The 57,671-nt window shown below is 46.6% G+C and carries 54 protein-coding genes and 3 tRNA genes (2 of these 57 cut by a window edge); 37 read left to right on the top strand and 20 right to left on the bottom strand.

The window, feature by feature from the left end; genetic code table 11:
• The 4 genes in view from DET62_RS10395 to DET62_RS10380 are tightly spaced (each overlapping or abutting the next) and all read left to right on the top strand, a layout consistent with a single transcriptional unit that may run on beyond the window.
• Window positions 1-523, top strand: the 3' portion of a protein-coding gene (locus tag DET62_RS10395; protein WP_110013850.1) for a ScpA family protein. It extends 293 nt beyond the left edge of the window; 523 of the gene's 816 nt are visible here — the last part of the coding sequence; its start codon lies off the left edge, out of view; it ends in the stop codon at window positions 521-523.
• Window positions 504-1,076 carry an SMC-Scp complex subunit ScpB gene (gene scpB / locus DET62_RS10390; RefSeq protein WP_011234980.1) on the top strand — a complete coding sequence of 191 codons (573 nt, stop codon included), beginning with the start codon at window positions 504-506 and terminating at the stop codon, window positions 1,074-1,076. Before DET62_RS10395 ends, scpB begins: the two co-directional genes overlap by 20 nt.
• Window positions 1,076-1,936 carry a 23S rRNA pseudouridine(2605) synthase RluB gene (rluB, locus tag DET62_RS10385; RefSeq protein WP_011234979.1) on the top strand — a complete coding sequence of 287 codons (861 nt, stop codon included), beginning with the start codon at window positions 1,076-1,078 and terminating at the stop codon, window positions 1,934-1,936. The genes scpB and rluB overlap by 1 nt, the downstream gene beginning before the upstream one ends.
• Complete coding sequence (locus tag DET62_RS10380) at window positions 1,937-2,986, top strand: agmatine deiminase family protein (RefSeq protein ID WP_110013849.1); 1,050 nt, start codon at window positions 1,937-1,939, stop codon at window positions 2,984-2,986.
• Here the strand turns inward: DET62_RS10380 and DET62_RS10375 are convergent.
• Both DET62_RS10375 and DET62_RS10370 read right to left on the bottom strand, forming a co-directional pair.
• Window positions 2,983-4,827, bottom strand: coding sequence for a GGDEF domain-containing protein (locus tag DET62_RS10375; RefSeq protein WP_243734997.1), 1,845 nt, complete (start codon window positions 4,825-4,827; stop codon window positions 2,983-2,985). The genes DET62_RS10380 and DET62_RS10375 overlap by 4 nt on opposite strands.
• A gap of 71 nt (window positions 4,828-4,898) precedes the next feature.
• Window positions 4,899-5,618, bottom strand: a complete 720-nt coding sequence (locus tag DET62_RS10370) for an SIMPL domain-containing protein (RefSeq protein WP_034821778.1) — start codon at window positions 5,616-5,618, stop codon at window positions 4,899-4,901.
• A gap of 50 nt (window positions 5,619-5,668) precedes the next feature.
• Here DET62_RS10370 and DET62_RS10365 point away from each other — a divergent pair, with 50 nt between their 5' ends.
• The 9 genes from DET62_RS10365 to DET62_RS10325 all read left to right on the top strand — a co-directional run bounded on the left by DET62_RS10365 (window position 5,669) and on the right by DET62_RS10325 (window position 12,980).
• The gene (locus DET62_RS10365; RefSeq protein ID WP_110013847.1) at window positions 5,669-6,136 is read left to right on the top strand and encodes a regulatory protein RecX; all 468 of its coding nucleotides are present in this window, start codon (window positions 5,669-5,671) and stop codon (window positions 6,134-6,136) included.
• A gap of 81 nt (window positions 6,137-6,217) precedes the next feature.
• Window positions 6,218-8,815, top strand: coding sequence for an alanine--tRNA ligase (gene alaS / locus DET62_RS10360; RefSeq protein ID WP_110013846.1), 2,598 nt, complete (start codon window positions 6,218-6,220; stop codon window positions 8,813-8,815).
• Between the two features lie 148 nt (window positions 8,816-8,963).
• A complete protein-coding gene (csrA, locus tag DET62_RS10355) occupies window positions 8,964-9,152 on the top strand; it encodes a carbon storage regulator CsrA (protein ID WP_011234973.1) in 189 nt (62 codons plus the stop codon).
• 162 nt (window positions 9,153-9,314) lie between these two features.
• A tRNA-Ser gene (locus DET62_RS10350) sits at window positions 9,315-9,407 on the top strand.
• A gap of 21 nt (window positions 9,408-9,428) precedes the next feature.
• Window positions 9,429-9,505: transfer RNA gene (locus DET62_RS10345), tRNA-Arg, on the top strand.
• Window positions 9,506-9,526: 21 nt separating this feature from the next.
• Window positions 9,527-9,603 (top strand) — tRNA-Arg (locus DET62_RS10340).
• Window positions 9,604-9,779: 176 nt separating this feature from the next.
• On the top strand, window positions 9,780-10,043 hold the full coding sequence (locus tag DET62_RS10335; RefSeq protein ID WP_034821770.1) for an oxaloacetate decarboxylase subunit gamma: 264 nt from the start codon (window positions 9,780-9,782) through the stop codon (window positions 10,041-10,043).
• Window positions 10,040-11,851 carry a sodium-extruding oxaloacetate decarboxylase subunit alpha gene (oadA, locus tag DET62_RS10330; RefSeq protein ID WP_110013845.1) on the top strand — a complete coding sequence of 604 codons (1,812 nt, stop codon included), beginning with the start codon at window positions 10,040-10,042 and terminating at the stop codon, window positions 11,849-11,851. Before DET62_RS10335 ends, oadA begins: the two co-directional genes overlap by 4 nt.
• A 1-nt stretch (window position 11,852) precedes the next feature.
• Window positions 11,853-12,980 carry a sodium ion-translocating decarboxylase subunit beta gene (locus DET62_RS10325; RefSeq protein WP_011234970.1) on the top strand — a complete coding sequence of 376 codons (1,128 nt, stop codon included), beginning with the start codon at window positions 11,853-11,855 and terminating at the stop codon, window positions 12,978-12,980.
• On the opposite strand, the gene DET62_RS14465 is transcribed toward DET62_RS10325, so the two are convergent.
• Both DET62_RS14465 and DET62_RS10320 read right to left on the bottom strand, forming a co-directional pair.
• Complete coding sequence (locus DET62_RS14465; protein ID WP_011234969.1) at window positions 12,977-13,150, bottom strand: hypothetical protein; 174 nt, start codon at window positions 13,148-13,150, stop codon at window positions 12,977-12,979. The genes DET62_RS10325 and DET62_RS14465 overlap by 4 nt on opposite strands.
• 9 nt (window positions 13,151-13,159) lie before the next feature.
• Entirely contained in the window at window positions 13,160-15,760 is a 2,601-nt protein-coding gene (locus DET62_RS10320; RefSeq protein WP_110013844.1) for a response regulator, read from the bottom strand.
• A gap of 155 nt (window positions 15,761-15,915) precedes the next feature.
• Here DET62_RS10320 and gshA point away from each other — a divergent pair, with 155 nt between their 5' ends.
• Both gshA and DET62_RS10310 read left to right on the top strand, forming a co-directional pair.
• Complete coding sequence (gene gshA, locus DET62_RS10315) at window positions 15,916-17,529, top strand: glutamate--cysteine ligase (protein ID WP_110013843.1); 1,614 nt, start codon at window positions 15,916-15,918, stop codon at window positions 17,527-17,529.
• A gap of 128 nt (window positions 17,530-17,657) precedes the next feature.
• Window positions 17,658-18,296, top strand: coding sequence for a hypothetical protein (locus DET62_RS10310; RefSeq protein WP_110013842.1), 639 nt, complete (start codon window positions 17,658-17,660; stop codon window positions 18,294-18,296).
• Here DET62_RS10310 and DET62_RS10305 read toward each other — a convergent pair.
• Window positions 18,293-19,591, bottom strand: a complete 1,299-nt coding sequence (locus DET62_RS10305) for an HlyC/CorC family transporter (RefSeq protein WP_011234965.1) — start codon at window positions 19,589-19,591, stop codon at window positions 18,293-18,295. The genes DET62_RS10310 and DET62_RS10305 overlap by 4 nt on opposite strands.
• 68 nt (window positions 19,592-19,659) lie before the next feature.
• Entirely contained in the window at window positions 19,660-20,454 is a 795-nt protein-coding gene (gene ccsA, locus DET62_RS10300) for a cytochrome c biogenesis protein CcsA (RefSeq protein ID WP_110013841.1), read from the bottom strand.
• A 157-nt stretch (window positions 20,455-20,611) separates the two neighbouring features.
• Between ccsA and ffh the strand changes: the two genes are divergently transcribed.
• The 7 genes from ffh to tyrA all read left to right on the top strand — a co-directional run bounded on the left by ffh (window position 20,612) and on the right by tyrA (window position 25,875).
• On the top strand, window positions 20,612-21,976 hold the full coding sequence (gene ffh / locus DET62_RS10295) for a signal recognition particle protein (RefSeq protein ID WP_011234963.1): 1,365 nt from the start codon (window positions 20,612-20,614) through the stop codon (window positions 21,974-21,976).
• Between the two features lie 119 nt (window positions 21,977-22,095).
• On the top strand, window positions 22,096-22,344 hold the full coding sequence (gene rpsP, locus DET62_RS10290) for a 30S ribosomal protein S16 (protein WP_011234962.1): 249 nt from the start codon (window positions 22,096-22,098) through the stop codon (window positions 22,342-22,344).
• 28 nt (window positions 22,345-22,372) lie between these two features.
• Window positions 22,373-22,897, top strand: a complete 525-nt coding sequence (gene rimM / locus DET62_RS10285; protein ID WP_011234961.1) for a ribosome maturation factor RimM — start codon at window positions 22,373-22,375, stop codon at window positions 22,895-22,897.
• Window positions 22,898-22,908: 11 nt separating this feature from the next.
• Complete coding sequence (gene trmD / locus DET62_RS10280; protein WP_034821906.1) at window positions 22,909-23,655, top strand: tRNA (guanosine(37)-N1)-methyltransferase TrmD; 747 nt, start codon at window positions 22,909-22,911, stop codon at window positions 23,653-23,655.
• A 32-nt stretch (window positions 23,656-23,687) separates the two neighbouring features.
• Window positions 23,688-24,047, top strand: a complete 360-nt coding sequence (rplS, locus tag DET62_RS10275) for a 50S ribosomal protein L19 (RefSeq protein WP_011234959.1) — start codon at window positions 23,688-23,690, stop codon at window positions 24,045-24,047.
• A gap of 71 nt (window positions 24,048-24,118) precedes the next feature.
• Complete coding sequence (locus DET62_RS10270) at window positions 24,119-24,721, top strand: DNA-J related domain-containing protein (RefSeq protein WP_110013840.1); 603 nt, start codon at window positions 24,119-24,121, stop codon at window positions 24,719-24,721.
• An 11-nt stretch (window positions 24,722-24,732) separates the two neighbouring features.
• Window positions 24,733-25,875 (top strand): bifunctional chorismate mutase/prephenate dehydrogenase, encoded by a 1,143-nt coding sequence (gene tyrA / locus DET62_RS10265; RefSeq protein ID WP_110013839.1) that lies wholly within the window; start codon window positions 24,733-24,735, stop codon window positions 25,873-25,875.
• Between the two features lie 19 nt (window positions 25,876-25,894).
• Here tyrA and DET62_RS10260 read toward each other — a convergent pair whose 3' ends face one another.
• A complete protein-coding gene (locus tag DET62_RS10260) occupies window positions 25,895-26,251 on the bottom strand; it encodes a response regulator (protein WP_034821749.1) in 357 nt (118 codons plus the stop codon).
• 78 nt (window positions 26,252-26,329) lie between these two features.
• Here DET62_RS10260 and DET62_RS10255 point away from each other — a divergent pair, with 78 nt between their 5' ends.
• Window positions 26,330-26,977 carry a cytochrome b/b6 domain-containing protein gene (locus DET62_RS10255; protein WP_110013838.1) on the top strand — a complete coding sequence of 216 codons (648 nt, stop codon included), beginning with the start codon at window positions 26,330-26,332 and terminating at the stop codon, window positions 26,975-26,977.
• On the opposite strand, the gene DET62_RS10250 is transcribed toward DET62_RS10255, so the two are convergent.
• On the bottom strand, window positions 26,974-27,438 hold the full coding sequence (locus DET62_RS10250; protein ID WP_110013837.1) for a cytochrome c: 465 nt from the start codon (window positions 27,436-27,438) through the stop codon (window positions 26,974-26,976). The genes DET62_RS10255 and DET62_RS10250 overlap by 4 nt on opposite strands.
• 141 nt (window positions 27,439-27,579) lie before the next feature.
• Between DET62_RS10250 and DET62_RS10245 the strand changes: the two genes are divergently transcribed.
• Together DET62_RS10245 and DET62_RS10240 are read left to right on the top strand one after the other, a co-directional pair.
• Window positions 27,580-30,660, top strand: coding sequence for an amidohydrolase family protein (locus tag DET62_RS10245; RefSeq protein WP_110013836.1), 3,081 nt, complete (start codon window positions 27,580-27,582; stop codon window positions 30,658-30,660).
• Complete coding sequence (locus DET62_RS10240; protein ID WP_110013835.1) at window positions 30,660-31,961, top strand: amidohydrolase family protein; 1,302 nt, start codon at window positions 30,660-30,662, stop codon at window positions 31,959-31,961. The genes DET62_RS10245 and DET62_RS10240 overlap by 1 nt, the downstream gene beginning before the upstream one ends.
• 97 nt (window positions 31,962-32,058) lie before the next feature.
• On the opposite strand, the gene DET62_RS10235 is transcribed toward DET62_RS10240, so the two are convergent.
• Window positions 32,059-32,853: a response regulator gene (locus DET62_RS10235; protein WP_011234951.1), complete on the bottom strand. Its 795-nt coding sequence runs from the start codon at window positions 32,851-32,853 to the stop codon at window positions 32,059-32,061.
• 101 nt (window positions 32,854-32,954) lie between these two features.
• On the opposite strand from DET62_RS10235, the gene DET62_RS10230 reads away from it, so the two are divergent.
• Complete coding sequence (locus DET62_RS10230; protein WP_011234950.1) at window positions 32,955-33,260, top strand: STAS domain-containing protein; 306 nt, start codon at window positions 32,955-32,957, stop codon at window positions 33,258-33,260.
• Window positions 33,260-34,930: a SpoIIE family protein phosphatase gene (locus tag DET62_RS10225; RefSeq protein ID WP_110013834.1), complete on the top strand. Its 1,671-nt coding sequence runs from the start codon at window positions 33,260-33,262 to the stop codon at window positions 34,928-34,930. The genes DET62_RS10230 and DET62_RS10225 overlap by 1 nt, the downstream gene beginning before the upstream one ends.
• On the opposite strand, the gene yciH is transcribed toward DET62_RS10225, so the two are convergent.
• The 3 genes from yciH to DET62_RS10210 form a co-directional block, all read right to left on the bottom strand.
• Entirely contained in the window at window positions 34,911-35,246 is a 336-nt protein-coding gene (gene yciH / locus DET62_RS10220) for a stress response translation initiation inhibitor YciH (protein ID WP_011234948.1), read from the bottom strand. The two genes, DET62_RS10225 and yciH, sit on opposite strands and share 20 nt — an antisense overlap.
• A 5-nt stretch (window positions 35,247-35,251) precedes the next feature.
• Complete coding sequence (locus DET62_RS10215; protein ID WP_227016289.1) at window positions 35,252-35,965, bottom strand: hypothetical protein; 714 nt, start codon at window positions 35,963-35,965, stop codon at window positions 35,252-35,254.
• Between the two features lie 73 nt (window positions 35,966-36,038).
• Window positions 36,039-36,722 (bottom strand): HAMP domain-containing sensor histidine kinase, encoded by a 684-nt coding sequence (locus DET62_RS10210; RefSeq protein WP_110013832.1) that lies wholly within the window; start codon window positions 36,720-36,722, stop codon window positions 36,039-36,041.
• A 137-nt stretch (window positions 36,723-36,859) separates the two neighbouring features.
• Between DET62_RS10210 and cysB the strand changes: the two genes are divergently transcribed.
• Complete coding sequence (cysB, locus tag DET62_RS10205; RefSeq protein WP_110013831.1) at window positions 36,860-37,834, top strand: HTH-type transcriptional regulator CysB; 975 nt, start codon at window positions 36,860-36,862, stop codon at window positions 37,832-37,834.
• Between the two features lie 23 nt (window positions 37,835-37,857).
• On the opposite strand, the gene DET62_RS10200 is transcribed toward cysB, so the two are convergent.
• The 3 genes from DET62_RS10200 to pabB all read right to left on the bottom strand — a co-directional run bounded on the left by DET62_RS10200 (window position 37,858) and on the right by pabB (window position 41,321).
• Complete coding sequence (locus tag DET62_RS10200) at window positions 37,858-39,231, bottom strand: L-serine ammonia-lyase (protein WP_110013830.1); 1,374 nt, start codon at window positions 39,229-39,231, stop codon at window positions 37,858-37,860.
• Between the two features lie 96 nt (window positions 39,232-39,327).
• On the bottom strand, window positions 39,328-39,942 hold the full coding sequence (locus tag DET62_RS10195; RefSeq protein WP_110013829.1) for a CoA pyrophosphatase: 615 nt from the start codon (window positions 39,940-39,942) through the stop codon (window positions 39,328-39,330).
• Window positions 39,942-41,321, bottom strand: a complete 1,380-nt coding sequence (gene pabB / locus DET62_RS10190; RefSeq protein ID WP_110013828.1) for an aminodeoxychorismate synthase component I — start codon at window positions 41,319-41,321, stop codon at window positions 39,942-39,944. The genes DET62_RS10195 and pabB overlap by 1 nt, the downstream gene beginning before the upstream one ends.
• A gap of 137 nt (window positions 41,322-41,458) precedes the next feature.
• On the opposite strand from pabB, the gene DET62_RS10185 reads away from it, so the two are divergent.
• The gene (locus DET62_RS10185) at window positions 41,459-42,982 is read left to right on the top strand and encodes a fumarate hydratase (protein WP_110013827.1); all 1,524 of its coding nucleotides are present in this window, start codon (window positions 41,459-41,461) and stop codon (window positions 42,980-42,982) included.
• Window positions 42,982-44,325 carry a DNA recombination protein RmuC gene (gene rmuC, locus DET62_RS10180; RefSeq protein ID WP_110013826.1) on the top strand — a complete coding sequence of 448 codons (1,344 nt, stop codon included), beginning with the start codon at window positions 42,982-42,984 and terminating at the stop codon, window positions 44,323-44,325. The genes DET62_RS10185 and rmuC overlap by 1 nt, the downstream gene beginning before the upstream one ends.
• Before the next feature lie 25 nt (window positions 44,326-44,350).
• Here rmuC and cysZ read toward each other — a convergent pair whose 3' ends face one another.
• Complete coding sequence (gene cysZ, locus DET62_RS10175) at window positions 44,351-45,091, bottom strand: sulfate transporter CysZ (RefSeq protein ID WP_011234939.1); 741 nt, start codon at window positions 45,089-45,091, stop codon at window positions 44,351-44,353.
• Between the two features lie 145 nt (window positions 45,092-45,236).
• Here cysZ and smc point away from each other — a divergent pair, with 145 nt between their 5' ends.
• The 3 genes from smc to ligA are packed head-to-tail and all read left to right on the top strand — an operon-like array spanning window position 45,237 to window position 51,722.
• On the top strand, window positions 45,237-48,695 hold the full coding sequence (gene smc, locus DET62_RS10170; protein ID WP_110013825.1) for a chromosome segregation protein SMC: 3,459 nt from the start codon (window positions 45,237-45,239) through the stop codon (window positions 48,693-48,695).
• Between the two features lie 24 nt (window positions 48,696-48,719).
• On the top strand, window positions 48,720-49,697 hold the full coding sequence (gene zipA, locus DET62_RS10165) for a cell division protein ZipA (RefSeq protein WP_110013824.1): 978 nt from the start codon (window positions 48,720-48,722) through the stop codon (window positions 49,695-49,697).
• Between the two features lie 12 nt (window positions 49,698-49,709).
• Complete coding sequence (ligA, locus tag DET62_RS10160) at window positions 49,710-51,722, top strand: NAD-dependent DNA ligase LigA (RefSeq protein ID WP_110013823.1); 2,013 nt, start codon at window positions 49,710-49,712, stop codon at window positions 51,720-51,722.
• On the opposite strand, the gene DET62_RS10155 is transcribed toward ligA, so the two are convergent.
• Genes DET62_RS10155 through gloB form a run of 3 tightly spaced genes read right to left on the bottom strand, consistent with a single transcriptional unit; the run spans window position 51,719 to window position 54,678 of the window.
• Entirely contained in the window at window positions 51,719-52,225 is a 507-nt protein-coding gene (locus DET62_RS10155) for a hypothetical protein (protein ID WP_034821663.1), read from the bottom strand. The genes ligA and DET62_RS10155 overlap by 4 nt on opposite strands.
• 8 nt (window positions 52,226-52,233) lie before the next feature.
• Window positions 52,234-53,868, bottom strand: coding sequence for a LysM peptidoglycan-binding domain-containing protein (locus DET62_RS10150; protein WP_110013822.1), 1,635 nt, complete (start codon window positions 53,866-53,868; stop codon window positions 52,234-52,236).
• 48 nt (window positions 53,869-53,916) lie between these two features.
• The gene (gene gloB, locus DET62_RS10145; protein ID WP_110013821.1) at window positions 53,917-54,678 is read right to left on the bottom strand and encodes a hydroxyacylglutathione hydrolase; all 762 of its coding nucleotides are present in this window, start codon (window positions 54,676-54,678) and stop codon (window positions 53,917-53,919) included.
• A gap of 74 nt (window positions 54,679-54,752) precedes the next feature.
• On the opposite strand from gloB, the gene DET62_RS10140 reads away from it, so the two are divergent.
• Together DET62_RS10140 and DET62_RS10135 are read left to right on the top strand one after the other, a co-directional pair.
• On the top strand, window positions 54,753-55,523 hold the full coding sequence (locus DET62_RS10140) for a methyltransferase domain-containing protein (protein ID WP_034821659.1): 771 nt from the start codon (window positions 54,753-54,755) through the stop codon (window positions 55,521-55,523).
• Window positions 55,520-55,909, top strand: coding sequence for a rhodanese-like domain-containing protein (locus DET62_RS10135; protein WP_011234931.1), 390 nt, complete (start codon window positions 55,520-55,522; stop codon window positions 55,907-55,909). The genes DET62_RS10140 and DET62_RS10135 overlap by 4 nt, the downstream gene beginning before the upstream one ends.
• 1 nt (window position 55,910) lies before the next feature.
• Here DET62_RS10135 and rnhA read toward each other — a convergent pair whose 3' ends face one another.
• Complete coding sequence (gene rnhA / locus DET62_RS10130) at window positions 55,911-56,384, bottom strand: ribonuclease HI (RefSeq protein WP_011234930.1); 474 nt, start codon at window positions 56,382-56,384, stop codon at window positions 55,911-55,913.
• Between the two features lie 51 nt (window positions 56,385-56,435).
• On the opposite strand from rnhA, the gene dnaQ reads away from it, so the two are divergent.
• Window positions 56,436-57,143: a DNA polymerase III subunit epsilon gene (dnaQ, locus tag DET62_RS10125; RefSeq protein WP_011234929.1), complete on the top strand. Its 708-nt coding sequence runs from the start codon at window positions 56,436-56,438 to the stop codon at window positions 57,141-57,143.
• Window positions 57,128-57,671, top strand: the 5' portion of a protein-coding gene (locus DET62_RS10120; RefSeq protein ID WP_110013820.1) for a TIGR03503 family protein. 791 nt of this gene lie beyond the right edge of the window; 544 of the gene's 1,335 nt are visible here — the first part of the coding sequence; the start codon lies at window positions 57,128-57,130; its stop codon lies off the right edge, out of view. The genes dnaQ and DET62_RS10120 overlap by 16 nt, the downstream gene beginning before the upstream one ends.

The following is a 57,671-nucleotide window of genomic DNA, read 5'->3' as shown; positions in this document are numbered from 1 at the left end:
CCGTTTGCTGTTGCCGAAACCGCCTCAGGAAGAGGATGAGGAAGAAGACCCTAGAGCGGAGCTCATACGGCGTCTGCAGGAATACGAAGCGATACGCCAGGGTGCTGAATATATTGATCAGCAACCGCAGGTGGGGCGGGACATGTTATTGAGTGAAGTCGGCAGTAATGCACGCGAGTGGTTAACAGCTGCACCTCCGGAAGTGACTCTTGAAGACTTAACTCTTGCTTTTAGTCGAGTGTTACAGCAAGTGGAGTTAAAAGCTCACCACCAGATAAAGCGCGAGCAACTATCGACACGAGCGCGGATGAGTCAGGTACTGGAGTTGTTGAGCCATAAAAAGTACGTTTCTTTTAGCCAGCTCTTTACTCGAAAAGAAGGTCGCGCCGGAGCTGTGGTCAGTTTTTTAGCAATTTTGGAACTTGTGAAAGAATCAATGGTAGAATTGTCACAAGTAGAGCCAATGAGTGATATTCGCCTGAGTTTGAGACAGCACAATCAAGATGAATCCGTTACAGCTTAAACAACTTATTGAAGCGGCCTTGTTTGCGCATCCGCAGCCGTTATCGGCTGAGCAGCTGTATCAGCTGTTGCTGAATGAAGGCGAGGCCTCGCTGGCGGCCATAAGGCAGCAACTTAAAGAGTTGCAGTCAGACTATCAGGAACGTGGTATTGAGTTGGTAAAAGTGGCTTCCGGCTACCGTTTTCAAACCCGGGCCGAGCTGGGTCAGAGGTTAGCCGGGCTTTGGCAGGAAAAACCGCCTCGTTACTCAAACGCTTTGCTGGAAACTTTGGCATTAATTGTTTACCGGCAGCCCATTACGCGTGGTGAAATTGAACAAATACGCGGTGTAAGTGTCAGTAGCCAAATAATGAAGACACTGCAGGAACGAGGCTGGGTTAAGGTTGTAGGGCACAAAGAAGTGCCGGGAAGACCTCAGCTTTATGCCAGCACTAACGATTTTTTAGATGATTTTAATTTAAGTGACTTATCAGAATTACCTGATATCGACACACTTAATGAAGATGATGAACGTACCGCTGAGACAGCGACTAACGAGAGAGATGATTCGTAATGACCGAGAAATTACAAAAGGTTTTAGCCCGATCTGGACATGGTTCGCGCCGCGAAATTGAAACAAAAATTTCAGCCGGCCGAATTCGTGTGAACGGCAAAGTAGCACAATTGGGTGAGCGTATTGATGCCGACGCAAAAGTACGCATTGATGGCCACGAAGTTCAGATTAAACCTGAAGAAGAGGTCATTTGCCGAGTTCTGATTTACCACAAGCCCGAGGGTGAATTGTGTACGCGCAAGGATCCGGAGGGACGGCCGACCGTTTATGACCGCTTGCCAAGAATGAGTGGTGCGCGTTGGGTCGCTGTGGGGCGGCTTGACGTGAATACCTCGGGTCTGTTGTTATTTACTACCGACGGTGAGCTTGCTAATCGCCTGATGCACCCCAGCCAGCAGGTTGAACGTGAATACGCGGTACGGGTGTTTGGTGACGTGGATGAAGCCATGATGCAACGCCTGAGAAAAGGTGTGCAACTGGAAGATGGCCCTGCGCATTTCAATAGCATAAAGCCTGCCGGTGGTGATGGCATGAACCGCTGGTTCCACGTGACCATCAGTGAAGGGCGTAATCGTGAAGTTCGCCGCTTGTGGGAGTCGCAGGAAGTGCAGGTCAGTCGTCTTATCCGTGTTCGCTATGGCGATATTCCTCTGGAACCCGGTTTACCGCAAGGTGGCTGGGCGGAAATGTCATTGCCTCAGGTGAATGCGTTAAGAGCTCAGGTTAACTTACCGGCGGAAAAAGAGTCGTTTCTCGACCCTCGTCATGAAGAGTCTAAACAGCGTCGTTTTGCGAAAATTCGTAAAGCCACCGCCCGCCACAGACTGGATAAAAAACAGAGTAAACGACGGGGTAAGTAAGTGACCACTACTGCCCGCTGGTTACCTGATTTTATGGAAAACCAGCGCTTGTTGCTGGCCTGGCCATACCGGAGTGATGTCTGGCGTAAGCATGCGGATCCAGCTCGAGACGCTCTCATAAAGCTAATAAAACAATTGCCTGATAACACGCCGGTTTCGCTCGTTGTTCCTGCGAGCATAAGCGACAGTGTATCCGAGGCACTTAAATCCGTTCAGCGCATAGAGCTGGATTATGACGATATCTGGCTACGCGATACTACACCACTGTGGCAGTTAAATAGCGACGGTCAGTTGGCGGCATTGTCTTTTGATTTTGATGGCTGGGGTGGTGTCCAGAATGTTATTGCTGCTGATAAAGCCTTTAGTCAAAGCCTGTGCTCTCGCTTCATGTGTCCAGTAACAAATAGCCTGCTTATTGCTGAAGGCGGTGCTTTTACGCACAACGGCCAGGGTGACTGGCTAATTGGTCTGGCCTGTATTAAGCAGCGAAACCCGGCAATGACAGAGCCGCAGATAAAGTCGTTATTAGGTCAGTTGTTGCCCGGGCAACGTTTGCACTTTTTTGATGGTGGATTGGTTGCTGATGAAACGGGCGGGCATATTGATAATATGGCGTTATTCGTTGACGCAAATACTGTGTTGTATGCTGCCACTGATAATACAGCGCATCCGGATTATAAAACCTGCCAGGCGCTTAAAAAACTACTGGATAAACTGCCTGCTTACATTCAAACCATTCCTTTACCTTTGCCGCCTCCACAACTGCCAGCTCGTGAAGAAAGAGCGGGGGTGGAGCTTACATCGTCAAGCTTAAAACGTACCGTTGAACTGCCTTTACTGTGCAGTTATGTGAATGTTTTGCAAACGAGTAAACTGGTTGTGGTACCTCAATTTGGGTTAACCACAGACGCTCAAGCCGTGCGGACTGTTCGCGAAGCTCTTCCGGAGCGAAAGGTTATTGCCATTGATGCTCGCGAATTTGTTTTAGGGGGCGGTGGTTTGCATTGTATCAGTCATAACTTGCCTAAATTTAAGACAGGTAAGCTTTAATCAGTGATGATTAGGCGTTCCCGGCCTTTATCCTTAGCTTCGAACAAAACGTCATCCGCACGTTTATAAAGAGAGTCAAAACTATCTTCCGGGTGAGCGTTAGTAAAGCCCATACTGAAGGTAATGCGGTAATCTTCCGGCAAACCGCTAATGGGCTTGCTGTTCATTTCCTTGGTAATGCGCTCGAAGATGTTTTTCGCGTCCTCTTTACTGACATCGAAAAAGACCAACAGCCATTCTTCGCCTCCCAGGCGACCGAAGTTGTCTTGATCACGCAGGCTGAGTTTGGCAACTTCTGCAAAACGTTGTAATACGCGGTCACCAACGTCGTGACCGAACTGATCATTTATTGCCTTAAAGTAATCGAAGTCGACAACGGCCAGTGCTAACTGACGTTGTTGTTCGCGAGCTTGCTCCAGACCTTTTTTGCATATACGGACAATGGCACGTCGATTCGGCGCGTTAGTTAAATCGTCTTTTAATGCCAGTTCGGCGAAGTTTTTACGAGCCCGCCATTGCTGATACAGAAAAGCCGAAACAATAATAACCACCAAAAGGCCTGAAATAATAATCCACACCAGCAGGTAATAGGAGGTTTGCTGCTCCTGCAGTTCTAACTGCTGCAACTGATTTTCTTTTTTAAGTAATTCATTGGTGGTCTCCTGCTCTTTAATTTCCAGGCGCACCATAATTTCTTGTACTTGTTTATCCTGAGTTTGCTCCTGCACTTTCTGCATATAATTGACAGAAGTTTTGTAACGCTCCAGAGCAGCCTTGTAATTTTCTTTACTCTGATAATACTCAGACCAGCGCTCATTCAGGGTCTGATATAATTGATTATCAGCTAATGTGTTAATAACCGAACTGGCGGCTTCTAGTTGAGCTAGCGCTTTTTCAAGTTCGTTGGTACCTAAATAAGCCGAAACCATGGCTAGCCGGCTTTGTGCTTCCATAGGATGAGCTCCGGCTGACTTAAATTGCGGCATAGCTTGATTTAGGCGTTCTAAACCCTGTTGATAACTTTCGTTTTCGATATCAATTGAGGCCATTTGGAAGAGGGCGTAAGCGACGCCAAGGTCATCTTTAATTTCTTTACTGATTTCTAAAGCCGTCTCGAAATGCTGTCTGGCTTTTTCATCATTTCCGGCGGCTTGATAACCAGTGGCTAAATTGTACTCGAGTACAGAAACATCCCATTGACCTAAATGTTCTCTGCTGATGTCGAGTGCATCCTGAATGTGTTCTAAGCCAATATCGTTTGCGCCAACATCGAGATAAATAGAACCAATTAAAGCGTGAAACTCTACCTGCAACCTGGGGTGTGCCGTGTAGGCATTACGATTGAGCTTTTCCAGAGTCTGCAGTGCATGGGCTATATCCCCTGTATTCTGCATCACTTGCGCATGAAGTATGTCTGCTTCTATCTGTAAATCTTTATTACCTGAAGCCTTAGCGTTTTCTATTGCATAGGTAATGCTGGTGTTGGCCTGGCGAAGCTGACCTCTTTGTAAGAAATACCATGTTTGGTTAATTCTCAACAGAGTTTTTGCAATTTTTGAGTTGGCCAATTCAGCAAAGCGTAAGCCTTCATCTATAGCTGCATGTGCTTTACTTTCATGACCGGAATATCGGTAGGCTTCAACTTGCAGTGCGTAAGCCATTGCCAGTTCTTCAAACTGGCGCTGGTTATCGTACTGTTCTATTAATTCAGAAGTCTTTTTTATCCAGGCATCTGGATTACTGCTGGCATCAACACGTTGCTGCTGCCACTCCTGAGCTGAAACTAATGAAGTGACAGCGAGTAAAGTGATAAATAAAAGGCTCTGAATTTTTAGGAACAAAATGGCTCTTTCTGTTGCAAAATTGTTGAATATCAAGCCATTTTACTCCGAGTGCTCAACATAGCAACGATTTAATTGTCAGAGTCCGGCTGAGTTTGGGTTGAGAATATAACCTCTACCTGTGCCTCAATGGTTTGTTGTCCAGGTAATGACACTTTATCTGAGCGGCTACTCATTTCTGCCATTTGCATAACCACCGGTCGTGACATAGAGCGTTCAGCGATACTTAATGTTCCCGTCAGCTCTAGACCCGCAGCAGTAGCCAAACGCTCGGCCTTATTTTTTGCTTGTTTATAAGCGTTGATCAGTGCTTGTTGATATAAACCTTGCTGGTCACTAATTTCAAACCGAACCTGACCAACGCGAGTGACGCCGCGCGCTAGCGCTAAGTCGATAATATCGTCGTAGTTTTCGGGCTCTAACAAAGTGACCTGAACTTCGCGTTGAACGACAAAACCATCTTGCTCTGTTTTCCCGTCATCGTTTTGTTCATACCGAGGGTAAATTTGTAGTTGGTAAGAACGAATATCTTTGTCTTCTATACCTTTACTATTCAGATCGTTAATTAAGCGGCTAGTGGTGTTATCGACTAATGTTTTTTGTGAGCTGAGTTTATTCCCGCGTTCTTCTATCCAAAAAGTCAGTGACATCTGATCCGGAATAGCAGAAACACTGCCGCTACCGGATATTGATAAGGTACGCTCGTCTGCTTGAGCGAAAGTGGTAAATCCTGCGGTAAGAAAGGCAAGACAAATGAAGAGAAACCTTGATTTTGAATTACTCTGAGTCATATTAAGCATCCTTAGACCAAATTCCATAGTTAGGTGTTGGAGTATAGACCATGGATGAAAGTTCAGAATATGACGAAAAAGCTTTGCGGGATAGTGCCTTTCGTTTGTTGGCAATGCGCGAGCAGAGCGGAACTGAATTAAAGCGTAAATTAATCCAGAAACAATGGCCTGCTGAAATGGTTAACCGCGTTGTTGACGAGCTTAATAAGGAAGGCTGGCAGAGTGACGAACGCTTCGCCGGTAGCTTTATTCGTGAAAAAGTTGGGCAAAAACAGGGGCGATTAAAAATCGTGGCGCAGGCCACTCAGCAAAAAGGCGTTGCTACGGAAATTGTTGAGGACTTGCTCGAATCCATGGAAGTTGATTGGTTTGAATTGTGTGCCGAGCTAAAGCAGAAAAAGTTTGGGGATGATGACCCGGCTGATGAAAAAGAGTGGAGTCGACAGGTGCGCTTTTTGCAGCAGCGAGGTTTCACTCCGGAGCAAATTTTCGCTTGCGTCAATCGACCACGACGCTAGGCTAGACGGCTACTTCGTGATAGTCTTAGAGCATTAAAACATTGACCTAAAGTCACTCAGTTAAGAAAAGTAGGACTCAATATGAGCATGAACAGTGCCCAAATTCGTGATGCATTTTTAAATTACTTTGCTGAACGAGGACACGAGAAAGTTCCGTCAGCATCGATGATCCCCGGTAACGATCCCACCTTGTTATTTACCAATGCAGGTATGGTTCCATTTAAAGACGTTTTTCTGGGTACTGATAAACGCCGTTATGATAAAGCCACCTCGGCGCAACGCTGTCTGCGTGCCGGCGGTAAACATAACGATTTAGAAAATGTTGGGTACACAGCCCGTCATCACACTTTCTTTGAAATGATGGGTAACTTCAGTTTCGGTGACTACTTTAAAAAACAAGCTATTCAGTACGCCTGGGACTTTTTAACCAAAGAGTTGAAGCTGCCGGCTGAAAAGCTCTGGGTTACGGTGTTTACCGAAGATGATGAAGCCTACGATATCTGGGTGAAAGACATTGGCGTACCGGAAGACCGTATTTCGCGTATTGGTGAAAAAGACAACTTCTGGTCTATGGGTGATACCGGGCCTTGTGGTCCATGCTCTGAAGTGTTTTACGATCACGGCGAAGAAGTATGGGGCGGCCCTCCGGGAACTCCTGAAGAAGACGGTGATCGTTACATCGAAATTTGGAATCTGGTCTTTATGCAGTATAACCGTCAGGCTGACGGTACCTTAGAACCTTTGCCTGATCCTTCTATTGATACGGGCATGGGGCTGGAGCGTATTTCTGCCATTATGCAGAACGTTCACAGTAACTATGAAATTGATTTGTTCCAGGCGCTGATTAAAGCGGCGGCTGAAATTATTGGCACCAATGATCTGGATAATAAATCATTGCGGGTTATTGCTGATCATATTCGTTCATGCTCCTTCTTGATTACCGATGGAGTTATGCCATCAAATGAAGGCCGTGGTTATGTTCTGCGCCGTATAATACGTAGAGCCGTGCGGCACGGGCATTTACTTGGCGCTAAAGACACCTTCTTTTTCCGTTTGGTAGACGAATTGGCTCGTCAGATGGGTGAAGCGTATCCTGAGCTGGAGCAGAAGAAGCAAATTATTAAAGACGCCCTGGAACGCGAAGAGCAGCAGTTTGCGCGCACGCTGGAGCGCGGTCTGGCAATTTTATCAGACGAAATTGCCGAGCTGAAAGGTAATGTCATACCGGGCGACGTGGTATTCAAACTCTATGACACTTATGGCTTCCCTGTTGATTTAACTGCGGACATTGCCCGTGAGCAGGAATTGACAGTTGATGAACAAGGTTTTGAAAAGGCTATGTCAGAGCAGCGTCAGCGGGCTCAGCAGGCTTCTCAGTTTGGAATGGATTATAATCAACAGCTTAAATCTGACAATAAAACCGCATTTACCGGTTACGATGACGTTGCCGGGCAGGCAAAAGTGGTCGAGTTATTTAAAGATGGTAAACCGGTAGAGCAGTTGCAGGCGGGCGAAAACGGCATTGTGGTTTTATCAGAAACTCCATTTTATGCAGAAAGTGGTGGTCAAATCGGTGACAAAGGTGTTTTGGTTGTCAACGGACCGGCATTTGAAGTGACAGACACCCAGTATATTGGCAAAGCGATAGCGCACCACGGCGTAGCGAAAGCTGCGGTTAAGCTCAACGACAGCGTAAAAGCCGAAATTGATTCTGAGCGTCGTGAGAATATTAAACGCAACCACTCGGCAACGCATTTGCTGCATGCAGCGCTTAGAAACTTGCTGGGTGAGCACGTTACGCAAAAAGGTTCTTTGGTCGAAGCGGACAAAATGCGTTTTGACTTCTCGCACTTTGAACCAGTGACGACTGAGCAGTTGGCTCAATTAGAGCGTGAGGTAAATGCACAAGTTCGCGCTAACCTGCCACTGCAAACCGAGCTCATGGCTATTGACGAAGCAAAAGAAGCGGGCGCAATGGCCTTGTTCGGCGAAAAGTATGATGAGCAGGTACGAGTTGTGCGTATGGGAGATTTCTCCATGGAGCTTTGTGGCGGTACTCATGTCAAAGCGACAGGCGATATCGGTTTATTCAGAATAACCTCAGAGGGCGGTATTGCTTCGGGTGTGCGTCGCATTGAAGTGGTAACCGGAGAAGCAGCCGTACGATATACTCAACAGCAGCAAAGCGTATTGCAGCAAATTGCTGGAGAACTCAAAACAGAACCAAGCTCTGTGGCCGATAAAGTTCAGCAACTGCAGCATAAGTTCCGTGAATTAGAGCGTAAGAACGAGCAACTGCAACAAAAACTGGCACAGCAGGCCGGTGGTGGGTTAATCGCTCAGGCTGTTGATATTAATGGGGTTAAAGCAATTATTGCGGAGCTAGACCAGGCCGATCCGAAATCTTTGCGTGGATTAGTTGATGATCTGAAGAACCAAATGGGCTCAGGTATCGTATTATTAGGAACTGCAAACGGTGATAAAGTCAGTTTAATTGCTGGCGTTACTACCGATTTAACGTCTAAAGTTAAAGCAGGAGATATCGTGAATCAGGCTGCAAATGTCGTTGGTGGCAAGGGCGGAGGTCGTCCTGACATGGCGCAGGCAGGTGGTTCACTCCCGGAACAGTTAAATGAAGCTTTGGCTACTGCGACGACTTGGTTACAGCAACAGCTTTAGCTGTCGCTGTAAGCGATTAAAACACAACGAAAAAGTATGCGCTTCGTTATAGTGTAATCACTCTCAGTGTTGGTAGACTGCTTACGCCAGTTCAGGGAAAAGTTCGATATTCGCGGTAAGAATCGGAACAGTATTGAAGGAGCAATCTATGCTAATTTTAACTCGCCGTGTAGGTGAAACATTAATGATAGGTGATGATGTTTCGGTCACCGTTCTCGGCGTTAAGGGAAACCAAGTACGTATTGGTGTTAATGCCCCGAAAGACGTTTCCGTTCATCGCGAAGAAATATACATGCGCATTCAGTCTGAAAAAGACGATGAGCAAGACAAAGAATAAGTGATTAGACAAGACCGGCGAAAGCCGGTCTTTTTTTATGTTTTTGAGCATTCTGAAGAAAAATCGCGCGAGATGGTCAATTATCCCACACTTAAACCCTAGTTTTTAAAAAAGCGATTGACATTATTGCCAACATCGCTAGAATTCACGCCACAACGATTTGGAGAGGTGGCCGAGTGGCTGAAGGCGCTCCCCTGCTAAGGGAGTATAGGGTTTGTAGCCCTATCGAGGGTTCGAATCCCTCCCTCTCCGCCAGTCGTTTACAGTAACAATTACGCGCTCGTAGCTCAGCTGGATAGAGTACCTGGCTACGAACCAGGCGGTCGGAGGTTCGAATCCTCCCGAGCGCGCCATATTGTTACTAACCTGAATACGCGCTCGTAGCTCAACTGGATAGAGTACCTGGCTACGAACCAGGCGGTTGGAGGTTCGAGTCCTCCCGAGCGCGCCATTCTTTTTTATATCCCCTTAAATTATCTTCTTTGCTCATTAGTCCCTTTGAATATTTTTTAATCTCATTTAAATCCTGAATACCCACTATTTACTGCTGTATCTCCTTGCGTGACTTGCTACCATGGTATTTAATAATTTTATAACAATACCTTAGCAACCAATCAGGAGTGCTTCGTGTCAGAATTGCTCAGTCAAGCTGCGCAACTCATGCTGGTAGGCATGGGCGCAGTCATCATCTTTCTTTGCTTACTGGTCGTTGCCATGAGCGTTATGAAACGCCTGATCCCAACACCAGAGCCTGTTGCCAGTACTCAGCCTTCAGTCGAAAGTAATAGCTCTGATGCGGCAAGTCCTGCGGTACTGGCTGCAATTTCTGCTGCGGTACACCGTTATCGTCAAGGCAAAAAAGCAGCGAATAACAAGGAGAAATCACAATGAGTAAACCCCTGTTACTAACAGAGTTGGTGCTTCGTGACGCACATCAGTCACTACTCGCAACGCGTATGCGTCTGGACGACATGCTTCCCATTGCTGAAAAGCTCGACAGCATCGGCTACTGGTCAATGGAGTCCTGGGGTGGTGCGACTTTTGATTCTTGTATTCGCTACCTTGGTGAAGATCCCTGGGAACGCATTCGTGAACTGAAAAAGGCTATGCCGAATACTCGCCAGCAAATGCTGCTTCGAGGGCAAAACCTGCTGGGATACAGGCATTACGCCGATGATGTGGTGAAACGTTTTGTCGAACGCGCAAAGGAAAATGGTGTTGATGTTTTCCGTATTTTTGATGCGATGAACGATGTTCGAAATTTAAAAACAGCAATAAAAGCGGCAAAAGACGTTGATGGCCATGCGCAGGGTACTCTCGCTTATACTGTCAGCCCGGTTCATACCCTGGATAAATGGGTGGCAATGGCACAAGAATTGGAAGATTTAGGCTGTGACTCGTTATTCATTAAAGATATGGCTGGCTTGTTAAGGCCTAACGACGCCTATGAACTGGTCAGTGCGTTGAAGGAAAAGACGGACTTGCCAATTGCTATGCAGTGTCACGCAACAACGGGCTTAAGTGTGGCAACCTACCAGAAAGCCATTGATGCTGGTATCGATATGCTGGATACCGCCATTTCGTCAATGAGCATGACTTACGGCCATTCGCCAACAGAAACCCTGGTTGCAATGACAGAGAATACCGACCGGGACACAGGCTTGTCATTACCTGACTTAGCTGAAGTAGCCAGCTATTTCCGCGATGTGCGCAAGAAATACGCTAAGTTCGAAGGTTCTCTCAAAGGGGTTGATGCGCGCATTCTTCTGGCTCAGGTACCGGGAGGTATGCTGACCAATATGGAAGGACAGTTAAAAGAGCAGGGTGCGCTGGATAAATTTGATGAAGTTTTAAAAGAGATTCCGAAGGTACGTGAAGACCTTGGATTTATCCCTTTGGTTACGCCAACCTCACAAATTGTAGGAACCCAGGCGGTTCTGAACGTGTTGAGCGGTGAACGTTACGAGAATATCTCTAAAGAAACTGCTGCGGTTCTTAAAGGTGAATATGGAGCAACCGCTGCAGAAGTTAATAAAGACTTGCAGAAGCGCGTTCTGGACGGTGAAGAACCTATTACCTGTCGCCCGGCGGATTTACTGGATAACGAACTGGATGCGCTGACCAAAGAGCTAAAAGATAAAGCGACAGATGAAGATATTCGTTTAGCGGATGATGTTGTTGATGATGTCTTAACTTATGCGCTGTTTCCGCAAATTGGGCTTAAATTCCTGAAGAACCGTGATAACCCGGATGCTTTTGAGCCGGTGCCTGGAGAAGAACCTGAAGAGCAAACGGAATCTAAAGAGCAACAAGCTCCAAAGGCAACCGGAGATGTTGAGCAATACGAAGTTGAGGTTGAAGGTAAGCGTTATAATGTAAAAGTCGGCCCAGCGGGTCAGCTCGATTCTGTGAAGTCATCGTCCTCAGCAGAGTCTTCACAATCATCACCTGAGTCATCGCAGCAATCATCAGGTGGATCAGGCGAGGGTGAAACCATAAAAGCGCCATTAGCCGGTAATATTTTTAAAGTTGTAGCCAAAGAGGGCGCTGCGATTAAAGCCGGCGACGTTGTCTTAGTAATGGAAGCGATGAAAATGGAAACCGATATTAAAGCACCAAAAGACGGTACTGTTCAGTCTCTTCATGTAAAAGAAGGTGACGCAGTGACCGTGGGTGATGCTCTGGTGACGGTAGGCTAATATGGAAAAGCTGCAGATTTTATGGGAAACCACCGGCATTGCTGCAATGACATTCGGCCAGTTCAGCATGATTCTGGTGGGTGGGTTGTTGTTGTATTTGGCAATCTCAAAGAAATTTGAACCTCTATTACTATTACCTATTGGCTTTGGCGCAATACTGGCAAATATCCCCTTAGGTGGCTTCACCGAGCCAGGTGGAGTTCTTTATTACGTGTATAGCGTTGGTATCGACACCGGTGTGTTCCCTTTGCTTATTTTTATGGGAGTTGGGGCGTTAACCGATTTTGGTCCCTTGCTGGCAAACCCTAAAATGCTGTTTTTGGGTGGGGCGGCTCAGTTCGGTATCTTTGCTACCTTGTTTGGAGCTATTGCTTTGAATGGCATACCGGGCATTGAGTTTTCGATGTCCGATGCGGCAGCTATTTCAATTATAGGCGGCGCTGATGGCCCCACTGCTATTTTCCTGGCGTCGAAGCTGGCACCGGATTTATTGGGAGCTATTGCTGTTGCAGCGTACTCATATATGGCGCTGGTGCCTATTATCCAGCCGCCAATAATGAAACTGCTGACAACTCAGGCCGAGCGTGAGATTAAAATGGAGCAGTTACGGCCGGTAGCTCGTCGTGAGAAGCTTTTCTTCCCGTTAATAGCTATGGGGTTAACGCTGCTGTTTTTGCCTTCAGCAACGCCTTTGGTTGGCATGTTCTGTCTGGGTAACTTAATGCGTGAATCTGGCGTAGTGGAGCGCTTAACGAAAACCACTCAGAACGAGCTGATTAATATCGTGACCATCTTTCTCGGTTTGGCTGTGGGTTCTAAATTGCAGGCGGAGCAATTTCTCAGCTTCCAAACGCTGGGCATTCTGGTATTAGGTGCCGTTGCATTTGCCATAGGAACTGCCAGTGGTATTTTAATGGCGAAATTAATGGGTAAATTCAGCAAAGACCCGATTAACCCGTTAATTGGTGCTGCTGGAGTATCCGCTGTACCTATGGCAGCACGGGTGGTTAATAAGGTTGGTTTACAGGCTAATCAGCAAAACTTCCTGTTAATGCATGCGATGGGACCTAACGTAGCCGGAGTATTAGGCTCAGCAGTTGCAGCGGGGGTTTTACTGGCATTGGTTTAACGCCCGGTCAGAAACATCATCGCCGTGTAAAAAGCGGCGATGACAGCGCTTATCACCGCAATATACACAAAGCCTTTGTAACCTTGTTTGATACTCCAGCCATTAGCGCGTAAATACAGCAACCAAATCAGACTGAGTAGTAACGGAATAATAAAAAAATAGCGGATCATAGTAATTCCTCAAGACTGATGTTGTTGAATGGCTTCTAAGTCGACAGCCGCCTGATGCGCATAGCGTAAACGTTTTTCCAGTTCAGTGATCTGGTCAGCGACTTTATCAATATTACCTTCAGCCATAAATTGCTCTAAGTCGGCGGCTTTGCTTTGTAACTGAGTAAAGCCAAGATTCGCGGCAGCTCCCTTTAACGAATGAAAATAGCGGCGCGCACTTTCATGCTGGCCCCGGGTAATAAAGTCAGAGACTTTAGTAGCGCTACCCTGGTAGGTTTCATACAGCTGCTCTACTAATTTCAGATAAAGCTCAACGTTGTACTGTAAGCGTTTTAATGCCGTTTCAAACTCAATGCCCTTCACTTGTGGAATACGAACCGGCGGTTTATTAACCTCATCCTGTTTAGATTCTGGTGGTACTTCTGGTTGTTGGTTATTGGTGTAGTCACCCGGGACCGCCCATTTAATAATGGCTTTAATCAGCTGTTGTTCATCAATTGGCTTAGCAATATGTCCTTGCATACCCGCGGCAAGTGAACGCTCCTCGTCGCCACTCATTGCGTTGGCTGTCATGGCCAGAATAGGAAGCTGCTGATAATTGAAGTCGGCGCGGATTGTTTGCGCCGCTTTCAGCCCGTCCATGACCGGCATTTGAATGTCCATTAATACCAGCGAATAATTTTTGTTATGAACGGCTTCTACTGCTAGCTGCCCATTTTCCACTATATCCACTTTAAATTTGTGGCTTGAGAGTATTTCTCTGGCGACTTGCTGATTAATCTCATTGTCCTCTACCACCAAAATAGGTGCTCGCAAAATACTTTCCGGGATGCCGTCACCACTGTCAGCATCGTCCGCATCGGAGAGCTCTCGCTGAAATAATGTTGAGGTCAGGCTTCTACCTAATGTTGACGCGGTAAAGGGTTTTGAAATGATGTCGTTGACGCCTGCCTGCTTCGCCTTTTCTGATAATTCTTCAGCATAATACCCTGTCGCCAGCGTCATTTTCGGCCTTATGTCTTCTGCATAACGCTCGGTTATCTTCTGGCAAAATTCCAGACCATCCATACCCGGCAAGCGCCAGTCAACCAAAACCAATTGATAAGGATTGTTGTCCTCGACAGACAGCTGAAAAACTTGCAGGGCTTGTTCCGCCGTGCGGCACACTTTTACGTCAACCTGATAACTGCGCAGCATTTCATACAGCATTTCGCGGGTACTTAAGTTGTCATCAATGGCGAGAATTCGAACGCCTTTAAGTTTCTGCAAAAGGTACTGATGATGACTGTTGTCCTGCTCTGTCTGTAACGGCAGTTCTACTTCTATGTAAAACGTTGAGCCCTGACCGGCGGCGCTGGTTACGCCGATATCACCGCCCATTAATAAAATAAGACGTCGGGAAATGGCTAAGCCAAGGCCGGTACCGCCATACTTACGGGTTGTCGAAGTATCTGCCTGAGTAAAGGCTTTAAAGAGGTTAGCGCGCTGCTCTTCGTCCATACCAATACCGGTATCGGTAACCGATATCCGCAACAAAACATTATCCCGGGAACTGTCCAGCAGGTTAACGGCAACATTGATTTCACCGTCTTCGGTAAATTTAATAGCATTACTGATCAGGTTAACCAGCACCTGGTTCAAGCGCAGCGGGTCGCCAATTAAACGCGTTGGTATATTGGCCGGTAAGTTAATAATAAACTCGAGGTCTTTATCGTAAGCCCGGTAAGCAAACATGTCGGCCAGTGAGGTCAGAACATCCTGCAAATCGAAAGGAATGCGCTCGACAGTTAACTTACCCGCGTCAATTTTTGAAAAGTCGAGAATGTCATTAATAACGCCCAGTAAAGCCTGTGAAGAAGAGTCGATGACTTTGATGTAGCGTTTTTGTTTTTGGGTAAGTTCAGTTTTCAGGCAAAGGTTTGCCATACCCACAATAGCGTTAATTGGTGTGCGAATTTCATGGCTCATATTTGCCAGGAATTCACCTTTTGACTGATTGGCACGCTCGGCGGTTTCTTTGGCCTTTTCCATTTCTTCAGCAACTGATTTAATGCCGGATATATCGTAATAGCTGCCGAGAATGCCGATAATATTGTGATCGTCATCGTAAAGCGGAACACTGGAATGCTCGACCCACTGGCTTTTACCGCTTACTTTCAGTTCGATTTCTGCATTAACTGATGGAGCCTGCTGACTAAAGGTTTTTCTGTCGCGCTCCAGTAATACGTCATTACTGGCAAGGGAATCAATTTCTGCATCCGCTTTGCCGGCCAGAGATTCAGGATCAATACCAAAGTCATTAGCAAAAGCACGGTTGCCGCCTAACAATTTTAGTTCGGGGTCGCGCCAGTAAACCCGGGTTGGCAGGTCATTAAAAACTTGTTCAAACAGTTGTAACGAGTCTGACGATAAAAAGGGTTGCCGAAAAGGCGCTGTCAGTGCGTTGCGCCGGGACCACCACCAAATGACAATGCCAATAATCAAACTGAACAGAATCATCGCGACTAATACAGTGTCACTCCAGGGGGCAGGTAACAGGGCATATAACGCAAGACTGGTTACCTGAAGAATGACAAAAATGAGCTGTAAAAATGTCCAGAATGAATTCATGGTTGATCCGTAACCGAAAGGTTATATAAACAGCAGCTAGTCTGCCACGTTGTGCTGTAATCGCCAAGTTATGAGTGACAACCATAGACCTTTTAGCGAATTACCAGTAAGCTTAGCGGCAGAAAACCTTCCGCCTCAGTGAATGGAGTTGTCTTTTGCAAGCAACATTTCAAGCAGTTATCGAAAAGCTTAAGCAATCGGGTAAAACAGCAGTTTGGCAGGGCATTAAACGTGGTATTGAACGTGAAGCTTTGCGAATAAAAGAAAATGGGACGCTGGCGCCGGGTGACCATCCCCAGGAACTGGGGAAAACTCTGACGCATCCGACCATTACAACCGATTACTCAGAGAACCTACTTGAGTTTATTACTCCGGTTGCCTCCGATATTGACACAACGCTGTCACAGCTCCGTGATATTCATCGGGTGGCTTATAACGCCATTGATGACGAATTGTTGTGGCCAATGAGCATGCCTTGCTACATTGGCTCAGATGACGATATTCGTATCGCTAAATATGGTGACTCGCACTCGGGACGCATGAAAAGCCTTTACCGTCGCGGTCTGACATATCGCTACGGCGCCACTATGCAGGTTATTGCCGGAGTGCATTATAATTTTTCTGTATCCGATGCAATGTGGGAAGAATTAGCGGAGATTGAGGGTGTCAGTAATAACCAAAGTTTCCGTACCGAACGCTATTTCGCTCTCATCCGTAACTTTAAGCGCGTGGCCTGGGTTATTCCGTACTTGTTTGGCGCTTCGCCTGCTTTGTGTAAATCGTTTTTCAGTCAGACTAAAAATGAAGAGATTCTGAAAAAATGGGATTTTGATACGGTAGGTAAAGGCACGGTATTCTTGCCTTATGGTACGTCGTTGCGAATGAGCGACTTAGGTTATACCAATAAAGAACAGGCAACTCTGAAAATTACTTATAATTCATTGGATGAGTATGTGACAGGCCTGCGTCGCGCAATTACAACGCCATCTCAGCAGTTTTCGAAAATCGGTGTAAAAGTAGGCGACGATTATCGTCAGCTTAACGATAATATTCTGCAGATAGAAAATGAGTTTTATTCGCCAATTCGTCCTAAACAGACAGCCCGCGATGGCGAAACGCCAAGCCAGGCCCTAGAGCGTGGTGGGGTAGAGTATGTAGAGATTCGTGCACTGGACGTGAACCCGTTTAGTGATGTGGGTATCACGGCGCAGCAAATGCACTTTCTGGACTTAATGCTTTTGCATTGTTTATTACAACCAAGCGAAGAAATGAGCTGGGAACAGCAGCAGCAAGCCGACAAGAATTTTACTAAAGTGGTTATGCAGGGACGTGATCCGCGCTTAAGCTTGCAGCAAAACGGCATTGATCGCCTAATGGCCGACTGGCTGGAAGAGCTTTTTGCAGATTTCTCTTCAATTGCCAAAGCACTGGATAACAGTTCAGACAATAAAGTTTATCAGAATCATTTAGCGGATTTGTACGAGTGGGTATTAAATCCGGAAAGTACGTTATCGGGTCAAATTTTACGATTGCTCAAAGAAGAAGACCGCGATAACAGCAATTTAGGTATGCAGTTAGCTAAGCAATACCGCGAGCAACTGAAAAATGAGCCGCTCAGTTACTATCAACAAGACGACTTTGCTAAATGGGCGGCCGAATCAGAGCAAGCGTTTGAAGAACGTTATCAGCAAGACAATAACGTTGACTTTGATACGTTTCTGGCAAATTATTTCAAACAGGCAGCACGCTCTGGTCAGCTAGCTGATTGATAAACATAAAAAAACGCAGCCCAAATTTGGACTGCGTTCAATAAAACGTTCAGGGGATGAACATGAATGCATTTATCAGCTACAACATGTGTTCAATTACTGAGAGTTTAACGAGTGAATAAAGTTCAATGGCGATAAAACTTTTTTTCCCTATTCAATCGAAAGTACTGATAAGTGCTTTGTTTGTCGCGACTCTCAGTGGTTGCGCAACACCCCCTCCGGCGAACCCTGAAAATGTCTGTCATATTTTTGAAGAGCACCGTGACTGGTATCATGCGGCCGCTGATGTGCGTGAACGCTGGGGCGTGCCTATTCATGTACCAATGGCGATGATGTATCAGGAGAGCTCCTTCAAGCATAATGCTTTGCCGCCCAGAGACTACCTTTTAGGCTTTATTCCATGGGGTCGGGTGAGTTCGGCTTACGGTTACTCGCAGGCGAAAACGATGACCTGGGAAGATTACCAGCGTGAAACGGGTAACGGTTGGGCCAGTCGCGATGACTTTGAAGATGCAATTGATTTTATGGGTTGGTTTATAGCAAAAACCTATAAAATTAATGGGGTATCGAAATGGGACGCCTACGGACAATATCTTAACTATCATGAAGGCTGGGGTGGCTATCAGCGTAAGTCTTATTTAAAGAAACCCTGGCTGGTAAAAGTATCCAGGGTTGTAAAAAGCCGCTCTATGACATACGCCGCGCAATTGAATAAGTGTGAGGAAGATTTAAAGCACGGCTGGCTATGGCGTTTATTTTTCGGTTAGTCATTGGTCTGGTTATCGGGTTTTTGGTAGAGCTCAGGAAACACTCTAATTTGTTTTATCATGGTGTCACCAATTTCAACAAGCTCTACCGGATAACCGCCTAAACGCAGCGACAACCGGGCATCAGGAATATCTCCGAACTGTTCAATAATAAGACCGCTTAAGGTTTTTGGGCCATCAGTCGGAAAATCCCAATTCATTTCTTTATTCAATTCGCGCAAGTTAGCTGAACCGTCGACTAAAAAGCTGCCGTCAGTTTCCAGTGTGACAGATTCGCTGGGAGCCGGCGCCATAGAAGTCGTGAAGTCACCAACAATTTCTTCCAGAATATCTTCCAGAGTAACGAGTCCCTGAATGTCGCCGTATTCGTCAACAACCAGTCCGATACGTTCTTTACGACGCTGGAATTTTAGTAGCTGCACATTTAATGGTGTGCCTTCGGGAATAAAATAACTGTCCCGCGCAGCACGCACTAAAATGGACTTATCCGCAGTAAACTGATTTTTACTCATCAGGCGCATGATATCGCGTGCATGCAAAAAGCCGATAGCGTCATCTATTTCATTACGATAAAGCAGTACGCGGGTGTGTTGACCATTTGACAGTTGCTTAACAATAGACTTCCAGTCGTCACTAATATCGATGCCAACGATTTCATTACGGGGCACCATGACGTCTTCTACCGTAACTTTCTCGAGGTCCAGAATGCTGACCAGCATTTCCTGGTGCGAAGTCGGAATTAAATTCCCTGCTTCATTTACTACTGTACGCAGCTCGTCGGAGCTTAACGCGTCAGCCATTTGTGACTGCTTGGGGTTAACTCCCAGCAGGCGCATGAAAGAATTGGTGATGAAGTTCATACCAATAACGATAGGGTACATGACCTTTAGCAAAGGCATCAAAATTAAGGAGCTGGGAAAAGAAATGCGCTCCGGATGCAGTGCTGCAATGGTTTTCGGCGTAACTTCAGAAAAAATCAGAATAATTAAGGTTAAACCAAAAGTAGCTATTACTATTCCAGCGTCACCGAACCAGCGCAGACAAAGGATAGTTGCGATAGCCGATGCACCAATGTTGACCAGATTATTGCCAATAAGGATAAGGCCAATTAACCGATCGGGACGATCAAGCAGGTACTGGACACGCTTAGCTCCGGGGTGATTGTTTTGTACCAGATGGCGCAGACGGTACCGGTTGATAGACATCATGCCAGTTTCGGAGCCAGAGAAGTATGCGGATAAAAATAACAGTACGGCTAAAATCACGAGCAACATGCCCGTTGATATCTCGTCCAACGGTTTATTCCTTAATTATACTGTGAATGTGACAATGTAGAGTTCTCAGCTATGAAGTCAAGTGTCATTCAGGATAAGAGAAAATCTTTCACGAACCGACTGCCAAAATACCCTAAGGTTAATAGGGTGCTGGCAAGTACGGTAATGACCACAATAATGCGCCCACGTAAGCCTGATGTCCGGTGTAGGACAACCGCCAAAAGGTAAAGCAAAGCCGCGACGCTGGTTAAAATGGTTTTGTGTGCTTGCTGTTGAGCGAGCATGTCATCGAGGAAAAGAAACCCTGAACCCAGAGCGAGAAACAGCACAAAAGTGCCCAGCGCCAGAAGGTTGAAGAAATATTTTTCGACAGTCATTAATGGTGGCAGTTTGCTCAGCAGAATATGACCTTTGCGGTTTTTTAATACACGGTTTAAATAACTGGTTTGTAACGCGTAAAGTGTGGCTAAGGCCAATATTCCATAGGCGACCAGTGACAAGGTAATGTGAAAAACTAACCCATGTCCGATGCTGATGTCAGCACCCCAGTTAACCGGAGTGAACACAAGTAACAGTGTGGTAAGCGCAGAAAACAGATAAATAACCGGCTTCAGGAATAAGTTACTGGCCTGGTTATTTTTCACTACGGTTAAAGCGGCTATCAGAAAAGCCACAATAGCCAGACTGGATGAGATATTAATGTGATCGAAATCATCGTTGGAAAGTTGTATTAAAATGAGCCAGCCATGCGCAGCAACCGCCAAAGCAGCTGGTACAATCTGATAAGCTGGGTGAAGCACTTTGTTTTTTAAGATATTTTGTAGAATAACAAAAGCGCTGGCACTGTAACCCAATAAGCTGATTAGCAACAATAAAGAGAGCATCACGCGCCCGACTTCCCTGATTCCTGTTGTTCGTGCCCTGAGTATACGACGTCAGTCGGTTAAACCCAATACTTACGGGGCGAAACTTTCTTGCAAATCAGATATACTGCCCCCATTACTATTAACGTCAGAAATCGCAATATAAGAGACGATCGACATGTTTGAGAATTTATCGGAACGCTTGTCGCAAACGCTGCATTCTATTGGTGGCCGGGGGCGACTGACCGAAGACAATATTAAAGAAACCTTGCGCGAAGTTCGCATGGCGCTGCTTGAAGCCGATGTTGCCTTGCCTGTGGTAAAAGACTTTATTGCTAAAGTTAAAGAACGGGCCGTAGGTACAGAGGTCAACAAAAGCCTGACGCCGGGTCAGGTTTTTGTCAAAATTGTCCAGTCTGAGCTGGAAGCGGCAATGGGTGAGGCGAATGCACCTCTGCAATTAAATACCCAGCCGCCAGCTGTTATTTTGATGGCAGGTTTGCAGGGTGCGGGTAAAACCACCAGTGTGGGCAAACTGGCTAAATATTTAACTGAGCGCCAGAAGAAAAAAGTCATGGTGGTCAGTGCCGACGTTTATCGTCCGGCCGCTATTAAACAGCTGGAAACTCTTGCCGAGCAGGTAGGCGTTGAGTTCTTCCCGTCTTCAACTGATCAAAAACCAGTTGATATTGCTAATGCTGCTATTGCCCAGGCACGTAAGCAGTTTATTGATGTGGTATTAGTGGATACCGCCGGTCGTCTCGCTATTGACGAAGACATGATGCAGGAAATTCAGCAACTGCACTCAGCCATCAATCCGGTTGAAACCCTGTTTGTCGTTGACGCGATGACGGGTCAGGACGCGGCAAATACCGCCAAAGCATTTAGCGAGGCTTTGCCTTTAACGGGTGTTATTCTGACGAAGACCGATGGTGATGCTCGTGGTGGTGCGGCTCTGTCTATTCGCCATATTACCGGTAAGCCTATTAAATTCCTGGGTGTTGGTGAGAAAAACGATGCGCTGGAGCCGTTTCATCCTGACCGCGTAGCCTCCAGAATTCTTGGCATGGGCGATATGCTTTCTCTGATTGAGGAAGTCGAACAAAAAGTCGATAAAGAAAAAGCGGAGCGAGTGGCGAAAAAAGTCATGAAAAAAGGCCAGTTCTCACTGGAGGATTTTCGTGATCAGCTCGTACAGATGCGTGAAATGGGCGGCATGATGGGATTAATGACCAAAATGCCGGGCATGGGTAAAATGACAGAACAAATGAAAGGTCAGATGGATGACAAAATGACCTTGCGCATGGAAGCCATTATCAACTCCATGACTCCTAAAGAACGGCTACGACCCGACGTAATAAAGGGCTCGCGTAAGCGCCGTATAGCAACCGGTTCAGGTACTCAGGTGCAGGACGTGAACAAGTTGCTTAAACAGTTTACTCAAATGCAAAAAATGATGAAAAAAATGAAAGGTGGCGGCATGCAGAAAATGATGCGCGGCATGGGCGGAAAGATGCCACCAGGAATGTTCCCCGGACGCTAGGAAAAAGCGCGTCAAGCTTGCATTTGCAGTAAAAATCAGTAGAATTGCCGAGCCTTCCGACTCTGTCGGAGGGCTTTGCTATTTTTTACATTTACAAAACAGTTATATTGAGGAACGCAATGGTAACCATTCGTTTACAACGTGGTGGCGCGAAAAAACGCCCCTTCTACCAAATGGTAGTTGCTGACAGTCGCAATGCTCGCGACGGTCGTTTCATTGAGAAAGTAGGATTTTTTAACCCTGTAGCTCGTGGTCAGGAAGAAAAACTTCGTGTTGATGTTGACCGCATCGAGCATTGGGTAAGCAAAGGCGCTCAGTTATCTGATCGTGTTGCTAAATTAGTTAAAGATGCAAGCGCTGCTGCGTAAGCATTAACAGATTCAGGTAGGTAAATTAATGCAGCAATCAGAGCAAATCGTCGTTGGTCGCATCGGTGCGGTGTATGGCGTAAAAGGCTGGTTGAAAGTGCAGTCATTTACCGATGATCCAGAATCGATATTTGAATACAGCCCTTGGTTACTCAGCCAGAAAACTGAGCGCGAAATGAAAGTTGTCGAGTGGCGTCGCCACAACAACGGACTTATCGCCAGGTTAGAAGGCATATCCGATCGCGATGAGGCTGCGCGCCTTACTGGTGCGGATATTTGCATTACGGCAGATGAGTTACCGGCATTAGCTGACGATGAGTTTTACTGGCGCGACCTTATTGGTATGCGTGTAGTGAACACCAACGGCTATGATATGGGTGTGGTTGAACAAATTATGCCCACCGCATCGAACGATGTGTTGGTCGTAAAAGCAAACAGCAACGATGGGTTCGGAAAATCTGAACGTTTAATTCCTTTTATCCAAAGTGAATATGTCACTGCGGTTGATAAGGAAGCCAAACAGATTCAGGTTGAGTGGCCATCGGACTTTTGATGGGCAAGCCTTTGCAGGTTGGCGTCATCAGTTTGTTTCCTGAAATGTTTTCGGCCGTCACCGATTACGGTGTTACCGGCAGAGCAATAAAGGAAGGTTTGCTGACAGTGAGTGTCTGGAATCCTCGTGATTTCACTCATGATCGCCACAGGACTGTTGATGACAGGCCTTATGGCGGTGGTCCGGGTATGTTGATGATGGTGCAGCCACTTGTGGATGCTATCAACGCAGCAAAACAAAGCCTGGGTGAGGATACTCCTGTTATTTATTTGTCACCGCAAGGGCAAAAACTTGATCACAGCGGAGTGCAACAGCTCTCCGGCAATGATCGAATGATTTTGATTGCTGGCCGTTATGAAGGCATTGATGAACGCGTTATTAAACAATACGTTGATGCAGAATGGTCGATAGGGGATTACGTATTAAGCGGTGGTGAGTTGCCAGCAATGGTACTTATTGACGCGGTTTCACGGTTAATTCCCGGGGTGTTGGGACACCAGGATTCAGCGGCAGAAGATTCTTTTGCCAGCGGGTTACTGGACTGCCCTCACTATACTCGACCAGAAACTTATAATGAGCAGCAAGTACCGCCGGTTTTATTAAGCGGTGATCATGAAAAGATACGTCGCTGGCGTTTACAGCAGTCTTTGGGTAAAACCTGGCTGCAACGACCAGAGTTAATTCATAGCCTAGCTCTGACTGACGAGCAGGAAACATTGTTGAACGAGTTTATCGCACAACAATCATCCGGCGAATAAAGTACAGTTTACCTAGGATAGGAGATACGAAAATGGCAAAAGTTAGCCAAAGCATCATTAAGGCTCTTGAAGAAGAGCAGATGAAACAAGATTTACCTGAGTTTGCACCAGGTGACACTGTTGTTGTAAATGTAAAAGTAAAAGAGGGTAACCGCGAACGTCTTCAGGCGTTTGAAGGTGTTGTTATCCGTGTTCGTAACCGCGGTCTGCATTCAGCGTTCACAGTACGTAAAGTATCCAACGGTGAAGGCGTAGAGCGTACTTTCCAAACGCACAGCCCATTAGTTGACAGCATTAAAGTCAAACGTCGTGGTGCGGTTCGTCGCGCGAAACTGTACTACTTGCGTGAGCGTTCTGGTAAGTCTGCACGTATCCGCGAGAAGCTGTCTTAAGCTTTTAGCAAACAAACGAAATAGCAAAGAAAAACCCAGCCTTGTGCTGGGTTTTTTGATAGTGTTTTAGAATGAACGAAGATATCGAAATATTAACCCAAATTTTAGCTGAGAACCTTGATGCTCAGCACCACTGGACTGAGCATGAACTGATTGCGTCTTTGCAGGGGCCGCCTTATGAGTTCTTTGATAAAGAAGCTCTGCGTGATCCCCTGACCTTGTTTCAGACTCACTTTTTATTGTTTCACTGTCTTTATAAATTGCGTGAACGCTGGCGGAAAGAAAAAAAGTACGAGCTTTTTATTCATACCCTTAATATTGAGTGTCAGCCATGGCAACGTGGCGTTTCTGCATTGACAGAAAAGGACGCGTTAGCAGAATATTATTTAGATCTGAATCAACTGGGCTCGACATCCGGCGCTGATGTTGAATCTATGCTGGATGATTTTTGGCGGCGCATGGGGCATTCTTCTTCTAGGGTGGAAACCAGTATGCCTGTGAACGATGCCTGGCAGATTATGGAAGTTGAACCGCCGGCAAGCCAGACCTTTATTAAAAAGCAATATCGTAAGTTAGTACACAAGTATCATCCCGATAAAGGCGGGAGTGTGGCTAAAATGCAAAAAATTCAGAAAGCCTACCATCGTGTTATAGAAGCCATAAAAGAGGAATAAGATAACCGCTCATGAGCCATGACCCGGACCAACAATTATCAGAACTGCGTAATGCAATTGATGCCACTGATAACGAATTAATTGAGATAATTGCCCGGCGAGCAAAGTTAACTGCCGCTGTGGGAGAAACCAAACGTTCGTTGAAACAGCCTCTTTACGTTCCACAGAGAGAACGTTCTTTAATAAAAGCGCGCAGAAGCAAAGCCAAAGAGGCAGGCTTGTCGGAAGACTTAATCGAAGATGTTATTCGTCGTATTATTCGAGAGTCGTATCGGACGCAAACGGCACAGGCGGCTGCAACTTCGACTCAACTTGAACGACCGGTTTTTGTGTTTGGCGGTAAAGGAGCTTTGGGTGCGCGTCTGGTCAGTCAGTTACGGCAAACAGGCTATTCGGTAATAACCATTGATAAAGACGATGACTGGCCAGACAAGGACGATTTAAGCCAGGCGCAGTTGGTATTGATGAGTGTGCCGGTCAATAAGACCGTTGAATTGATAAAGCAGTTACCACCTCTAGCGGAGGACTGTGTTCTGGCTGATGTAACCAGTATTAAAGCGGCTCCTTTAAATGCCATGCTGGCACAGCATCGCGGCCCTGTCGTTGGCTTGCATCCTATGTTTGGTCCTTCTGTGCAGAACTTGGCGAAGCAGCTGGTGGTTGTTACTCACGGTCGTCAGACTGAGCGTTATCAGTGGTTACTGGACCAGTTTGTTAACTGGGGCGCGCACTTACACGAAGTGAATGCCGATAAGCATGACGACGCTATGGGCTGGATCCAGGCGATGCGTCATTTAAGCACTTTTGCTTACGGTGTTCACTTAGCTAATGAACGTGTCGATATTAAAGAGTTGCTGGAACTGAGCTCGCCTATTTATCGAATGGAATTGATGATGATTGGCCGTTTGTTTGCGCAAAATGCGGAACTTTATGCCGATATTATTGCTGCGAACAAAGGACAATTTGCATCGATCAGACGTTATCTACAGCAATTCTCAGCAATCATTGATGATATCGAAAACGGTAAAAAATCTGACTTTATATCGCTTTTCGATGAAGTTAGCCAGTATTTCGGTGAATTTTCCAGTCAGTTCCTGAAAGAAAGCGAATCTTTGGTGCAGCTGGCAGACGACCAAAGATTCAAGCATCAATAATAGTTGCTGGCTACAAGCTTTATAAGTATTCAGTCATTAACTCGCTAAGCGCTTCTGGTGAAACCGGCTTATGCAATGTTGCATTCATGCCGGCTTCACGACAAGCGCTCATTTCGCTCGCGCTTTGATGACTGGTGATAGCGATAACCGGTGTGTTCTTGTGCATATCGCTTTGTCGCAACTCCTGGCAGACTTCAGCTCCCGACATGTCCGGCATTTCGTAATCCAGAAAGATAAGATCCGGAGCCTCTCCTGCCAGGTTCAAAGCTTCTTCCCCTGTCATTGCTGTTAATATACTTACCTCAAAATTGGCCAGCATCGCTTTTAACACTTCAAGGCTGATAAAGTCGTCGTCAGCAATAAGAACTTTGCGCATAGTCACTACCCATTTAATGGAATTAATTATACCCTAGCACTTAGCTTTTTATATTCCCAGTAATTTGGAGCTAACAATATGAAACAGAAAGGAAATTCTATAAAAGTTTGGGATAGCTTTATTCGGGTGTTTCACGGCTTGCTTATTGTTCTTTTAGGCGGGCTTTGGTGGACCGTTGAAAATGGCCGCATGGAGCTGCACAAGGATATTGGAGTTGCACTACTTGCGTTACTTTTAGTCAGAATTTGCTGGGGAATATTTGGTAGCGAAAATGCCCGTTTTAAAACCTTTTTAAAGTCTCCTAAGGCTATCTTGAAGCATCTGCATAATGTTTTTAAAGGGCGCTATGAAGCAGAAAACACCCACAGCACTGCTGGTGGCTGGGCTGTCATCATTATGCTTGGGTTGCTTTTAAGCCAGGTTATTACGGGACTATTTTCAACCGACGCCATTTTATTTTCGGGGCCATTATCTAATTGGCTATCTTCGGATGGGCAAAAAGCGGTAACCAGCTGGCATAAAACCCAGTTCGACGTAATATTAATTGTTATTGCCGTACATATTCTGGCCGTGCTTTTTTATCGCTTTAAAGGAACACCTTTAGTGGCTTCCATGGTGCATGGTTACAGAATCACCAGTCAGCAAGCGCCAAATCTAAAACCCGGTTGGCAGGGGCTCATTTTAGCGGTTGCTGTCTGGTTAATCTTAATGTTGCTGTTTAACTAGTCTTTATATTCGTCGTGGCAACCTTTGCAGGTTTTTGCGGCGTCCATAAAAACGGGTTTTATTGAGTCAATAGAGCCTTCTTGGCTAACTTCAGCCAGTTTCGCAGCGTACTCTTGCAAGTCATTAGCGCGCTGCTGAAAGTCATCCCAGTTATCCCATATGGCAGTTAATGCATCAGAGTTATTGCCTGGCATTGCGCCCTCAACGGCAAAACCGGCCCACGGAATACCTGACATTTTCTCAAAATCATTTGCACGACGTTGAAAAAAATCTGCGTTGTATTCAACTTCGCCTTTTACCATAGCGGCCATAGCGGAAAAGTTTTCTTTCATAACAGACAATGCTTTTTGACGGTACTCTACGGCTTTATCGGCATCGTTAAAGGCGGTTTCATCAGCGGCTACATTGAATGACAGAGTCATCAGGCCAGCTAGAGCTGTTGTTAGTAATTGTTTTTTCATTGAAACACTCCGTTTATTGAATTCACTGATCGTTAATAATACACGATCTGTCGGTTAATGCTTGTCACCTCTATGTATAACAAAGTAACTTATCTAATGAGATAACTAAATGACAAGAATAAGTCAAAATGGGGACAATTCATGAAAAAAGTGCATCAGTTCAGTGCTTTGACGTTAGCGGTAACGTCAGTACTGACCGCTTCGGTTGCGGCTGATCAGACTTCCCGGACAAACGGGATGCGGGATAACACGCCAAGTCTGACAGCAATTCAGAATGCAACAATTATTACTGAGCCGGGAAAATCTATTACTAACGCCACTTTGGTTATTGAAAATGGCGCTGTTCAGTCAATTGAGCGCAATAATCGGGCTCCTGCAGGAGCGCGGGTGATTGACGGCACCGGATACACGATTTACCCGGGATTTATTGACCCCTACAGCAGCTACGGAATTAACGTTAGCAGTGAGCAAGAACGTTCAGATACGCCAATTTATAACAATGAGCGTGAGGGCGGCAACGCGGCAAATGACGCGATTCACTCGCAAAAACACTGGTTCAGTGAGTTTAAGACCAATTCTGAAGACGCGAATAAATGGGTGTCACAAGGTTTCACCAGTGTGCAGTCAGCTAACTTAGACGGTATTTTTCAGGGGCAGGCGGTAACGGTTTCGCTGGCAGACAAAATACCTAATGACGTTATTTACCAAAGTGAGGCAAAGCACTTCGGTTCATTTGATAAAGGCTCCTCACAGCAGCAGTACCCGTCATCGCTAATGGGCAGTATTGCGCTGGTCAGACAAACCTTATCTGATGCTAACTGGTATGAAAACTCTTATGGAAAGCAGTCGCATAATCAATCGGTTGAATTTAATGCGGCGCTTGATTCACTGACAGATATCGAGAATACCGGAATTGTTTTTAAAGTAAGCAATGAAAAGTCATTGTTACGTGCTGATGATGTCTTTGATCAGTTCAAAGTGCCGTCGGTTTACGTTGCCTCTGGTTATGAATATGCGCGCTTAGGCGCGGTAAAAAATGCCGGGAGTGATTTAATTCTTCCACTTAACTTTCCGGCTGCACCAGATGTTGGCGATGTTGATGGGCACCTCGATGTCGATTTAGCAAAATTGCGCCACTGGGAGCGCGCTCCGTCTAACCCGGCAATGCTAGCCGAGGCCGGTGTCAACTTTGCTCTGACTTTGCACGACTTAGAAAAGGCGGACAGCTTCTGGCCTAACCTGCGCAAAGCCGTGAAGCATGGCTTGAGCGAAGAACGGGCTCTTGCTGCGTTGACGACTATTCCGGCGAAAATTGCCGGGGTAGACAACAAAGCAGGGAAGCTGGCTCAGGGTTACAAGGCTGACTTTGTTATGGTCAAAGGCGATTTGTTTGCAGATGGCACCATTCAGTCAGTTTGGTTGCAGGGCGAAGAAAACGAGCTGGTATCCCGGGATAAAGTCGATTTTGTCGGCAATTACAACATGAAACTGAATAACCAGGATATCGAAATTGCGATTAATTCTGGTGCTACGCTTAGCGGTGAAGTTAAGGTTAATGAAAAGACCAGCGCTTTACGTCACGTGCAGTCGGGTAATGAGTCTTTGTCTTTTGTTGCCGACCTGGACGCAGAACCGGCTGGAAGCTGGCGCTTTAAGCTGGAACCTGAAGCCCAGGGAACCTTTTCAGTAACGGCTGTCTCTCCTGATGGTGAGGAAGTCAGTTTACAGGCTCAAATGGATTCAGCCGAAAGCGAGACTGAAACAAGCGATGAAGCAGAACCAGTGGAATATGTTAGTGAACTAACGTTCCCGAATGTGGCATACGGCCTGGACGGTTTGCCGGAGCGTCAGGATGTTCTTATCCGCAACGTAACGGTCTGGACTGCAACTGACGACGGTATTCTTGAAGAAACGGATGTGCTGGTTCGAGATGGCGAATTTGCAGCCATCGGCAAAGACTTGTCTGCACCTTCCGGCGTGACTGAAATTGATGGCGCAGGAATGCATTTGACTCCGGGCATTATCGACGAGCATTCACATATTGCTATTGAAGGTGGTGTTAACGAAGGTTCTGAAGCGGTGACATCTGAAGTTCGAATTGGTGATGTGGTTAATCCGGACGATATTCACATTTACCGTTCGTTGGCCGGCGGGACGACCATGGCACAGTTGCTCCATGGTTCAGCTAACCCTATTGGCGGTCAGGCGCAAGTGATCAAGTTACGCTGGGGAGCCGATGCTAATGTCATGAAGTTCGATGCAGCCCCTGAGTCTATCAAGTTTGCATTGGGCGAAAACGTTAAACAGAGTAACTGGGGCGACAACATGACCGTTCGTTACCCTCAAACTCGTTTGGGCGTTGAAACCATTGTGCGTGACGGTTTCCAGGCGGCGCTTGAGTACCAGCAGCGGAAACAGGCTTATGAACGTATGAGCCGTTCTGAGCGTAATAAAGCTGCAGCTCCACGGCCGGATTATCGTCTGGAGACGTTACTGGAAATTCTGAACAGCGAACGCTTTGTTCATGCGCACTCTTACGTTGCGTCAGAAATTTTGATGTTAATGGAAGTCGCCGAGGACTTTGGTTTTACTCTGGATACCTTTACTCACATTCTGGAAGGCTACAAGGTAGCTGACGAAATGGCAGAGCATGGCGCCAGCGGTTCAACCTTTGCGGACTGGTGGGCTTATAAGTTCGAGGTTTATGATGCTATTCCACACAACGCGTGCCTGATGAGCGAACGAGGTGTGCTAACCAGTATCAATTCTGATAGTAACGATTTACAACGTCGTTTAAACACTGAAGCCGCTAAGTCTGTTCGTTATTGTGGTATGGATCCACACGAAGCATTGAAAATGGTCACCATTAACCCGGCTAAACAGTTGAAAGTGGACAGTTATGTAGGGTCTGTTGAAAAAGGCAAACACGCCGATTTCGTACTTTGGAGCCATTATCCGTTAAGTGCTTATGCGCGAGCAGAGCAAACCTGGATTAACGGCCGTAAGTTCTTCGACCGCGAACTGGATAAACAACGACAGCAGGCGGTTAAACAAGAAAAGAACGCACTTATCCAAAAAGTTTTAGCGGCAGGTGATGATGCAAAAATAGGGGCTAAAGACGGTTATAAGTCGGATCAGCCTACCTGGCATTGTGATACTGAACACGACTTTTGGTTAGATCACTTTACCGGTAAAGGGCATCAGCACGGAGGACAACACTAATGAATAAATTACTTACAACCGTTAGTGCCGCATTAGTCAGTGCGCTGACGCTTAATAGTGCTGCGGCACATGATGAAGTTCCGGGCGAAAAGCAAAGCAACCCTATTGTACTTCAGGGTGGAACCTTGCATACCGTTTCTGACGGAGTGCTTACCAACTCAGACTTGGTGTTTGAAAACGGTAAAATCACCGCTATTGGGCAGGATGTCAGTATCCCGGACGGCGCTGAAGTTATCGATATTTCCGGTCAGCACGTGTATCCGGGAGTTATTGCCATGGATACCACTATTGGCCTGAATGAAATTGAAGCAGTACGGGCAACCCGCGACGCGCGTGAAGTGGGTGATGTGCACCCGGAAGTTGCCGGTCACATTGCCTTTAATGCTGATTCGGAAATTATCCCGACGGTACGTTATCATGGCATTACACACGCTCAGGTAGCTCCTGAGGGCTCGCTGGTAGCCGGTCAGTCATCTTTAATGAACTTAGATGGGTGGAACTATCAGGACGCTCTGGTCGCCGGAGAAATAGGTGTGCACGTTTCCTGGCCGCGCACATATGTAGTAAATACCTGGTGGGAAAGACGTTCACCTGAAGAACAGCGTAAAGCGAACGAGGAATCCCGTCAGCAACTAATGAAAGTCTTCGCTGATGCAAAGGCTTACTACGATGCGAAGCAGGCCGATCGTAAAATTGATCTGGACCAGCGCTGGGAAGCTATGACGGGCTTGTTTGACGGCAGTAAGAAGCTGTACGTACACGCAGACGACAAACGTCAGCTGGAGCAGGCCATTGATACTGCTCAGGAGTATGGCTTTGAACTGGTGCTTATGGGAGCCAGAGATGCCTGGCGTATTGCCGATAAGCTAGCCGAGCTTAATGTTCCTGTTGTTTTTGGCTCGCCTTACGGTCTGCCGGCACGCAATGATGAAGGTTATGATCAGGACTTTGCTTCACCAGCGCGTTTGGCTGAAGCAGGAGTTAACTTTGCTATTTCTTATCCGGGTTACTGGGACGTACGTAACTTACCTTTTGCTGCCGGAAATGCGGTTGCTTTTGGCCTGGATCAACAGCAGGCTCTTGCAGCTATTACATTGAAGCCGGCTGAGATTATGGGAGTTGCCGATAAGCTGGGTTCACTGGAAGTGGGTAAAAGTGCCTCACTGAGTGTCTCTGAAGGTGACTTACTTGATCCAATAGGACAAAAGTTAACGCATCTTTATATTGATGGACGCAAAGTAAGCTTAAGCAGCCGACATACTGAGCTTTACGAGAAGTATCGTCAGAAACCATCTGAATAGCCGCTCTTTGGCTAAGTCTAAAACGAAAAAGCCCCTGTCAGTTCAACTGGCAGGGGCTTTTCATTTTAACGGACAATATTAATTCTTAAATTCAGGCTCAACTGTTTAATAAACGGGCGATGAGTTTTCTTAGCGTTGCCGGTTCAAAGGGTTTGTCGGTTAAGGCATCGACACCGCTTTGTTTTACGTTAGCAAGTTGTGGCTCATTGGCGCGTGCAGTCACCATCAGTACCGGAGTGTGAGCATGTGCTGAGCTATTGCGAATGTATTGGGTGAGTTCACTGCCGTTTACCTCCGGCATATGAAAGTCGGTGACGATCAAGTCAAATTGATGTTCCACTAAGATATCAATTGCCTGCTGACCATTTTCTGCTTCAACAAAGCTCTCCACACCCAGATTTTCAAATACACGTCTTAAGACATGGCGCGAGGTCATGCTGTCATCAACAATTAATACCCGCAAATCCTCGACATCATAAAGCTCAAGATGAAGTGGCTCGGGTTCCATCATGTCCATGGTAGCGGTAATAGCCCGCTGGAGCTGATCCGGCGTAAAAGGTTTTGGTAAAATGGCAATAATACCCGCTTGTTTGAATTGCTCCAGCTGATCGGCACGATGTTCGGATGACACCAACATAAAATGTAAAGTATCTTTTAAGTCGTTACTATTAATGAATTCAATGAGTTCATGTGAAGTGCCGTCAGAAAAATACATAGCGCTGGTGACAATATCGGGTTGCCAGCGAAGTATTTCTTCTTTTGCTTCAGCAATGGTTGAAGCGCCACGGGTATGTTGAATGCCCGCCTGGTTCAGGTGCTGAGTAATTACTTTTCTTTGCACATCGGAAGGTTCGATAAGCAAAATACGGAGTTCGTCAAAGGCTATTGCCATAATCACATAATTAGGATTTATTGTGACCGAAAGAGTAGGGTATTCAGCAGATAAACTCAATCAGAAAATCTGTGTTATGCTCATTAAAAAAAGAGGTGAGTATGAACGTTAGTCGCGACTTTTCAAATGATGGTAAGCAGTTAGTTATTGCTATTAAAGGGAAATTTGATTTTAGCCTGGTACAGGAATTCCGTCAGGCCTACAGTCATATTGGTGATTCACAACCAACCGTAATTATCGACCTGAGGGAAACCGATTATCTGGACAGCTCGGCGCTCGGTATGCTGCTCAACATGCGTAAGTCTTTAGGCAGCAGCGTTAAAGGTATTCAACTGATTAATGCTAAACCGGACGTGCGTCGTATTCTCGATATATCCCGCTTTGATAAGATGTTTGTTATTGCCTGATGAAGGTACTGATTGTCGATGATCAGCCTGCTAACCAGGTGATGCTGAGTGGTCTGATTAAACGCTTTGGCCATCAGGTCACCTGCGCTGATAACGGCATTGAGGCTATAGACATTTTCGCCAGTCTGGCGCCGGACGTGGTGCTACTGGACGTTATGATGCCGGTTATGGATGGGCTTAAGACTGCTCCCCGGTTAAAAGCCCTAAGCGGCGATGTCCATTTGCCGATTTTATTTATTACGGCACTGGATGATCAGGAAACCTTGTTGAAATGCCTTGAGGCCGGAGGGGATGATTTTATTAGCGTGCCTTTTGAGCCGGTTGTCCTGCAGGCAAAACTAAATGCTCATGCGCGGGTTCGCGAGTTGAGTTATTCCCTCAAAGGTAAAAATGAAACTCTGGCTTATCATTCTAACCGAATGGAGCGAGAGCAGAATGTGGTCAGGCACATGCTGGCTAACGCGCTGCAGGAAAACGAAACAGAATATCCGTTCTTAAAAACCTATCTTGCACCGGCCAGCGAGTTTAACGGTGACTTAGTTCTCTCTAAAGCCGGACCTCTGGGAAATTTTTATCTGTTTGTCGGTGACTTCACCGGACACGGGTTAGCTCCTGCTACCGGTGCTCTTCCCGTTGCTCAAACCTTTTTTGATTCAGCTGAAAAAGGGCTCTCAATAGCTAACATGGTTGAAGAGTTTAACCGCAAACTGGTTAAGCTGTTACCCGATGACATGTTTTGTGCTGCTTTTGTTGCTGAGTTGTCAGCCAATGGCGATCGTTTAACTTATTGGAATGGTGGCATTCCTGATGCTCTGCTGATAAATGAAGCCGGAGAAGTCGAGAAGCGACTGGTGCCTGAGCATATGGCATTGGGCATTTTGTCTCCGGAAGAGTTCAGTAGTCAGGTTAGTCATTGTTTTGTTGAGAAAAACATCCGCCTGATAACCTATACCGACGGTGTGGTGGAGATGACCAACAAGGCTGATGAACGATTATCTGAACGGGGATTCGAGGCTCTGTTGTTACGCTATGCCCGCGAGCGAGACTTTGAGGGGTTAGTCGGATCATTCCAGACTTTTCAGCAAGGGCAAGAACAGTTTGATGATATTTCATTGGTGTGTCTGGATTGTGAAGCCACCAATTTACCCGTTAGCCAGCCTGATACTAATGTAACTCATCTGCCCTTTCGGTTAGTGGTTTATTTAAAAGAAAATGAGATTAAAGGGCGCGATCCAATTATCAAGCTGGTGGATTCTTTAAGCCATCTTGAAGGTATCCGCGCGCACAAAACAACCTTGTATTTATTGTTAGCAGAAGCTTTTAACAATACCCTGGAACACAGCGTTTTGCAGCTGGACTCGGGAATTAAAGAGACCGGGCAGGGGTTCGATGAATACTACCGGACACGGGAAGCGCGGTTGGCTGTTTTAGAAGGGGTAGAAATAGAAATTGATATTGAATACAAACCGGATAACAAATTGCTTTCGTTTAGTATTTCATCCAATAGCGGAAATGGTTTTTCGGAATATCAGCAAGTATCCGACGATGACGAACAACAGGCGTTTGGTCGTGGATTACAGCTGATAAGAAACTTTTCAAGCCATGTTGAGTGGCGTGATGACGGACGACGTCTATATATTGAATACGACCTTAGCCGCCCGCACGCTTAACTTTATAGCCTTCCTTTTTTAACCAGCTTTCAATGCTGTCGCGCTGGTCGCCTTGTAGTTCTATTTCGTACTCTTTAACCGCGCCACCAACGCCACAGAACTGCTTGAGTTTTTTTGCAATCGACTTTAACTCTGTTTGCGGTTTATCCAGCCCAGTGACAATGGTTACTCCTTTGCCCTTTCGACCTTTGGTTTCGCGGCGAAGGCGGACAATACCATCACCTTCAGGAACTTCCTCCGGTTCAGGTTCCGGATCAATACGTCCCGAGTCTGTTGAATATACCATTTGGCTTAGCTGGTCTTTCCAGTCCGGCATTCTCTCTACCATTTTCTCTTAGGTTGAAACAGTTCTTCTAAATCGTCTTCTTTTTTATGTTTTTCTTTGTCTCGCGTATGAGCATCTTTCAACTCTTGTGCAATTTGTTCCAGCGCTTTTTTAATCGATTGCTGGCGCGACGTAGCGTAGTCGTCGCTAAAGCTCTGGTCTTCTATGGTGCGTAATGCTTTTTCATAATACTGTCTGGCGGAACCTAACATCTGACTTTCGTAAGCATGACGGCCCCGGCGTATTAAGGTTTCAATACTAATTTTCAGTTGCAACTTGGTTAAACGCTGATCTTCGACACTAAAAACATTGCTGTCGACCCGACCGCGGGAATGCTCATTGCGTAAAGTAGAACGTAAACGCTTCAGCCCATTGATCATTGCTATGATTTGCTTGTTGTTTTCCGGGATCTCAAAGTCTTCACTGATTAACGAGGTGTCGTTACGGTCAACACTTTGTATGCGCTCTTCGTAATCCTGTATTCGCGCCTTATAGTCTTTTGACGGCGATGCTGCGTTCATACCTTTAAGTATTTCTAACGCACGGCTATTAAGAACCACCAGCATGGATTTACCAATAGGGAAGAAGCTCGACATATGAATGAGATCTTCGATCTGTTCAAGCGAACTGCGAAAGCGCGCCAACTTCTTACGCCGCTCTAGTTCTAAACGCTGTCTGTTCTGTTGTACCGCACCAACTATAATTGCCATTATTATTAGTAATATAATCAATGCGATGACAATGGTGTAAATCATATTACGCTCGTTAAGTTATAATTATTTTTCAGGGTAATGTTAAAGAGAAAACACCACCACCTAAGTGTCCATTATTTTTCAGCTCGATAAAACCTTTTTTATTATTTCGCTCATGCGCGCTTGCAATCATCTGAGCAAAGTATAGACCTAATCCCGTCCGGGATTGCTGAATATTCAATTGTTGTATCGGCATAGCGGCGTTTTCCAGCATACTAGCAGGAAAACCATCGCCATTGTCGTGAACCATAATACGACATCCACCATCTTCGGTTATCTCTACTTTTATAAAGAGCTTATCGGCTGTGTAGCGCATTGCATTAATGATGATGTCATTAAGCAGATTAAAGATCAGGTCCCTGTCGAACCAGCCTGTTGCTGTTTCATCAATGTCGGTGCTGACAGTAATGTTCCGCTGCTCAAGGTAAAGCTCGTTATTTAGCAACAGCTCTTCGACAAGTTCGTCGACGTGGTGCTGGTCGCTATTGAGTGGTAAAGCGTTATTGTCGTTGCGATAAAGCGTGAGCATTTGCATCAAACTTGAATTGATACGCTGAGCCTCATAATGGACTTTCGCCATTTTTTCTGTTGCACTGCTGTCAGCGACCTGTTCTGATACTTCTTCTATCATCTGAATGAGTAAGCACAGTGAATTTTTCATGTCGTGCACAGAAGAAGCCAGGACGGTTGAAAAATCAAATGCGGGTTGGGTCATAGATGACAGTTCCTGTGGTCCAAAGAGAAGCCTCGACAAAATACTGTTGCGATAGCTTTTATATTTGTCATAGTTATCAAGATTATTATAGTATTTTCTTATATCACATTTAGCAAACTAGAGTGGCACGTTCCTCAATGAAATTACAGCAGTTACGTTACATTGTTGAAGTAACAAATCATAACCTGAATGTTTCTGCTACGGCTGAAAGCTTATTCACCTCGCAGCCGGGCATTAGTAAACAAGTCAGAATGCTGGAAGACGAGCTGGGCGTGCAGATATTTGGACGAACAGGCAAACACCTGACTCACATAACGCCCGCGGGTAAAGACATCATAGCAGTTGCTCAGCAGGTTCTGGATAACGTCCAGTCGATTAAGACGGTTGCTGCTGAGTACACCTTGCCAAACCAAGGCAAACTTAATATTGCGACGACCCATACTCAGGCTCGTTATGCCTTGCCGTCCGTTATTCAGCGATTTATTCAGCAATATCCCAAAGTGTCACTGCATATGCATCAGGGGTCTCCAGAGCAAATTAGTGAGGCGGCGGCGAAAGGGCGGGCAGATTTTGCCATTGCGACCGAGGCGCTGCATTTATATCACGACCTTATTATGTTGCCCTGCTATCACTGGAACCGCTCTATAGTAGTGCCTAAATCGCATCCGCTGACGCAACTGAGTAAGCTAACTATTGATGATATTGCTCAGTTTCCTTTGGTCACTTATGTGCATGGTTTTACCGGTCGTTCCGAGTTGGATAAAGCCTTTGCCGATGCGGGACATGAGCCTAAAATTGTCTTTACAGCAACCGATGCCGATGTGATAAAAACCTACGTCAGAATGGGATTGGGTATTGGGGTTCTGGCGAGTATGGCTTACGACCCGAAAGAAGATACCGATTTAGTGGCGATACCTGCGGAGCACATGTTTGCTCATAGTACGACTAAGATAGGTTTCCGGCGCGGAACATTTTTACGTACTTATATGTACGATTTTATTGAGAATTTTGCACCACACTTAACTCGCGATAGGGTGCAAAAAGCTACTCAGCTAAAAAGTCAGGATGAGATTGATAAACTCTTTGATAGTTGCTCACTGCCGATGCGCTAAGCACCGGCAGCAGCATCAACTGGTTAACATTCAATAATATTGACTGCCAAACCGCCGCGAGCGGTTTCTTTGTATTTGGTTTTCATATCGTTGCCGGTGTCCCACATGGTTTTAATCACTTTATCCAGAGACACTTTATGATCGCCTTCGCCTCGCATGGCTAAGCGGGCGGCATTAATGGCTTTAACCGAGCCCATGGCGTTTCGTTCAATACAGGGTACTTGTACTAAACCTCCCACCGGGTCGCAGGTTAGACCCAGGTTATGCTCCATACCTATTTCTGCCGCATTCTCGACTCTTGACGGGTCACCGCCCATAAATTCGGCCAGGGCACCAGCGGCCATTGAACAGGCAACACCCACTTCACCCTGACAACCGACTTCAGCACCTGAAATTGAAGCATTTTTCTTATAAAGAATACCGATAGCAGCTGAAGTCAGTAAGAAGCGCACGACTGCATCTTCGTCCAGCGTTTCGATGAATCTGTCAGCGTAGCTCATTACCGCAGGAATAATGCCAGCGGCTCCGTTAGTCGGGGCTGTTACAATGCGCCCGCCTGCGGCATTTTCTTCGTTAACGGCTAAAGCGTATAAATCGACCCAGTCCATGACCTGCATGGCATCGCTGGATTTTTCTTTCTTCAGTCGCTGATATAAAGACGATGCGCGGCGACGCACTTTAAGTCCACCCGGCAGAATGCCTTCGGTAGTAATACCGTTTTTGATGCTTTCCTGCATGGTGCGCCAAATCTTCATTAATCCGGCCCGAATATCCTCTTCACTGCGGAAGACTTTTTCGTTAGCCATCATTAATGAACTCATGCGCATACCGTGCTCTTTGCAATGCGCCAGAAGATCCGCTGCACTGTCAAACGGATATGGAATAGGTTTAGACGACTGTTCTATCGCTTCTTCCAGCGTCTCGTCAAAATCTTCATCGCGCACAATGAAGCCACCGCCGATGGAGTAATACAAGTCGCTGTAGATGATCTCACCGTCCTTTAGCAGCTTGAGTTCCATGGCGTTGGCGTGTTTGGGCATGGTTTTGCGGCGGTGAAAAGTAATGGCGCCTTCGCTGGGAAAGGAGACTTCTTTCTCACCAAGCAAGTTTAGCTTTTCAGTCTTACGAGTTTGCTCCAGAAAATCTTCCACGCTGTCAGTGTCTACTGTTTCTGGTGTCTCGCCCACGAGCCCAAGGATAACAGCTTTGCCGGTACCATGACCTTTACCCGTTTGGCCAAGTGATCCGAACAGTTCGACTTTTATGCCATCGGCGTTATTTAGATGCCCTGATTTTTTTGCGGCATGCAAAAATTCATAGGCTGCTTTCATCGGCCCCACAGTGTGAGAACTGGAAGGACCAATACCAATTTTGTAGATATCAAAAACGCTGATCATATTTATCCTTACCTGTCGCGCATGCGTATTCTGTTTATTATAGTATTGTCGCATGATTCATGTGGGGGGAAGCAAGTTTTAAGCAAAAATAAGTGGTCAGTTCAGTGGTCTGAAGTAATTTTTGCCGTCGGGTTGTAACTGTTCTGATAATTCACGCAAGATACCGGCGGTTGCGCCCCAAATATTGCGGTGTTGCCAGGGAATAAAATACACCCGATCATAAATAAATTTACGAATACGGTACACGTAGTGGTTTCCGTGGTCGAGAATATCAGCCAGCGGTACTTCAAAAATCTCAGCGACTTCACTTTCCTCGGCAACCAAGGGCTGTTGTGGTGAGACAAAAGCCACATAGGGGCGAATCATAAAATACGATAAGACAGGGTAGTCGTGTAAACGTCCTATGACTTCGACCTGACTGCGGGGCAGGCCAATCTCCTCTTCGGTTTCCCGCAGAGCCGTGTCCAGTAAATCGCTATCGGTTTCGTCAAAGCGACCTCCGGGGAAGCTGATTTGACCCGCATGCTTGCGTAATTTGCTGGATCGCCGGGTGAGTATGAGAGACAGTCCATGCGGACGCTCAATAATTGGAATTAACACCGCTGCAGGACGCAAACGTTTGCGCAAAGGCTCATCAATTCTGCGCTCAACCGGCGGTGAAGGGTAAAGACTAAAGCGTCGAATAAAATCAGCGCGAGTATTAATGGTCATTAGGCTAGTACCGGCAATATGCGTGACACTTTGTCTTTGGTTTCCTGATACTCATCTGCTGCTGTTGAATCAGCAACAAGACCGCCACCCGCCCAGCAATATAAGTGATCATTTTCGGCAAGCAGCGTGCGAATGGTAATGCTGGTATCACTGCGACCGTGCTGAGAAAAGTAGCCCATACTGCCACAATAAATATTACGCCGATGGGGCTCCAGCTCTTCAATAATCTGCATTGCCCGAATTTTCGGTGCGCCAGTAATAGAACCGCCCGGGAAAGCGCCGTTAAACAAACTTAATGCGGTACGGTCGGGTTGTAGTTTGCCAATAATGGTCGATACCAGGTGGTGAACCGCCGGAAAACTCTCTATGGCAAACAAGCTTGGTGTTTCGATGCTGCCCGGCTCACAGTTTTTACTGAGATCATTACGCAGTAAATCCACAATCATCAGGTTTTCTGCCCGATCCTTTTCTGAGGTTAACAGAGCCTGCTGACTAGCCTTGTCTTCGCGCGAATCTTCAAACCGCGGACGCGTACCTTTAATGGGTTTTGTTTCTACCTGCCCCTTGGCGTCGGTTAGCAGAAAGCGTTCCGGCGACAGGCTCAGAATAGCGCTGCCGGGAAGGCGCATAAAGGCAGAAAACGGTGCTGAATTCGCTTGTCGTAATCTAAGGTAAGCGGACCATTCACTGCCTCGATAACGGGCTGAATAGCGTTGCGCTAAATTAATTTGGTAGGCATCTCCGGCCAGCAGGTAGTTTTGCACGGCCTTAAATTTCTCGGTGTACTGCAGCTCGTTCATATTGCTTTGCCAGTCACTTAGCAATTGAAAAGCGTCAGGCTTTTTTGTTGCTACTGGCTGTTCCCAGAATTCTCGAAGCTCTTCTGACCCTTCTATTGGCGCAACTAACCAGACCGCGTTGCTCTGCCGGTCGATAATCAACGCCTGACTATAGTAGGCCAGCACAGCATCGGGAGACTGATAGGTGTCTGCATTAAACTCAGGGATGACTTCCAGCGAACGGCCATGGTCATAGCCGACAGCACCGGCAAAGCCACCCTGAAAAGGCAGTTTAGCAGGCCCCGAATAATGACCTGATAACTGATTCAATTGCTCGGCATAACGGCAAAGCTCGGCTGCGTTTTCGGGGGCAGGCGGCAGTTCTAAAGGAGCGTCTGTTGCTACATTTAACTTGCCTGCTTTGCTGCTTAAAACCAGATCTGGTTGTCGGAAGATAATATCGTAGGCACAGTTCTCGTGGCTTTGTGCGGCAGAGTCCAGTAATAGAGCGTAGCTTTCATGCTGACAACGCTGAAACAACTCAATAGCTGAGGCTTCGCAATCAAGTTTTATCGCACATAGATCCGGGAAAACACTCACATCATGCTCGCAATTCAGGCTAGTTATTCATTACCAATATACTACCACAGCAAATATTCGCCGGTCAGTGGCACTGGTCAGTTGTTAGTGAAAACGCTATTATAGCGCCACGCAAAAGTTAACCAAGAGGCAGTTCCATGACCACCATTCGTCAGGCCGATTTTATTGACAGTATTGCAGATGCGTTGCAGTACATCTCTTATTATCACCCACTGGATTTTATTAAAGCTCTGGATGAGGCATACCAGCGTGAAGAGAGCGAAGCGGCGAAAAACGCTATTGCTCAGGTGCTGACTAACTCGCGTATGTCTGCGCAAGGGCATCGTCCAATTTGCCAGGACACCGGTATTGTCACCTGTTTTGTGAAAGTGGGCATGGGCGTGCAATGGGATAAAACCGACCTGACCGTTCAGCAAATGGTGGATGAGGGTACTCGTCGAGCCTATAACAACCCGGACAACCCACTGCGAGCTTCTATTGTTGCTGACCCGGCGGGTGCTCGTAAAAACACAGGCGATAACACGCCAGCTGTGGTGCATATTGATATGGTGGCGGGCAATGAAATTGAAGTGATGATTGCCGCTAAAGGTGGTGGTTCTGAGAACAAATCGAAAATGGCTATGTTGAACCCCAGTGACTCTATTGCCGACTGGGTTGTTGAAACTTTGCCCAAGATGGGCGCTGGATGGTGCCCGCCGGGTATGCTGGGTATTGGTATTGGCGGTACAGCAGAAAAATCTGCGGTATTGGCAAAAGAATCGTTAATGGAGTCTGTCGATATCCATGAGTTGATTGAGCGTGGCCCGCAAAATGCAGAAGAAGAGCTGCGTTTAGAAATTTTCAACCGCGTTAACGCTTTAGGAATTGGTGCACAGGGTTTAGGTGGTTTAACAACGGTGCTGGATGTGAAAATTAAGTCACTACCGACGCACGCGGCCTCAAAGCCTGTGACTTTAATTCCGAACTGCGCGGCCACCCGTCACGTACACTTTACGTTAGACGGCAGCGGTGCGGCAGATTTAACTCCGCCGAAACTGGAAGACTGGCCGGATGTGACTTTTGAGCTAGGTGATGATGCTCGTCGTGTGAACCTGGATGAAGTGACCAAAGAAGACATTCAGGACTGGAAAATGGGTGAGACGGTGCTCTTGTCCGGTAAGTTGCTGACCGGTCGTGATGCTGCGCACAAACGCATTAAAGGTATGCTGGATAACGGCGAAAAACTGCCCGTTGATTTCAACAACCGTTTTATTTATTACGTAGGGCCGGTAGACCCTGTGGGTGATGAAGTTGTTGGTCCGGCAGGCCCTACAACCTCTACGCGTATGGATAAATTCACTGACCAAATGTTGGAAGAAGCCGGTATTATTGGCATGGTCGGTAAAGCAGAGCGTGGCCCCGAAGCTGTGGAAAGTATTCGTAAGCACAAAGCGGTGTACCTGATGGCTGTTGGCGGCGCTGCTTACCTGGTAGCAAAAGCCATTAAAAAGTCCCGTGTGGTGGCTTTTGAAGACTTGGGTATGGAAGCTATTTACGAATTTGAAGTGGAAGACATGCCGGTAACTGTGGCTGTGGATAGCGACGGTCAAAACGCGCATACCCAAGGGCCTGCTATCTGGAAAGCGAAAATTGCTGACCTCAATGAAAAATTAGGAGCTTAATGATGTCGCTGGCACTGTGGCAATGGATGGCAATAATTGGAGTGCCGGTTGTGACTGTCATTACGGCGTTGTTGTTGCTTTGGCAACAGCAGCGCCGTTTGCGTTTACAGGCAGAACAACAAAATGCGGCACTGGAGCAAGACGCGGATATTCTTCGTGAGCGCGTCGATGAACTTCAGCATGAGGTGTATGAAAAAGACAGCCGTCTGCGTGAAACTCTGGCTAGATCTGAGCATGAGCAGAAAACCGCAGAAGAAAAGCTGAACCTACTGAAGGTTAGCGAAGAACGGCTGACCCAGCAGTTTGAAAATTTAGCCAACCGTATTTTTGATGAGAAGTCCAAAGGGCTGCAGCAACATCATCAGCAGTCGTTGCAGGCAACATTAGAGCCGTTCAAACAGCAAATTGATGCGTTTAAAAAGCAAATCACCCAGCAATACACGGATGAAACCAAAGAGCGTTCTGCCTTAAAAAATGAAGTGATGTCGCTTAAGGACTTGAACCGCCAAATGGCGTCTGAAGCTGAAGCCTTAACTCGGGCATTAAAAGGTGACACCAAGCAGCAAGGTAACTGGGGCGAAGTGGTACTGGAGCGTATTCTGGAGCAGTCCGGGTTACGTGAAGGGCACGAGTATCAGACACAGGAGCATCACCGCGATGAAGACGGTAAGTCGTTCAAGCCGGATGTGATTGTGCATTTGCCGAATAAAAAAGACGTGATTATCGATTCGAAAGTCAGTTTGTCGGCCTACGAGCGGTACTTCAACTCTGATGACGATACAGAACGTGAACGGGCGTTAAATGAGCACGTTCAGTCGCTGAAGCAACACATAAAACAGTTGGGTAAAAAGAGCTACCATCAACTGGAAGGGTTGCGTACGCTGGATTATGTATTGATGTTTATTCCGATTGAGCCGGCATTTTTGCTGGCTGTTGATCGTGACCCGGAGCTTATCCGGCTGGCGCTGGACAACCAAATTATGCTGGTTAGCCCTACGAATTTACTGGTTGCCCTGCGTACCGTTCACAATATCTGGCAGTATGAGTATCAGAACCAGAATGCTGAGAAAATAGCGACCGATGCGGCACGTTTGTACGACAAGTTTGTGGGCTTTGTGGAAGACTTAGAAAAAATTGGTAACGGCTTACAAACTCTGGATAACCGTTATCAGGAAGCCATGAAGAAGCTGAGTACGGGGCGCGGAAACCTCATTGGACGGGTCGATAAATTCCGTCAGATGGGTGTGCAAACCAATAAGCGGTTAAATCCGGATTACCTCGACTCCGACGAAACAGGTCAGGAAGGCATTGAATCTGACGGTGTAGATAAGAAAAACGACTGAGCCCAGGCTCAGTCGTTTGCTTTTATCAACTTAATGCACTGCGACGATAATGATCAACCCACAGTGAGGTTGCCCCACAAACCGCCAGCGGCATAATAATCAGGTTAATCAGCGGTATCATAGTCAGCACGGTTACCCCGAATCCAAACCCTAGTGTTTTACTGCGCTGTTGGTGTAATTCAGACCGCATACGCGGAAACGACAGTTTGTGATTATCGAACGGGTAATCTAAGTATTGTATCGACATCATCCAGCAGACAAAGATATACCAAAGTACCTGTCCAATTACCGGAATAACGAGCGATAACAGAAAAAAGCCAAGTGCTCGGGGAATGTAATACATGAGTTTCTGCATTTCCCGTTTTAAAGTCCTTGGAATGTCTTTAAACAAACCTAAGAATCCCTCGTCTCCTAAGCTTTCGCCGCTTTCATAGCGTTCCACTTTTTCCGCCAGAAGCCCGTTAAAAGGGGCTGCAATTAAATGCATGATGGTGCTAAAAATAAACGAGAAGAGCGCAATAATGGTAATAACCGCCAGTGGCCATAAAATAAACTCCAGCCATTGGAAAAAGTCGGGCAACCAGCTCATAAAGCGGTTCAGCCAATAGTCGACTTCGCCATACAGCCAGGTGAAAGCAAGTGAGAACAGGATAAGGTTGGTCAGAATAGGCACCACAACATAGCGACGCAGACCTTTGGTTCGGATAAGTTCTAAACCGCGTCCTATGTAAGCTAATCCCGAGTTGCTGTAGGCTGCTTTTTGCATGAAAACTCCAGAGGTTTTAATTTGCTTAGTATAATAAGGCAATACAATGGCAATGTGCGGGCTAAATTGTTACAAATGGCTACCGGATCTGCTAGAGTCTTGTGATAATAAACCGTCGTATTAAATTGATAATAAAAACAACTGAATGCGCCTAAAACACATCAAATTAGTTGGCTTCAAATCCTTTGTGGATCCAACCAAAGTTCCCTTTCCTGACCAAATGACCTGCGTCGTCGGTCCGAACGGTTGTGGCAAATCCAATGTGATTGATGCCGTGCGCTGGGTGCTGGGTGAAAGTTCAGCAAAAAACCTGCGTGGCGATGCCATGAGCGACGTGATTTTTAATGGCTCCAGCGCCCGTAAACCGGTTTCTCAGGCCAGTGTTGAACTGGTCTTTGATAACAGTTCGGGGCGCATTCAGGGTGAGTACGCGGCATTCAATGAAATTTCGGTTAAGCGCCTGGTGACCCGTGACGGCCAGTCTAATTACTTTTTGAACGGCAGTCGTTGTCGTCGCCGTGATATTACCGATTTATTTCTGGGAACCGGTCTGGGTCCGCGCAGTTACGCCATCATTGAGCAGGGCATGATTTCTCGGCTGATTGAATCACGTCCGCAGGAATTGCGTGTTTTTATTGAAGAAGCCGCAGGCATTTCAAAATACAAAGAACGTCGCAAAGAAACTGAAAACCGGATGCTGCATACGCGCGAGAACCTTGAGCGCTTGAGTGACGTTCGCGAAGAGCTGGGTCAACAGTTGGAGAAGCTGGAGCGTCAGGCCGCGGCTGCCATCCGTTACAAGGAACTAAAAGCCAGTGAGCGTAAATTTAAAGGTGAACTGCAAGCTCTGCGTTGGCTGAAATTGGATAATCAACGACAGCAGTTGCAGGCGCAATACGCCGAACAGCAAACCGAGCTTGAGCGTTGGCAGGCACAGCAAAGTGGTGATGAACGGGGCGCTATTGAACTGAAAGAGCAGGCTGAAGAAGCGCGCGACAGAGTAGAGCTGTCGCAGGAACAAATGTTTTCAGTAGGCAATGAAATTACCCGTATTGAACAAACTTTGAAACATCAGCAAGAACTAAAAGAGCAACGCAGCCAGCGGCAACAGCAGTTAAATGAAGAAATAGAACAGCTTAATGAGCAGTTGGCGGATGATCGCTTGCAAAGAGAGCAACTGGAAGAACAGCAGCTGATGCTGGAGCCTCAGCTGGAGCAGGTTGAGGAACAGCTGGAAAGCGTGGCTGAACAGTCTCAGCAAGCTAATGAGAAATGGCGTCAGTGGCAGCAACAACAACGACAGCAGCAACAGCAGCAACGCGATGTCGAAAAACAGCAACAGCAGGCGCAACTTAAACTGCAGCAGCTGAAACAGAGCCAACAATATGCGTTGCAACAAGTTGAGCAATTTCACAACCAGCAACAAGAGTTGCAGCAACAGGAACAAGCATTATCTGTTGACGAGAACGAACAGGCTCTGGTCGAACTAAAACGTCAGCTGGAGCAGGAAGAAACTCGGTATCAGCACAGTAAGAAGCAACTGCAGGCTCTGCAGCAAGGGTTTAAAGAACAGCAGCAACAGCACCGACAGAATCAGCAGCAACAAGATAAAGCTCAGGCTCAGTTAACAGCCATTGAGCAACTGTTGGAAGGGAAGCAAAATAACGACAGCCGCAGTGAAAAATGGTTACAGCAAAACTATCCAGACAGCTTGAAAGTGAGGGAGTTACTTCAGGCTGAAAGTGGCTGGGAAATGGCAGTTGAACAGTTGGCTTACGACTGGTTGGATGCCGTGGTTCTGGAACAAGCTCCGGAAGAGCTGGAAGCGGTTTCTGGGGTAAAGTTGGTGTGGCCTGTGAGTGGGCAAGAGCCTGAAAGCTGGTCTCTGGCCAGTAAAGTCAATGGTCCGCTACGTTATTGGGCTCCGTTGCAGCAGTGTCTGGCGATTGAGCAGGATATTAACGCGGAGCAGCAATTAAAACAAAGCAACGCCAGTTTTGCTGTATCGAAAGCCGGCAACTGGTATTGGCAGGACGGTTTTATCGCGGCTCGAGTTGACGAAGATAACAGTGTTCTTCATCTGCAGACACAGCGCCAAAATTTACTCGAACAATTGGAGTCGCTGGCAGCCAGGTTGTCTGAAAGTGAAGCCCAGCTGGAGCAAACTCAGACGCAGGTTGAACAGGCTCAAGAGCAGCTGGAGCAGGTTCAGGAGCAGGTTCAGCAGACTCGTAACCAGCAGGGTAAAGTCGAAGAGCGATTGCAGTGGAATATGCAGCAGGCTGAGCAAATACAGCAGCAATTAGCGAACGTGCAAGATAAGCAGCAAGAGCAACAACTGCATGCTGAAAACGCCGCAGAGCAGCAACAGCAAATTGAAATGCAGCTGGAAGAGTTTGAATCGATGCTGGAACAAACTGAGCAGGTTGATGAAGACTTTGGCGAACAATTGGAATCTAAAGTTCGTGCCGAAGATGAACAGTTGCAGCAACTGCGCAGTCAACAGCAGCAGATGACAATGCAACAGCAGAATTTACAGGCTCAGGCTGCACAGTTACAGAAATTACTGCAGCGCAGTGAACAACGCTACCAGCAACTTTTGCAGGAACGAAGTGAGCAGCAGACTGCAGACACGGATGAAAATGAAAGTGCACTCGATGAACAGTTAACCGAGCTGCTGGATAAGCGTGGTGAAGTTGCGGAACAATTGCAAGAGCAACGCCAGCAATTGTCGCGGTTAGAGCACGATTTGCAACAAATAACTCAGGGACAATCTGCAATTCAGGTCAAAATAGGCCAGGCCAAAGAGGCCATGCAAAGTACTGAAATTGAGCAGGTTAAGCTTCAGGAACGCAGTCAGGCCGTACTGGAAACGCTGGCTGAAACAGGCCTTACATTGAAAAACATACTGGAAGAGCTCTCTTCCGACGCTGATGAAAAGCAGTGGCAGCAAGAGCTGGAGTCAATACAAAATAAAATAAAACGCTTAGGCGCTATTAACCTGGCGGCAATTGATGAAGCCGAAGCGCAAAGAGAACGTAAACAGTACCTCGACCAGCAAGTGGATGATCTATCATCGGCGCTAGACACTTTAGAAGCGGCGATTCGTAAGATTGATAAGGAAACGCGACATCGGTTTAAAACCACTTTTGATGCGATAAACCATGATTTACAAATTCTGTTTCCGAAAGTTTTTGGTGGTGGCAGTGCCACGCTCGAACTTACCGATGATGACTTACTGGAAACCGGGGTTACCATCATGGCAAGGCCACCGGGCAAGAAAAACAGTACAATTCATTTGCTTAGCGGTGGAGAAAAGGCACTGACCGCATTATCATTGGTATTCGCGATATTTCGCTTGAATCCGGCACCTTTTTGCCTGTTAGATGAGGTTGATGCGCCATTAGATGATGCCAACGTAGGACGTTTCTGCCGTCTGGTGAGTGAAATGTCGGAATCGGTGCAATTTATTTATATAAGTCACAATAAAGTGGCAATGGAAATGGCTACCCATCTGGCAGGGGTAACAATGCAGGAAGCGGGCGTTTCGAGATTGGTAGCGGTTGATGTTGAACAGGCTGTGGCGATGACAGACGCCGGATAACAAAATAAGCTTGATGGAGCAAAAATGGGCAGTTTACAAATAACCCTCAGTATTCTTGGGATCCTGGCAATCGCAGGTATTGTTGCGCATGGCGTATGGAAGATACGTAAAGGTAACCAGCAACAACGGCAGCGTGAACAACGGGTTGCAGAAAATCGTCAGCAGCAATCGTCCGGTTTTGATGACGACGGCATTGGCGAAGTTCGGATTTTAAAGAAAGAGAGTTCAGATGACGGCTTTAACCATGACCAAGCCGTTGAACCAAAAGCAAAAACATCGTCGCACAGTAATGTGAGAACACAGGACAATGATGCCGAGGCTGTCGAGCAAATGTCGATGGACCTTAGCAATGATGACGATATGTCTGACTCATTACCCTCTATGCGTGTCAGCAATGATGAAACGGTTGAAGTAGAGCAAACTGAGCTTAAGTTTGATGGGGATGTTCCTTCAGAGCCTGATGACTCTTATAAAAGTGCCGCCGAACAGAGCTCTTTGCAAGAGTCGGAGCAGGAGCTTGAGCAAGAACCTGAACCTGAAACTGAAACAGAAGTCAGTGCAGATACGACTGATGATTTTGAATCAGCTCCGGAAGAAGTTATTGCGTTACATGTTAAAGGGCCGGTACAGGGCGCAGTGTTGTTGCAAATGATGACCGAGCTGGGCTGTAAATTTGGCGAACTGGGTATTTTCCACCGCTATGAAAACACCGCAGGCACCGGCCCCATGATTTTTAGTGTCGCCAACATGTTCAACCCCGGCACGTTTGACCTGGATAACATGGAAAACTTTGAAACCGAAGGCGTCGCGTTTTTTATGGCCTTACCTATGAAATTTGACGGTCAGCAGGCCTTTAATATGATGTTGAATGCGGCTAAAAAGCTCGCTACCGAAATTCCTCAGGGGCAGGTTTTGGATGGCCAGCGCCAATTATTGACCCGCCAGTCTATTCACGAAGCACGCCAGCGTATTCGTGAATTTGAACGTAAACACTCAGCTTAATTACAGGTCACTATGAATCAGTCTGTTCACCAGCGCATGCAAGAGCTGGAGCAATTACTTAATCGTTACAACCAGGAATATTATGAGAATGACGAACCATCAGTGCCGGACGCTGAATATGATCGTCTTTTTCGGGAACTGAAAACTCTGGAAACTGAACACCCGGATTTAAAAAGTGCTCAGTCTCCAACTATGAAAGTTGGTGGTAAGCCCTTAGGTCAGTTTAGAAGTGTTCAACATGAAGTTCCTATGTTGTCACTGGATAATGCTTTTTCTGTCGATGAATTTGAGGCTTTTAGCAAGCGCGTTGAACAGCGGCTGGATACCAATCAAACAGTGACTTTTTGTTGCGAGCCGAAGCTTGATGGCGCTGCGGTCAGTTTACTCTATGAAAATGGTCTGTTAGTGCGTGGCGCAACCCGGGGCGATGGACAAAGCGGTGAAGATATTACCGAGAACGTTAAGACCATACGCAATGTGCCGCTAAAGCTCTCTGGCGATGTTCCTGAGCGACTGGAAGTACGGGGTGAAGTGGTTATGCCATTGGGAGCTTTTGAGCGCTTTAATGAGCATGCCCGGCAGCGCGAAGAAAAGATCTTTGCTAACCCCCGAAATGCGGCGGCAGGCAGTTTACGCCAGTTAGACTCCAGAATTACCGCAAAACGTCCTTTGCACTTTTATGCTTACAGTCTTGGGTTAATATCAGAAACCACACAACTTCCCGACAGTCATCACCAGCGTTTGTTACAGTTGAAAGACTGGGGACTGCCGGTGAATATTGAAATAAAGACGGTAGACTCGGTGCAGGGTTGCGACGATTACTACGAAGCTATTTTGGCCCGCCGGGATACCTTAAATTACGATATTGATGGCGTAGTTTTTAAAGTGGATTCTATTCGCTTGCAACAAGACTTAGGCTTTGTCGCACGTGCGCCGCGCTGGGCTATTGCACGTAAGTTTCCCGCGCAGGAACAACTGACGACCATTACCGGAGTTGACTTCCAGGTTGGCCGTACCGGCGCGATAACGCCGGTTGCGCGCTTAGAGCCCGTTAATGTGGGCGGCGTTACAGTATCTAATGCGACTTTGCATAATGCGGATGAAATTGAACGACTGGGTGTGCGTATTGGCGACTGTGTCAGTATTCGCCGCGCGGGTGACGTTATTCCGCAAGTGGTCAGCGTCATAAAAGATAAACGCCCTGAAAACACGAAGGCAATTGAATTTCCTCAGCATTGCCCGATTTGTCAATCCGATATTGAACGCGTTGAAGGCGAAGCCGTTGCCCGCTGTACCGGTGGTCTGTATTGCGCGGCCCAGCGAAAGGAAGCGATTAAACATTTTGCTTCCCGCAAAGCCATGGATATTGATGGACTAGGCGATAAAATTGTCGAGCAACTGGTAGAGCGCGACTGGATAAAATCGCCGGCCGATCTTTATCGTCTGTCCAAAGCTGAGTTGGCAACTTTGCCGAGAATGGGCGCTAAATCTGCGGAAAATCTTCGAAATGCCATTAAAGTGACGCAAGAAACAACCTTAGCCCGCTTTATTTATGCATTAGGTATTCGGGAAGTAGGGGAAGCGACGGCAAACGCGCTGGCGAATCACTTCAAAAACCTGGATGCTTTAATTGCTGCTGAAAGTGAACAGCTACAGGAAGTTCCGGATGTCGGTGCTGTTGTCGCTAAGCATATTGTGGCTTTTTTCCATGAAGCCCATAACCAGCAGGTGGTTGCGGAATTGCGTGAGTTTATTTCCTGGCCTGAGGGTGAGGAGGCAAGCTCAGTGCAAAGTGACCGCTTATCGGGCAATACCTATGTTATTACCGGTACTTTGTCGACTATGACTCGTGACGAGGCGAAGTCTGCTTTAGAAGCCTTAGGGGCGAAAGTTGCTTCCAGTGTTTCTAAAAAGACAACCGCGCTGGTTGCCGGGGAAAATGCCGGCTCAAAACTGACCAAAGCCCAGTCCCTCGGGCTTGATATATTAGATGAGAATGCGTTAGCTGAGCTGCTCAGCGACTAACGTCCTTTAACGCTCAGGTCTTTCAGAAGGCCTGAGCCATTGATATCGACAATGCCTTTTTCTTCATCAAACTCGAACCGGATAGTCGGGTGTGTGGTTTCCAGCAGATAGCTACGGTCATCAATCTGCACTCGCAGATGACTCAGTGGTTCATCTTCATCAAACTCTTGCCGGTGATTCATGCTGACTTTGTGATCACCAATATTGAGCTCGAAACCTTTGAAGAAACCATTAGCAAACTCTGCGACATAAACCTGTCCCTGCTTATTTACAAACAGATTAAGAATGTAATTTGGCGGCATTTCGGACGTACGCATTTGCGACTTGCCGGCAGTAAAAATAATGGTGTCATAAACCTTTTTATACTCAAAACCAAAGGTTAAAGGTTCCGTACGGCCTGATGGATAAATGACTTTACCACTACCTTCGGCTTTCCAGTCGGCTAAAGTTTGAGCGCTAAATAGTAGCGCTGCAAGGAAAAAAAAGTATTTTACGCTATTCATAGGTTGCCTCAACTACTCACCTCGGTAACATCTACTTTTAACTTAAGCATTTGTCCGGGTTGTAGATAACGATTGCGTTGAATGTTGTTCCATTGTTCAATTTGACGAATGGTGACATTAAATTTATCAGCAATCCTGGCTAATGAGTCACCGCTACGCACACGGTATCTTATATTACGCATGATACTGTTAATACTGCTTTGTATCGTCGAAGAAGGCTCGGCTTCCGTCCAAACCACGAGTTCTTGTCCTGGCCTTAAATAATCCCCCGGAGCCATTGAGTTCCAGCGAGCCAAGTCACGAAGGTTTACCTGATAAGCGCGACTGAGATCCCAGAGCGTATCGCCAGACTGAACAACGTGTTCAATACGTTTACCTGAACGTTTCTGATCTTGACGGTCTTCACGGCGCTGATCTTGCGATAACGTGTAATTGTCGATATCGAGTGTGGCAACTGGCACTAGCAAATGATCGCCTGCGCGGATGATATCACTGCTGATGTCATTAACCTGCTGTATCACGTCAACAGAGGTATTGTATTTTTTGGAAATAACGAGCAGGCTCTCACCCGATTTAACCTCGTGGCGGGTCCAGCTCAGCCAGTCTTTTGGCTCTGTTTTATCCAAAGCCTGTTTAAATTTATCCGCATTTTGATTAGGCAGAAGTAAACGATGTGGGCCGTTCGGCGCCGTTGCCCAGCGGTTATAACCAGAGTTGTACTGGTGCAGTAAATCCAATGGCATGTCAGCCATATCAGCAGCTAATGCTAAGTCGATTTGTGCTGGTGTCTCAACAACCTCAAGCTTTGGCTGATTTTCGATCGGGTACCATGCCACACCATACTCTTCACTGTTGGCTAATATTTCTGCTAAAGCTAATAGCTTGGGCACGTATGCGCGAGTTTCGCGAGGTAGCGACAGATTCCAGAAGTCAGTTGGTTTGTTCAGACGCTCATTCTTGCGAATTGCAGCGGCAACTCGGCCTTCACCTGAATTATAGGCTGCCAGTGCGTGCATCCAGTCACCGTCGAAGTATCGATGAAGTGCCTGTAAATAATCGAGTGCAGCGTGTGTTGCGGCAAAAACATCGCGACGACCATCGTACCACCAGTTGATATCCAAACCATATTGACGCGCGGTACCCGGAATAAACTGCCAGACACCAGAGGCACTGCCGTGCGAATAAGCAAACGGGTCGAAAGCACTTTCGACTATCGGCAATAAAGCCAGATCTACTGGCATATCACGTTTTTCCAGCTCTTCAACAATGAGATGCAGGTAAGGTTCAGCGCGCTTAGCAACGCGGTCTAAATACTCCGGGTGGCTGGCATACCAGTTGCGCTGGCTTTGCACTCTGGATACATCAGGCACATGAAAGCTCAATTGCTGGCGAATACGCACCCATAAATCTTCCTGCTCTTGCGGGGTAAGCTTTACAGGTTCGCTGATTTTGATTTCTTCTTCGGCGTGCCGACTGATCACTTCTTCCGGAATGACCGTCAGTTTAAGCTCTGTAGTTTCGTTTTTTGTATTTACCGGTTCATTATTACTAAACAGCATTGTGCTCTGGCAGCCGCTTAATGCCAAACCACTGGCCACCATACAATACTTTAACCATACGTTCTTTTGCTTGCTGTTTATCATGCGTAATCTACTTCCGATAATTATTAAAATCTTGAGGAGTTTAAAGAATCACGCATTATCTTTCCACTGTCTAATTGTATAAAAAACATCCTCGGGGCTATTTTTTACACTTTCTGCATGCTTATTTGCTGCTGCAATAACACTTTTTTGGTCAAACCGGAGAAAAGGATTAATGGCTAACTCTAGTTGCAGCGTGCTTGGCAGAGTTATTTGCTCTTGTTCACGTAACATTCTGACCTTTTCAGCGTAACTTTGCAGCACAGCGTTCTCTGGCTCAACTTTCAATGCGAAATTTACATTCGCCTGAGTATATTCGTGGGCACAGAAGACCCGAGTTTCGCCCGGCAGCTTACGCAGCTTTAATAACGACTGCGTGAATTGTTCTGGCGTACCTTCAAACATACGGCCACAGCCACCGGAAAACAGTGTGTCACCGCAAAACAAAAAGCCGGGAGTATAAAAACTGATGTGGTCCAGTGTGTGTCCCGGAGTGGTTAATACCTGCCACTGAATACCTCCAACGGTCAGTTCATCGCCTTCTGTAACTGTCTGGGTGAGCGTTTCTATCTCTGGGTTTTCCGGACCGATGACCGGACACGGGCTCTGTTCTATTAATTCAGCTATGCCACCAGTGTGGTCGTAATGGTGGTGAGTGACTAAAATAGTCTCAATACTTTTACTATTTTGTTCCAACCATTGTTGAACGGGTTGGGCTTCGCCGGGGTCTACAATAATAACCTTGTTTTTATCGTTGGTTTCAATTGCCCATATGTAGTTGTCGTCGAAAGCTTCAATAGCGTGCACTCGCATGTTAACCCCTATAACGCTAGGATGAGAAACCCAGCGAGTAAGTTGAAGATAAGTTCATAATACAGGAATTAGCCGTGTTAATTAAACCAGCATATTCGAAAATTGATTTAGCGGCTCCCGGGGACTGGCAGCAAATGGCTTGCGGGCACTACATGATGGAACAGACGGCTGAGTTAATTCGCGCTCATCAGCGACGGTTGAAACCAGGAAAAACCGTGGCTATAGGCTCTTTGAGTCCGGGGCTTAACGAGTGTATTAAAAATGGAGCTCAGTGGCTGACTGTCGGCACAGGTAGTGACGTAGCGGTTCGCAGCAAATTAACGGAGCTGGCTTTGAAGGAAGACAGTGTCGATAACCTAGTTGCTCCTTTTGTCCTTGAATTTTGTCGGCATCCGCACCAGCTACTTAGGGAGGTTACGAGAGTACTGGATGATGATGGCGTATTAATACTTACGGGGTTTAACCCCTATAGTCCGGCAGTAGCCAGTGGCTTTTTCATTCGCCATAAAAAGAGCTTTCCATGGTGTGGAAGGTACTTTACGCCAGTGAGAGTTAAGGACTGGCTGGAATTATTGGGATTCGAAATTCTGGAGTCTGAATTTTATGTTTCGAATTTTCTGCACCATAGCGAACACCGGGGAAGTGACTGGTCGACGAAGCTAAGCAACCTGATACCAGGACTGCGCGCCGCTTATTTCATAGTGGCACGAAAACAAACTCTGATTAACAGATTAAAACCGTCAGCTCAAAGAAAGCAGCTTGCGGTTAATGGAAGACAGGCAGCAACAGCAATGACGACGAAACATTTTTCAAAGTCTAATAAACAAATAAGAGGTAAATCATGATTACAGCACAAGAGTTATGTGGAAAAGCGAAATCGAACGTCAAAGAAGTAAACACCGAAGAACTACAAAAGGCCATAGAGCAGGGCGCGCGCGTTATTGATGTAAGAGAACCGGCTGAATATGGACAGGGGCACATTCGACAAGCGGTGAACATGCCCCGTGGTGTGTTGGAAATGCAGCTAAATCAGCACCCTGATGTGGCTGGATATGACAATGCTCTGGAACGCATCGCCGAAAAGCCTTTGTACCTTATTTGTCGAACCGGTGGTCGCTCAGCTCTGGCGGCAGAGAGCTTACAACGCATGGGGCTGGATAATGTCTATAGCGTAGATGGCGGCATGAGTGCCTGGCAGGAAAATAAACTGCCGGTAGTTGCCGGCGAGTAATTTACTCGCCCCCAAATCCTTCATCTTCAAGCATAGGCTCGCGCGTTGCGGCGTCGCGGGCCAGTTCATCACAACGCTCATTTTGTTTATGCCCGGAATGGCCTTTAATCCATTTCCATTCAACTTTATGACGGTTAACTTCTTCGTCCAGTTGTTGCCATAAGTCTTTATTTTTAACCGCTTTACGAGCAGAAGTACGCCAGCCGTTTTGCTTCCAGCGATGCATCCACTGCTCGACACCTTGTTTCACATACTGGCTGTCGGTAGTCAGAATGACATGACAGGAGCGCTTTAACTCGCGCAGGCCAGCGATAGTAGCCAGCATCTCCATGCGGTTATTGGTGGTCAGACGATACCCCTGACTTAATTCTTTGTGATGTTTTCCATATTCCAGTACAGCGCCATAGCCACCCGGCCCCGGGTTTCCCAGACAAGAACCATCAGTATATAAATGAACAGTTTTTGAGTTCGACATGTTACTTGCTACTATATCCTCTGTTTCCAGCGAGTATATCAGGATTTCACCATGCGTCAGGTCGTATTAGATACAGAAACTACCGGAATTGACCCTGCAAAGGGACACAGAATTATTGAAATAGGCTGTGTGGAGCTTATTAATCGCAAATTAACCGGTAATCATTTTCATGTTTACATTAATCCGGAGCGGGTGGTCGAGCAGGAAGCAATTGAAGTTCACGGTATAACCAATGACTTTTTAACCGACAAGCCCGTATTCGCTCAGGTGGTGCAAGATTTCATTGAATTTATTAAAGGCTCTCAGTTAGTTATTCATAATGCACCATTTGACGTGGGCTTTATGGATGCTGAATTTAGTCGTATTCGCCCGGCGGTTGGCCTGACCAATGATTTTTGCTCGGTACTCGATACCTTGCAGCTTGCCCGTGAAATGCGCCCGGGGCAAAGAAACAGTTTGGATGCACTATGCCGCGCCTACGACGTTGATAACTCTGCGCGTGAACTGCACGGCGCCTTACTGGATGCCGAGATTCTTGCTGACGTCTATTTGATGATGACCGGTGGGCAAACGGCATTAAACCTGGCCAGCCACGGAAAAGACAATCAGGGTGGCTCACAAAAAGTGGAACATCAACGAATAACCAATCGTCCCGCATTAAAGGTTTTACGGGCAACGGCCGATGAAGAAGCATTACATCAGGAGCGTTTGGCGCGAGTCAAAGAAGAAGGTGGACATTGTCTGTGGCAAGACTCTTAGCAGTATTATTGGTTTTAATAAGTAGCTCATCAGCCTACGCGGTACAGAGTTTTAGCACGGTTGACTCTGACTCGAAAGAGGAAGTTGAAAAGCGTGCGATGAGCCTTATTGAAGGCGATCTTACTAATAAATTGCCAATTAAAGGGCAAAGTTTCCGCATAGACGAGAACGTTGAAGAGATTACTCTGTTATTTTTCCGCGAGCCGGGTAGCAAGCCCCTGGTTATTATCAAGCCTGATGGGAGCAAGTGGTACGATACTCGTTATCCAGCGGAAAAAGTAACTTGGTATACCGATCCTAACTTTGACATTATCCGGATAAAAGAACCTCAGCCTGGCCCCTGGCAGGCCGCTGGTCGCATCGATGAAGAAAATAAAGCCTTAGTTATTTCTGATATTCGCTTTGAAGCTGAGCCTTTACCTAGTCCATTATTCCAGAACGAAGAGCTGAAAGTAGAAGGAAAACTCTATAATGGCGACGAAGTGGTTAAAACTTCACGTTTTCGTCAGACCGTTTTGCTGGATGTTC

The organism is Idiomarina sp. H2 (assembly GCF_004364275.1).
In the GTDB taxonomy this organism is placed as follows: domain Bacteria; phylum Pseudomonadota; class Gammaproteobacteria; order Enterobacterales; family Alteromonadaceae; genus Idiomarina; species Idiomarina loihiensis.
The sequence above is the reverse complement of the archived record's forward strand: the minus strand, read 5'-3'. Positions and strand labels throughout refer to the sequence as shown.

Excerpts from the sequence above, each read along its gene's own strand:
- scpB (WP_011234980.1), top strand. The coding sequence starts at position 504 with ATGAATCCGTTACAGCTTAAACAACTTATTGAAGCGGCCTTGTTTGCG.
- rluB (WP_011234979.1), top strand. The coding sequence starts at position 1,076 with ATGACCGAGAAATTACAAAAGGTTTTAGCCCGATCTGGACATGGTTCG.
- DET62_RS10370 (WP_034821778.1), bottom strand. The coding sequence starts at position 5,618 with ATGACTCAGAGTAATTCAAAATCAAGGTTTCTCTTCATTTGTCTTGCC.
- DET62_RS10365 (WP_110013847.1), top strand. The coding sequence starts at position 5,669 with ATGGATGAAAGTTCAGAATATGACGAAAAAGCTTTGCGGGATAGTGCC.
- alaS (WP_110013846.1), top strand. The coding sequence starts at position 6,218 with ATGAGCATGAACAGTGCCCAAATTCGTGATGCATTTTTAAATTACTTT.
- csrA (WP_011234973.1), top strand. The coding sequence starts at position 8,964 with ATGCTAATTTTAACTCGCCGTGTAGGTGAAACATTAATGATAGGTGAT.
- oadA (WP_110013845.1), top strand. The coding sequence starts at position 10,040 with ATGAGTAAACCCCTGTTACTAACAGAGTTGGTGCTTCGTGACGCACAT.
- DET62_RS10325 (WP_011234970.1), top strand. The coding sequence starts at position 11,853 with ATGGAAAAGCTGCAGATTTTATGGGAAACCACCGGCATTGCTGCAATG.
- DET62_RS14465 (WP_011234969.1), bottom strand. The coding sequence starts at position 13,150 with ATGATCCGCTATTTTTTTATTATTCCGTTACTACTCAGTCTGATTTGG.
- DET62_RS10320 (WP_110013844.1), bottom strand. The coding sequence starts at position 15,760 with ATGAATTCATTCTGGACATTTTTACAGCTCATTTTTGTCATTCTTCAG.
- DET62_RS10310 (WP_110013842.1), top strand. The coding sequence starts at position 17,658 with ATGGCGATAAAACTTTTTTTCCCTATTCAATCGAAAGTACTGATAAGT.
- ccsA (WP_110013841.1), bottom strand. The coding sequence starts at position 20,454 with ATGCTCTCTTTATTGTTGCTAATCAGCTTATTGGGTTACAGTGCCAGC.
- ffh (WP_011234963.1), top strand. The coding sequence starts at position 20,612 with ATGTTTGAGAATTTATCGGAACGCTTGTCGCAAACGCTGCATTCTATT.
- rpsP (WP_011234962.1), top strand. The coding sequence starts at position 22,096 with ATGGTAACCATTCGTTTACAACGTGGTGGCGCGAAAAAACGCCCCTTC.
- rimM (WP_011234961.1), top strand. The coding sequence starts at position 22,373 with ATGCAGCAATCAGAGCAAATCGTCGTTGGTCGCATCGGTGCGGTGTAT.
- rplS (WP_011234959.1), top strand. The coding sequence starts at position 23,688 with ATGGCAAAAGTTAGCCAAAGCATCATTAAGGCTCTTGAAGAAGAGCAG.
- DET62_RS10270 (WP_110013840.1), top strand. The coding sequence starts at position 24,119 with ATGAACGAAGATATCGAAATATTAACCCAAATTTTAGCTGAGAACCTT.
- tyrA (WP_110013839.1), top strand. The coding sequence starts at position 24,733 with ATGAGCCATGACCCGGACCAACAATTATCAGAACTGCGTAATGCAATT.
- DET62_RS10260 (WP_034821749.1), bottom strand. The coding sequence starts at position 26,251 with ATGCGCAAAGTTCTTATTGCTGACGACGACTTTATCAGCCTTGAAGTG.
- DET62_RS10255 (WP_110013838.1), top strand. The coding sequence starts at position 26,330 with ATGAAACAGAAAGGAAATTCTATAAAAGTTTGGGATAGCTTTATTCGG.
- DET62_RS10250 (WP_110013837.1), bottom strand. The coding sequence starts at position 27,438 with ATGAAAAAACAATTACTAACAACAGCTCTAGCTGGCCTGATGACTCTG.
- DET62_RS10245 (WP_110013836.1), top strand. The coding sequence starts at position 27,580 with ATGAAAAAAGTGCATCAGTTCAGTGCTTTGACGTTAGCGGTAACGTCA.
- DET62_RS10240 (WP_110013835.1), top strand. The coding sequence starts at position 30,660 with ATGAATAAATTACTTACAACCGTTAGTGCCGCATTAGTCAGTGCGCTG.
- DET62_RS10235 (WP_011234951.1), bottom strand. The coding sequence starts at position 32,853 with ATGGCAATAGCCTTTGACGAACTCCGTATTTTGCTTATCGAACCTTCC.
- DET62_RS10230 (WP_011234950.1), top strand. The coding sequence starts at position 32,955 with ATGAACGTTAGTCGCGACTTTTCAAATGATGGTAAGCAGTTAGTTATT.
- DET62_RS10225 (WP_110013834.1), top strand. The coding sequence starts at position 33,260 with ATGAAGGTACTGATTGTCGATGATCAGCCTGCTAACCAGGTGATGCTG.
- yciH (WP_011234948.1), bottom strand. The coding sequence starts at position 35,246 with ATGCCGGACTGGAAAGACCAGCTAAGCCAAATGGTATATTCAACAGAC.
- DET62_RS10215 (WP_227016289.1), bottom strand. The coding sequence starts at position 35,965 with ATGGCAATTATAGTTGGTGCGGTACAACAGAACAGACAGCGTTTAGAA.
- DET62_RS10210 (WP_110013832.1), bottom strand. The coding sequence starts at position 36,722 with ATGACCCAACCCGCATTTGATTTTTCAACCGTCCTGGCTTCTTCTGTG.
- cysB (WP_110013831.1), top strand. The coding sequence starts at position 36,860 with ATGAAATTACAGCAGTTACGTTACATTGTTGAAGTAACAAATCATAAC.
- DET62_RS10200 (WP_110013830.1), bottom strand. The coding sequence starts at position 39,231 with ATGATCAGCGTTTTTGATATCTACAAAATTGGTATTGGTCCTTCCAGT.
- DET62_RS10195 (WP_110013829.1), bottom strand. The coding sequence starts at position 39,942 with ATGACCATTAATACTCGCGCTGATTTTATTCGACGCTTTAGTCTTTAC.
- DET62_RS10185 (WP_110013827.1), top strand. The coding sequence starts at position 41,459 with ATGACCACCATTCGTCAGGCCGATTTTATTGACAGTATTGCAGATGCG.
- rmuC (WP_110013826.1), top strand. The coding sequence starts at position 42,982 with ATGATGTCGCTGGCACTGTGGCAATGGATGGCAATAATTGGAGTGCCG.
- cysZ (WP_011234939.1), bottom strand. The coding sequence starts at position 45,091 with ATGCAAAAAGCAGCCTACAGCAACTCGGGATTAGCTTACATAGGACGC.
- smc (WP_110013825.1), top strand. The coding sequence starts at position 45,237 with ATGCGCCTAAAACACATCAAATTAGTTGGCTTCAAATCCTTTGTGGAT.
- zipA (WP_110013824.1), top strand. The coding sequence starts at position 48,720 with ATGGGCAGTTTACAAATAACCCTCAGTATTCTTGGGATCCTGGCAATC.
- ligA (WP_110013823.1), top strand. The coding sequence starts at position 49,710 with ATGAATCAGTCTGTTCACCAGCGCATGCAAGAGCTGGAGCAATTACTT.
- DET62_RS10155 (WP_034821663.1), bottom strand. The coding sequence starts at position 52,225 with ATGAATAGCGTAAAATACTTTTTTTTCCTTGCAGCGCTACTATTTAGC.
- DET62_RS10150 (WP_110013822.1), bottom strand. The coding sequence starts at position 53,868 with ATGATAAACAGCAAGCAAAAGAACGTATGGTTAAAGTATTGTATGGTG.
- gloB (WP_110013821.1), bottom strand. The coding sequence starts at position 54,678 with ATGCGAGTGCACGCTATTGAAGCTTTCGACGACAACTACATATGGGCA.
- DET62_RS10135 (WP_011234931.1), top strand. The coding sequence starts at position 55,520 with ATGATTACAGCACAAGAGTTATGTGGAAAAGCGAAATCGAACGTCAAA.
- rnhA (WP_011234930.1), bottom strand. The coding sequence starts at position 56,384 with ATGTCGAACTCAAAAACTGTTCATTTATATACTGATGGTTCTTGTCTG.
- dnaQ (WP_011234929.1), top strand. The coding sequence starts at position 56,436 with ATGCGTCAGGTCGTATTAGATACAGAAACTACCGGAATTGACCCTGCA.